The 55,623-nt window shown below is 70.6% G+C and carries 48 protein-coding genes; 24 read left to right on the top strand and 24 right to left on the bottom strand.

Annotated features, from left to right (window positions below; translation table 11 throughout):
* Nucleotides 1-87: 87 nt before the first annotated feature.
* The 3 genes from aztC to aztB are packed head-to-tail and all read right to left on the bottom strand — an operon-like array spanning nt 88 to nt 2,986.
* On the bottom strand, nt 88-993 hold the full coding sequence (aztC, locus tag E1295_RS18565) for a zinc ABC transporter substrate-binding protein AztC (RefSeq protein ID WP_132631577.1): 906 nt from the start codon (nt 991-993) through the stop codon (nt 88-90).
* Nucleotides 990-2,147, bottom strand: a complete 1,158-nt coding sequence (locus tag E1295_RS49675) for a PQQ-binding-like beta-propeller repeat protein (RefSeq protein WP_132631576.1) — start codon at nt 2,145-2,147, stop codon at nt 990-992. The genes aztC and E1295_RS49675 overlap by 4 nt, the downstream gene beginning before the upstream one ends.
* Nucleotides 2,144-2,986, bottom strand: a complete 843-nt coding sequence (aztB, locus tag E1295_RS49670; protein ID WP_132631575.1) for a zinc ABC transporter permease AztB — start codon at nt 2,984-2,986, stop codon at nt 2,144-2,146. The genes E1295_RS49675 and aztB overlap by 4 nt, the downstream gene beginning before the upstream one ends.
* A 51-nt stretch (nt 2,987-3,037) precedes the next feature.
* Between aztB and aztA the strand changes: the two genes are divergently transcribed.
* The gene (gene aztA, locus E1295_RS18550; RefSeq protein ID WP_132631574.1) at nt 3,038-3,757 is read left to right on the top strand and encodes a zinc ABC transporter ATP-binding protein AztA; all 720 of its coding nucleotides are present in this window, start codon (nt 3,038-3,040) and stop codon (nt 3,755-3,757) included.
* A gap of 113 nt (nt 3,758-3,870) precedes the next feature.
* Here the strand turns inward: aztA and E1295_RS18545 are convergent, their stop codons facing one another.
* Nucleotides 3,871-4,974 (bottom strand): WD40/YVTN/BNR-like repeat-containing protein, encoded by a 1,104-nt coding sequence (locus E1295_RS18545; protein ID WP_132631573.1) that lies wholly within the window; start codon nt 4,972-4,974, stop codon nt 3,871-3,873.
* Between the two features lie 134 nt (nt 4,975-5,108).
* On the opposite strand from E1295_RS18545, the gene E1295_RS51890 reads away from it, so the two are divergent.
* Nucleotides 5,109-6,119: a helix-turn-helix transcriptional regulator gene (locus E1295_RS51890; RefSeq protein WP_281284760.1), complete on the top strand. Its 1,011-nt coding sequence runs from the start codon at nt 5,109-5,111 to the stop codon at nt 6,117-6,119.
* A gap of 70 nt (nt 6,120-6,189) precedes the next feature.
* Here E1295_RS51890 and E1295_RS18535 read toward each other — a convergent pair whose 3' ends face one another.
* A complete protein-coding gene (locus E1295_RS18535; protein WP_166427292.1) occupies nt 6,190-9,324 on the bottom strand; it encodes an AfsR/SARP family transcriptional regulator in 3,135 nt (1,044 codons plus the stop codon).
* A 237-nt stretch (nt 9,325-9,561) separates the two neighbouring features.
* On the opposite strand from E1295_RS18535, the gene E1295_RS18530 reads away from it, so the two are divergent.
* Nucleotides 9,562-9,939, top strand: a complete 378-nt coding sequence (locus tag E1295_RS18530; protein ID WP_220448783.1) for a cupin domain-containing protein — start codon at nt 9,562-9,564, stop codon at nt 9,937-9,939.
* Nucleotides 9,940-9,945: 6 nt separating this feature from the next.
* Here the strand turns inward: E1295_RS18530 and E1295_RS18525 are convergent, their stop codons facing one another.
* From E1295_RS18525 to E1295_RS18510, 4 genes are all read right to left on the bottom strand, one after another.
* Nucleotides 9,946-11,145: a DUF1266 domain-containing protein gene (locus E1295_RS18525; RefSeq protein WP_166427291.1), complete on the bottom strand. Its 1,200-nt coding sequence runs from the start codon at nt 11,143-11,145 to the stop codon at nt 9,946-9,948.
* 43 nt (nt 11,146-11,188) lie between these two features.
* A complete protein-coding gene (locus E1295_RS18520) occupies nt 11,189-11,407 on the bottom strand; it encodes a hypothetical protein (protein ID WP_220448782.1) in 219 nt (72 codons plus the stop codon).
* Nucleotides 11,408-11,450: 43 nt separating this feature from the next.
* On the bottom strand, nt 11,451-11,639 hold the full coding sequence (locus E1295_RS18515) for a hypothetical protein (protein ID WP_246080119.1): 189 nt from the start codon (nt 11,637-11,639) through the stop codon (nt 11,451-11,453).
* 168 nt (nt 11,640-11,807) lie between these two features.
* Nucleotides 11,808-12,626, bottom strand: coding sequence for an SAM-dependent methyltransferase (locus tag E1295_RS18510; protein ID WP_246080118.1), 819 nt, complete (start codon nt 12,624-12,626; stop codon nt 11,808-11,810).
* A 200-nt stretch (nt 12,627-12,826) separates the two neighbouring features.
* Here E1295_RS18510 and E1295_RS18505 point away from each other — a divergent pair, with 200 nt between their 5' ends.
* Nucleotides 12,827-14,038: an FxsB family cyclophane-forming radical SAM/SPASM peptide maturase gene (locus tag E1295_RS18505; protein ID WP_166427290.1), complete on the top strand. Its 1,212-nt coding sequence runs from the start codon at nt 12,827-12,829 to the stop codon at nt 14,036-14,038.
* Complete coding sequence (locus E1295_RS18500) at nt 14,035-15,375, top strand: HEXXH motif domain-containing protein (protein ID WP_132631569.1); 1,341 nt, start codon at nt 14,035-14,037, stop codon at nt 15,373-15,375. Before E1295_RS18505 ends, E1295_RS18500 begins: the two co-directional genes overlap by 4 nt.
* Here the strand turns inward: E1295_RS18500 and fxsT (E1295_RS18495) are convergent.
* Nucleotides 15,335-17,827, bottom strand: a complete 2,493-nt coding sequence (gene fxsT, locus E1295_RS18495) for an FxSxx-COOH system tetratricopeptide repeat protein (RefSeq protein ID WP_132631568.1) — start codon at nt 17,825-17,827, stop codon at nt 15,335-15,337. The genes E1295_RS18500 and fxsT (E1295_RS18495) overlap by 41 nt on opposite strands.
* Nucleotides 17,828-18,017: 190 nt before the next feature.
* Here fxsT (E1295_RS18495) and E1295_RS18490 point away from each other — a divergent pair, with 190 nt between their 5' ends.
* Nucleotides 18,018-18,257, top strand: coding sequence for a hypothetical protein (locus tag E1295_RS18490; protein WP_132631567.1), 240 nt, complete (start codon nt 18,018-18,020; stop codon nt 18,255-18,257).
* On the opposite strand, the gene fxsT (E1295_RS18485) is transcribed toward E1295_RS18490, so the two are convergent.
* Complete coding sequence (gene fxsT, locus E1295_RS18485; protein WP_132631566.1) at nt 18,185-20,710, bottom strand: FxSxx-COOH system tetratricopeptide repeat protein; 2,526 nt, start codon at nt 20,708-20,710, stop codon at nt 18,185-18,187. The genes E1295_RS18490 and fxsT (E1295_RS18485) overlap by 73 nt on opposite strands.
* Nucleotides 20,711-20,869: 159 nt before the next feature.
* Here fxsT (E1295_RS18485) and fxsA point away from each other — a divergent pair, with 159 nt between their 5' ends.
* From fxsA to E1295_RS18470, 3 genes are read left to right on the top strand one after another with little or no spacing between them, the layout of a single operon-like run.
* Entirely contained in the window at nt 20,870-21,055 is a 186-nt protein-coding gene (fxsA, locus tag E1295_RS18480; RefSeq protein ID WP_132631565.1) for an FxSxx-COOH cyclophane-containing RiPP peptide, read from the top strand.
* 57 nt (nt 21,056-21,112) lie between these two features.
* Nucleotides 21,113-22,006, top strand: coding sequence for an SIR2 family NAD-dependent protein deacylase (locus tag E1295_RS18475; RefSeq protein WP_132631564.1), 894 nt, complete (start codon nt 21,113-21,115; stop codon nt 22,004-22,006).
* Complete coding sequence (locus E1295_RS18470) at nt 22,003-23,991, top strand: nSTAND1 domain-containing NTPase (RefSeq protein ID WP_132631563.1); 1,989 nt, start codon at nt 22,003-22,005, stop codon at nt 23,989-23,991. Before E1295_RS18475 ends, E1295_RS18470 begins: the two co-directional genes overlap by 4 nt.
* Nucleotides 23,992-24,006: 15 nt before the next feature.
* On the opposite strand, the gene E1295_RS18465 is transcribed toward E1295_RS18470, so the two are convergent.
* The 3 genes from E1295_RS18465 to E1295_RS18455 all read right to left on the bottom strand — a co-directional run bounded on the left by E1295_RS18465 (nt 24,007) and on the right by E1295_RS18455 (nt 26,374).
* Complete coding sequence (locus E1295_RS18465) at nt 24,007-24,738, bottom strand: S1 family peptidase (RefSeq protein ID WP_166427289.1); 732 nt, start codon at nt 24,736-24,738, stop codon at nt 24,007-24,009.
* 147 nt (nt 24,739-24,885) lie between these two features.
* Nucleotides 24,886-25,965 carry a trypsin-like serine peptidase gene (locus E1295_RS18460; protein WP_132631561.1) on the bottom strand — a complete coding sequence of 360 codons (1,080 nt, stop codon included), beginning with the start codon at nt 25,963-25,965 and terminating at the stop codon, nt 24,886-24,888.
* A gap of 148 nt (nt 25,966-26,113) precedes the next feature.
* Nucleotides 26,114-26,374, bottom strand: a complete 261-nt coding sequence (locus tag E1295_RS18455) for a hypothetical protein (protein ID WP_132631560.1) — start codon at nt 26,372-26,374, stop codon at nt 26,114-26,116.
* Nucleotides 26,375-26,647: 273 nt separating this feature from the next.
* On the opposite strand from E1295_RS18455, the gene E1295_RS18450 reads away from it, so the two are divergent.
* Together E1295_RS18450 and E1295_RS18445 are read left to right on the top strand one after the other, a co-directional pair.
* On the top strand, nt 26,648-27,085 hold the full coding sequence (locus tag E1295_RS18450) for a DUF3040 domain-containing protein (RefSeq protein ID WP_132631559.1): 438 nt from the start codon (nt 26,648-26,650) through the stop codon (nt 27,083-27,085).
* 3 nt (nt 27,086-27,088) lie between these two features.
* Nucleotides 27,089-27,436: a hypothetical protein gene (locus tag E1295_RS18445; protein ID WP_132631558.1), complete on the top strand. Its 348-nt coding sequence runs from the start codon at nt 27,089-27,091 to the stop codon at nt 27,434-27,436.
* A gap of 47 nt (nt 27,437-27,483) precedes the next feature.
* Here the strand turns inward: E1295_RS18445 and E1295_RS18440 are convergent, their stop codons facing one another.
* Nucleotides 27,484-29,016: a serine/threonine-protein kinase gene (locus E1295_RS18440; protein ID WP_132631557.1), complete on the bottom strand. Its 1,533-nt coding sequence runs from the start codon at nt 29,014-29,016 to the stop codon at nt 27,484-27,486.
* 128 nt (nt 29,017-29,144) lie between these two features.
* Between E1295_RS18440 and E1295_RS18435 the strand changes: the two genes are divergently transcribed.
* The 4 genes from E1295_RS18435 (at nt 29,145) to E1295_RS18420 (ending at nt 32,584) form a co-directional block, all read left to right on the top strand.
* Nucleotides 29,145-29,567, top strand: a complete 423-nt coding sequence (locus tag E1295_RS18435; RefSeq protein WP_132631556.1) for a hypothetical protein — start codon at nt 29,145-29,147, stop codon at nt 29,565-29,567.
* Between the two features lie 38 nt (nt 29,568-29,605).
* Nucleotides 29,606-30,334 (top strand): FHA domain-containing protein, encoded by a 729-nt coding sequence (locus E1295_RS18430; RefSeq protein ID WP_220448781.1) that lies wholly within the window; start codon nt 29,606-29,608, stop codon nt 30,332-30,334.
* 32 nt (nt 30,335-30,366) lie between these two features.
* Nucleotides 30,367-30,738, top strand: a complete 372-nt coding sequence (locus tag E1295_RS18425; protein ID WP_132631555.1) for an arsenate reductase family protein — start codon at nt 30,367-30,369, stop codon at nt 30,736-30,738.
* 163 nt (nt 30,739-30,901) lie between these two features.
* The gene (locus E1295_RS18420) at nt 30,902-32,584 is read left to right on the top strand and encodes a glycosyltransferase family 2 protein (protein WP_166427288.1); all 1,683 of its coding nucleotides are present in this window, start codon (nt 30,902-30,904) and stop codon (nt 32,582-32,584) included.
* 84 nt (nt 32,585-32,668) lie between these two features.
* Here the strand turns inward: E1295_RS18420 and E1295_RS18415 are convergent, their stop codons facing one another.
* The 7 genes from E1295_RS18415 to E1295_RS18385 all read right to left on the bottom strand — a co-directional run bounded on the left by E1295_RS18415 (nt 32,669) and on the right by E1295_RS18385 (nt 43,514).
* A complete protein-coding gene (locus tag E1295_RS18415) occupies nt 32,669-33,934 on the bottom strand; it encodes a sensor histidine kinase (RefSeq protein ID WP_132631554.1) in 1,266 nt (421 codons plus the stop codon).
* 160 nt (nt 33,935-34,094) lie between these two features.
* Nucleotides 34,095-34,934, bottom strand: a complete 840-nt coding sequence (locus tag E1295_RS18410; RefSeq protein ID WP_132631553.1) for an alpha/beta fold hydrolase — start codon at nt 34,932-34,934, stop codon at nt 34,095-34,097.
* Between the two features lie 427 nt (nt 34,935-35,361).
* On the bottom strand, nt 35,362-37,323 hold the full coding sequence (locus tag E1295_RS18405) for a S9 family peptidase (protein ID WP_132631552.1): 1,962 nt from the start codon (nt 37,321-37,323) through the stop codon (nt 35,362-35,364).
* Between the two features lie 22 nt (nt 37,324-37,345).
* Nucleotides 37,346-39,073 carry a CocE/NonD family hydrolase gene (locus E1295_RS18400; protein WP_166427287.1) on the bottom strand — a complete coding sequence of 576 codons (1,728 nt, stop codon included), beginning with the start codon at nt 39,071-39,073 and terminating at the stop codon, nt 37,346-37,348.
* Nucleotides 39,066-40,466, bottom strand: coding sequence for a serine hydrolase domain-containing protein (locus E1295_RS18395; RefSeq protein WP_246080120.1), 1,401 nt, complete (start codon nt 40,464-40,466; stop codon nt 39,066-39,068). The genes E1295_RS18400 and E1295_RS18395 overlap by 8 nt, the downstream gene beginning before the upstream one ends.
* The gene (locus E1295_RS18390; RefSeq protein ID WP_132631549.1) at nt 40,466-41,539 is read right to left on the bottom strand and encodes a dipeptidase; all 1,074 of its coding nucleotides are present in this window, start codon (nt 41,537-41,539) and stop codon (nt 40,466-40,468) included. The genes E1295_RS18395 and E1295_RS18390 overlap by 1 nt, the downstream gene beginning before the upstream one ends.
* A gap of 7 nt (nt 41,540-41,546) precedes the next feature.
* On the bottom strand, nt 41,547-43,514 hold the full coding sequence (locus tag E1295_RS18385; RefSeq protein WP_132631548.1) for a CocE/NonD family hydrolase: 1,968 nt from the start codon (nt 43,512-43,514) through the stop codon (nt 41,547-41,549).
* 289 nt (nt 43,515-43,803) lie between these two features.
* Between E1295_RS18385 and E1295_RS18380 the strand changes: the two genes are divergently transcribed.
* Genes E1295_RS18380 through E1295_RS18360 form a run of 5 tightly spaced genes read left to right on the top strand, consistent with a single transcriptional unit; the run spans nt 43,804 to nt 49,894 of the window.
* Nucleotides 43,804-45,267 carry an ABC transporter substrate-binding protein gene (locus E1295_RS18380; RefSeq protein WP_166427286.1) on the top strand — a complete coding sequence of 488 codons (1,464 nt, stop codon included), beginning with the start codon at nt 43,804-43,806 and terminating at the stop codon, nt 45,265-45,267.
* A 5-nt stretch (nt 45,268-45,272) separates the two neighbouring features.
* Entirely contained in the window at nt 45,273-46,241 is a 969-nt protein-coding gene (locus tag E1295_RS18375; protein ID WP_220448780.1) for an ABC transporter permease, read from the top strand.
* Complete coding sequence (locus E1295_RS18370) at nt 46,238-47,095, top strand: ABC transporter permease (protein ID WP_132631546.1); 858 nt, start codon at nt 46,238-46,240, stop codon at nt 47,093-47,095. The genes E1295_RS18375 and E1295_RS18370 overlap by 4 nt, the downstream gene beginning before the upstream one ends.
* Nucleotides 47,092-48,939 carry a dipeptide ABC transporter ATP-binding protein gene (locus E1295_RS18365; RefSeq protein ID WP_132631545.1) on the top strand — a complete coding sequence of 616 codons (1,848 nt, stop codon included), beginning with the start codon at nt 47,092-47,094 and terminating at the stop codon, nt 48,937-48,939. Before E1295_RS18370 ends, E1295_RS18365 begins: the two co-directional genes overlap by 4 nt.
* A 37-nt stretch (nt 48,940-48,976) precedes the next feature.
* Nucleotides 48,977-49,894 carry an MOSC domain-containing protein gene (locus E1295_RS18360; RefSeq protein ID WP_132631544.1) on the top strand — a complete coding sequence of 306 codons (918 nt, stop codon included), beginning with the start codon at nt 48,977-48,979 and terminating at the stop codon, nt 49,892-49,894.
* Here the strand turns inward: E1295_RS18360 and dapB are convergent.
* Nucleotides 49,842-50,648 carry a 4-hydroxy-tetrahydrodipicolinate reductase gene (gene dapB, locus E1295_RS18355; protein WP_132631543.1) on the bottom strand — a complete coding sequence of 269 codons (807 nt, stop codon included), beginning with the start codon at nt 50,646-50,648 and terminating at the stop codon, nt 49,842-49,844. The genes E1295_RS18360 and dapB overlap by 53 nt on opposite strands.
* Before the next feature lie 198 nt (nt 50,649-50,846).
* On the opposite strand from dapB, the gene E1295_RS18350 reads away from it, so the two are divergent.
* The 4 genes from E1295_RS18350 (at nt 50,847) to E1295_RS18335 (ending at nt 55,049) form a co-directional block, all read left to right on the top strand.
* Nucleotides 50,847-52,073: an MFS transporter gene (locus E1295_RS18350; protein WP_166427285.1), complete on the top strand. Its 1,227-nt coding sequence runs from the start codon at nt 50,847-50,849 to the stop codon at nt 52,071-52,073.
* 45 nt (nt 52,074-52,118) lie between these two features.
* A complete protein-coding gene (locus tag E1295_RS18345) occupies nt 52,119-52,787 on the top strand; it encodes a GntR family transcriptional regulator (protein WP_166427284.1) in 669 nt (222 codons plus the stop codon).
* Nucleotides 52,788-52,966: 179 nt separating this feature from the next.
* Nucleotides 52,967-53,641: a pyridoxamine 5'-phosphate oxidase family protein gene (locus E1295_RS18340; RefSeq protein ID WP_132631540.1), complete on the top strand. Its 675-nt coding sequence runs from the start codon at nt 52,967-52,969 to the stop codon at nt 53,639-53,641.
* Between the two features lie 97 nt (nt 53,642-53,738).
* Nucleotides 53,739-55,049 carry an NAD(P)/FAD-dependent oxidoreductase gene (locus E1295_RS18335; RefSeq protein WP_132631539.1) on the top strand — a complete coding sequence of 437 codons (1,311 nt, stop codon included), beginning with the start codon at nt 53,739-53,741 and terminating at the stop codon, nt 55,047-55,049.
* Here the strand turns inward: E1295_RS18335 and E1295_RS18330 are convergent.
* Nucleotides 55,046-55,623: alpha/beta hydrolase (locus E1295_RS18330; RefSeq protein WP_132631538.1), on the bottom strand; the 578-nt coding region annotated here is incomplete at its 5' end. The genes E1295_RS18335 and E1295_RS18330 overlap by 4 nt on opposite strands.

The raw sequence follows: 55,623 nt of genomic DNA, 5'->3' as shown, positions 1-55,623 counted from the left end.
AGCGCAGGCGGACAGCAGGGCCGCGGCGGCGATCAGTACGGGAACGGATGTCCTGGGGGTCACGATGTGCCTTTCTTCTTCGGGGGATCAGCGGCCGTTGAGGCCGTCGACGATGGCTTTCGTGTTGCTGCGGACCATGTCGAGGTAGGTGGTGGCGCCGGGCGTCACGCTCAGCGACTCCGAGAACAGGGGCACGACCTCGACCCGTACGCCGGCCTCCGAGGCGAGCGCCCGCGCGAGCCGGTCGGGCTGGGAGGCGTCGGCGAAGATCGCCTTCACCTGCGTGCGCTGGACGGTCTGCTTCAGCGCGTGCAGGTCGGAGGCGCTGGGGGAGGCCAGGGTGGTGCCGCTGGGGATCACCGCGCCGACGACCTCGAAGCCGTAGCGCTGCGCGAAATAGCCGAAGACGTGGTGGTTGGTGACGAGCTTGCGGGCGGCGGGCGGGACGGTCGCGACCTGCTCCGCCACCCAGGCGTCGAGCTGTTCGACCCGCGTGCGGTAGGCGCCGGCGGCGGCCCGTACGGCGGCCGGGTCGGCGCCGTCCACGTGGGCGACCACCTGCTCGGCGATCAGGTCGACGGCGCCGGCCATGCGCCGCGGGTCGGTCCAGAAGTGGGGGTCGAGCTGCCCGTCGCCGGTGAGGCGCAGCGGATCGAGGCCCTCGGCCACGGCCAGGGTGGGCACGCCGGCGTCCGCGGCGGCCCGTACGTTGCGCAGGACGCCCTCCTCCAGGCCGAGCCCGTTGTGCACCACCAGATCGGCCTGTTCGATCAGCGCGGCCTCCTGGGCGGAGACGCCGAACGAGTGCGGGTCGGAGCCGGGCTTCATCAACACGGTCACCTCGGCCTGCCCGCCGGCGACGGCGCGGGTGACGTCGCCCAGGATGTCGGTGGTGACGACGATCCGGGGCTCCCGCGCGTCCTGGCCGGCGCACCCGGTCAGCGTCACCAGGACGACGGTCACCAGGGCGCAGACGGCCCGGCACGCCCTCATCGCCCGGTCTCCGTCATGTGCGCGGGCGCGAAGCCGGGGTCGAACGTGCGGGCACGCCTGAGACCGTCGTTGTAGTCGATCTCGTGCACGGTCCGGCCCGCGGGGTCGTTGACGTACGCGCGGGCGGTGTCGACCTCGATGGCCGGCGTCCCGGTCAGCGGCGTGCGGAGCAGTTCGGTCCTGGCCCGCTCCTCGCCGGAGCCGGGTTCGTACGCGTGCAGCACCCCGTCCCTGGTCAGGACCAGCACCGGCATCCCGTCCCCCGCGGCGTTGACCGCCACGGCGGGCCCGGTCGTCAGCCGCCGCCACGTCCTGGCGGTGACGTCGAGCACCCAGACGCCCGCGTCGCCGGCCTTCGCCGCGAGGATCGTGCTGCCGGGCCGGTGCCGGAACTCCCTGGCCCGCCGGTCCGCGGACGGCACGCGGGGGTAGGGGATCCGTACGCTGCCGAACCTGCCGTCCTCCTCGGTGACGAGCAGGGCGCCGTGGGCGCAGCCGAGAACGGCGCCGCGCCGGGTCACGGCCGCGCCCGCCGCGTCCTCGCACGCGCCGACGACCCGGCCGGGCTCGCCGTCCCGCGTCATGATCCGCACCTCGCCGCCCACGGCCGCGACCACGTGCTCCGCGTACGGCACCGCCACCGCGGCCGTGAACCTGGCCGTCTCCGCAGCCTCGCCCTTGTCCATGCGGGCGCGGTCGAGCAGCCTGACCGTGCCGTCGGACGAGCGCACGGCGGTCACCGCGGCGTCGGCGTGGACCGTGTACGGGGGCCGCCCGCGCAGAGTGCCGAGGCCGCGGGCCGCCGCACGGTAGTAGTGCACGTGGTCGCCGTGGTCGACGGTCCACGCGCCGGTGTCGACCACGCGGAGCTCGCCCGAGGCGGTGGTGAGGTAGGCGAAGCGGCCGTCGCCGGTCACGCTCTCGACCTGCTCGACGCCGTCGACCGGCGACACCTTGCCGGTGAGCAGGTCGAGCACGTGTACGGCCCCCGCCCGGTCGCCGGCGAGCAGCAGCCGGGACTGCGGCTCCGGCATCTCCTCCGCGCCCGCGACGTAGCCGTGCGGCGTGGGAGCGGGCTCGTGCGGCAGCGGTTGCCGCGCGCATCCGGCCAGCAGGACCAGCCCGGCGAGGGCCGCGGCGAGGGGGGCCCTCACGACGCGGCCTGCGTACGGGCCGTGAGCCGGTGCCTGAGCAGGCCGGCCACGGCCGAGACGAAGAACAACCCCACGGCGACGGCGGCGATGGTGGCGCCCGCCGCCGTGGCCGCGTGCCACGACACGACGAGCCCGGTCACGGTCGAGACGATCCCGAGCAGCGCCGCCCCGAGCATGATCGTGACGATGGCCCGCGCCCACAGCGCCGCGGCGGCGGCCGGCGCGATGAGCAGCCCGAAGACCAGCAGCGTGCCCACGATGTGGAACGAGGCGACGATGGCGACCGTGACCAGCCCGGTCAGCAGCACCTGAGCCGCGCGCGGGCGCAGCCCCAGCGTGTGGGCCTTGCGCGGATCGAACGCGAGCGCGACGAACGCCCGGTGGCCGAGCACCGCCACGGCGACGGTGACCGCCAGCGCGGCGCCCAGGCCCGCCAGGTCGTCCCCGCCGACCGCCAGCACGTCGCCGAACAGGAACGCGGTCAGGTCGACGGCGAACGACCGGGAGTGGGAGACGACGATCACGCCGAGGGCCAGCATGCCGGCGAACAGCAGGCCGATGGCGGTGTCCTGGGACAACCGCGGCGACCTGCCGAGCACGCTCACGCCCAGCGCCATCCCGGCGGCGCTGAGCAGGGCGCCGACGAGCACGTTCACCCCCGCCAGCGAGGCGAGCGCCACGCCGAGGAGCATCCCGTGGGACATCGCGTCGCCGAGGAAGGCCATGCCGCGCAGCACGACCCACGTCCCCGCGACCGCGCAGATGAGGGAGACCAGGATGCCCGCCCAGAGCGCTTGCCGGACAAATGACACCTGGAAGGGATCAAGCAACCATTCCATGGGCAACCACACTACAATGAAAACCGTTGTCGTTTTCAAGAGGAGGTCGCCATGACGCACGGCGTCGCGATCCATGACGTCGTGGCCGGATACGGCCGCAGGGTCGTGCTGAAGGGAATCTCGGCCGGACTGCCCGCCTCGGCGGTCACGGCCGTCGTCGGCCCGAACGGCTCGGGCAAGTCCACGATGCTCGGCGTGCTGGCCGGCGTCGTCGAACCCGCGCGCGGCCGGGTCGAACGCGAGGGGCGCCGCCCTGGATACGTCCTTCAGCGCAGCGCGGCGCCCGACGCCCTGCCGCTCACGGTCCGCGACGCGGTGGCGATGGGCCGCTGGGCGCTACGCGGGCCGTGGCGGCGGCTGACGGCGGCCGACCGGGCGGTGGTCGACGCCTGCATGTCCCGCCTGGGCATCCTCGACCTGGGCGGGCGGCAACTCGGCGCGTTGTCTGCCGGGCAGCGCCGGCGTGCGCTCGTCGCCCAGGGCCTCGCCCAGGAGCCGGAGCTGCTCCTGCTCGACGAGCCCGCGACGGGGCTGGACATGGAGGCCGCCCGGCTCATCGGCGGCGTCATCGAGGAGGAGAGCGCGGCCGGTGTCACGGTGGTCCACGTCACCCACGACCTGGCCGCGGCCATGGCAGCCGGCCACTGCCTCCTGCTCGACGGCGGCCGGCTGGTCGCGCAGGGCCCGCCGGAGGAGGTGCTGACGCCGCGGGCGCTGCGCGGGGTGTTCGGCGGCCCGCGTCCACAGCCTGTGGGCACACGGGACCGCTGACGGACGGTGCCGGCCGGGGTCGAGCCCGTACGTGGCCGGGGCGCCGGCTCGCGCGCCGGCCCGGCGCCGAGGTGCTCGCGCGCCGGCCGGGCGCCGTGGTGCTTGCGGGACGGTCAGACCTCCTCGGCCAACCCGAGGTACATCACGCCGGCGTCGGCGGGGTTGAAGGCGATCGCGGTGACCCGGTCATAGGCGTTGTGCCGGGTGGTGACGCGCTCGCGCCAGGAGTCGTACCGGTAGATGTCGGTGCCGAGCGAGGACCATCCGGTGCCCCACACGAAATAGAGCACGCCCGGGTCCCTCGGGTGGGCGGCGAGCAGTGGCCCGTTGGGGATCGTGATGCCGTCGCCCTGGTCCACGACGGGGATGAAGCGGCGGCCGCCGTCCCACGAACGGTAGATGTGCCGGCCGCCGGACGGCGCTCCCGCCTCCAGCTCGCCGAGGTCGAGCCCCATCACGTACACGACGTTAGGCGAGGCGGGCGAGATCGCGGCGCTGAACACGTTGACCTTCGCACCGGTCGCGCTCAGCCCCTTCGGCGTCGTCCAGGTGCGCCCGCCGTTGAAGGTGACGCGGGCGGAGCCTGACGCGCCCAGCACCACGTGGTTGAGGTTGTGCGGGTCGAACACCGCCGTGTAGACGCTGCGCAGGTCGTCCTTGTCCCAGGCGGGCACGCCGATGGACCGCCACGTGCGCCCGCCGTCACGCGATTCGTGCAACTGCCCGTCGGCGTCGGCCACCCGCAGGCGGTCGCCGTGGCGGCGGTCGGCGCCGAGCCCGGCCAGCCTGCCGGCCGGCGAGGTGAGCGGCGTGACCCCGTCGGGCGTGGCCAGCGAGAGGTGGCCCGCGCGGTCCCACGCGTACGCCCGGTCGCCGCGGGCCGCGCTCAGCTCGGCGTTCGAGCCGGGCACCTCGCCCACCGGCTCCCACGTGCAGCCGGCGTCGGACGATCGCGACAGCCGGTTGCCGGACAGGGAGAGCAGGCTGTCAGGGCGCTCGAGCGCGACCAGGCCGCGGGTGTAGACGACAGGTTCCAGCTTCTTGCTGGTCGGGGTGAGGGTTGTGCCTTCGTCCCGCGTGTACGTCACCGTGCCGTCGCCGGTGACCGTCTCGCAGGAGGGCTGATGCCAGCGGCCGGAACCGTCGGCCGACGCGGGTGCCGCGGCCGACATGACCGCGAGCGCGGCCGTCAGCCCGATGGCGAGAGCCTTCTTCAAAGCTGCCTCCCTGGCAGGCATGGGTGCGGAACGGCAAAAGGTTCATGTCCCGTCCTACCGGGCGCGGATCGCCGAGGCCAGCTCAACGATTGGCAGCTTTGCGACATTTCATGAATATGACATGCTTGCGGATCGTGAACCCGCATGACAACGCACTCTCGGCCGTCGGCGTGGACGCCGAGGACGAGCAAATATATCGCGACCTGCTGCGCCGGCCCCGCGCGACCCTGCACGAGCTGGCCGCGCACACCGGGCGCACCACGGTGGCCCTGCGCCGCGCGTTCGCCCGGCTGGAGGCGCTGGGGCTGGTCAGCCGCATGGCGGGACGCCCGGTCCGCTTCCTCGCCACCCGTCCGGACGTGGCGGTGTCCGCCCTCATCTCGCGCAGGGAGGAAGGGCTGGCGCAGGCGCGGCTCGCGGCACTGGCCATGCTCGCCGAGACCCCGCGTGCGGAGAACGACTCCCCCGAGGAGCTCGTCGAGGTGGTCCAGGGCCGGGCGGCCGTGGTGCAGCGGTTCACGCAACTGCAGCAGGCGGCGACCGAGGAGGTCCTGGTGCTGGACCGGCCACCGTACGCGCAGGACCCCGGCGAGCAGAACGTCGCGGAGATGGAGCGCCTCGCGCACGGCGTGGTCGTCCGCGGCATCTACGACGCCTCCGCCCTGGAGATCCCCGGCAAGCTGCGCCTCGCCCAGGAGTCGGTGGCCGCGGGCGAGCAGGCCAGGGTCAGCCCCGAGGTGCCGATGAAGCTGGCCATCGCCGACCGCCGGACCGCGATCCTGCCGCTGAGCACCGACGAGTCCTCCCACGCCGACAGCGCGGTCATCGTGCACTCCTCGACGCTGCTCGACGCGCTGGTCGCCCTGTTCGAGGTGCTGTGGCGCTCGGCGCTGCCGCTGCCGGCCCGGCCGCTCGACGCACCCTCCGGCGAACCGGCGGACCTTCCCGACCCGGAACTGTTCACGCTGCTGGCCGCCGGGCTCAAGGACGAGGCCGTGGCCCGCCAGCTCGGCGTGAGCCTGCGTACGGTGCACCGGCGGGTCAGCGAGATGATGGAGCGGCTCGGCGCGCGCACCCGGTTCCAGGCGGGACTGCTAGCCGCCCGTCGCGGCTGGTGGGGCGAGGACCCCTCGGGGCGCGGCTAGGGGCTCTGTCCGATGAGCGAGGCCACGCCCCGTGTCGGTGATCGTCGGACGGAGAGGTTACCGGTCGGCCTCAGGCCGTCACGGCGAGCGGCGCCTTGGCCGCCGCCTTGGCGGCCTCCTCGTGCCAGCCCGTGGCGCCGATGTCGGCGAAGACGGCCGCGGCCTGCCGGAAGTATCGCCTGCTCTCCTCGCCCTCGCCCTCGCCCTCGACGTGCCCGAGTGCGAGGAGGACGCGGCCCTCGATCATCCTGTCACCCACCTGCCGGGCGAACCGCAACGCCCGCTGCAGGTCCTCGGCGGCGGCGGCCGGCTCCCCGCAGCCGAGCCGCGCCTCGCCCAGCGCGTGCAGCGTGTACGCCTGGCCCACCAGGTCCTTCAGGCCGATGGCGATGGCCAGCGCCTGCTCGCCGTCCCTGATGGCCTCGGCGTACAGGCCTTGGCGGCGGCGGACCTCCGCCCTGCGCTTGAGCAACTGAGCCTTGTTCACGTTGAGTATCTCGGTGAGGGCCAGCGCCCGATCCAGCAGGCGTGCGGCCTCCTCCAGCCGGTCCTCGAGCATGTGCACGTGCGAGACAAAGCCCAGGGCGTGCGCCAGGGCGGCGTTGTCGCCGAACCGCTCGAACAGCTCCATGGCACGTTCGATCTCCGCCCTGCCCTTGCCGAGGTCGCCCTGGATGAGATGGACGCTGCCGAGGTGGCGGAGCACGATGGCCTGGCCGGGCCCGTCGTCGAGTTGCTCGAAGAGGTCGAGCGCCTGGTACAGGAACCCGGCGGCCTGCGGAAGCCGCCGCAGGACGAGGTTGAGCGAGCCGACCGAGTACAACATGGCGGCCTGGCCCGGCAGGTGGGAGGCGGCCCGGCACGCTGCGAGGGCTCTGGTCGCGCAGGCCTCCCAGTCCGCGAAATAGGCACGGGACTCGAAAAGGTGCACGTAACTGGCCACGAGGTCGCGGCTCAGATCGGCGAGCCGCATATCGGCGCACTGTGACACCGCGGCGACGAGCGTCAGCCGCTCGCTCTCCAGCCACGCCAGCGGGTCGCTCAGCAACGCCGTCCAGGATGCCTTGTCGGGCAGCCAGCGTGGCGCGTCGCTGCTCGGGACCCTGGGGTACCGGGTGTCGTAGCGGATCTCGCGTGCCTGCTCCGCCAGGCCGAGCAGCCCGCTGAACACGCGGCACAGCGCGGCCGGCACGGCGTCGCGCGGGCCCTCGACCTCGGCCTGCTCGCGGGCGTACAGCCGGATCAGGTCATGGAAGCGGTAGCGCGGCTGGCCGGCTCCGTCGCTCCCGAGCGGCTGCAGCAGCTGCGCGTCCACCAGCTGTTCGAGCAACTGCTCCGCCTCCTGGACCGACGTGTCCAGCAGCGCCGCCGCCAGCCACGGCGCGAACCCGCACGGGGCGTCCACCATCGCGAGCCAGCGGAAGGCCAGGGCGGCGCGCGCCGACAACTCCCGGCAGGACAGCTCGATGCCGGCCCTGACCTCGAAGTCGCCGCGACTGAGATGGTCCAGCCGGTTGTGCTCGCAGGCCAGCCGCTCGACCATCTCGGTCAGCGACCACCGCGGCCGCGCCGTCAGCTTGGCCGCCGCGATGCGCAGCGGCAGCGGCGACCTGTCGCACAGCTCCACCAGCCGGGTCGCCGCCCCCTGCTCGGCCGACACCCGCTCGGTGCCCACCACCCGTTCGAGCAGTTCGACCGACTCCTTCTCGGTCAGGACGTCCAACGGCACCTGCAGCGCGCCGTGGCTCACGGTCAGCCCCTCCAGCCGGCGTCGCGAGGTGACGACCACGCAGCAGCCGGGTGTTCCGGGCAGCAGCGGGCGCACCTGCGCGGCCGACGCCGCGTTGTCCAGCACGACCAGCACCCGCTTGCCGCTCACGGCGCTGCGGAACAACGCGGCCCGCTCCTCCACCGTGGACGGGACATCCCGCCCCGGGACCCCGAGCGCGCGCAGGAACCGCTCCAGTACGGCCGACGGCTCCGCCGACCTGCGGTTGCGGTCGTAGCCGTGCAGGTTCGTGTACAGCTGACCGTCGGGGAACCGGTCGGCCGCCTCATGCGCCCACCGCAGGGCGAGCGAGGTCTTGCCCACCCCCGCGGCCCCGCTGATCACGGCCACCGGCAGGCCGTCCTCGCCCGGCCGCGTCAACCGGTCGAGCATCCGGAGCTGCGACGTACGGCCCACGAACGCGGAGACGGCGGGCGGCAACTGCGCCGGCCGGACCATGAGCGCCGTAGCGGGCCGGCCGCTCGTGCCCGTCGGTGTGGTGGAGCAGCCCGGCGCAGGAACGGGCGCGCCGGGCCTGGAAGCGGGCGCTCCGGCGTGTGCGGTGGTGGTCGGGCTGGGCAGCGTGGTGGTCGGGATGGATGGCGCGACGGCCGGGCCGGGCGGTGTGGTGGTCGGGTTGGGCGGTGCGGTGGGATTCGTGCGGGGCCGAACGGCCGTTGTGCGCCGGCGCGTCGTCCCGGCGGCGGGTGGGCCGGCCAGGATCGACTGCTGGAGGTCGCGAAGGGCCTGTCCAGGCTCCAGGCCGAGCTCGTCCAGCAGGCGCCTGCGCCCCTGCTGGTACGTCTCCAGCGCGTCGGCCTGCCGCCCCGAGCGCCACAGCGCCAGCATCAGCCGTTCGCGCAGCCCTTCGCGCAGCGGGTGCTCCTCCACCAGCACGGACAGCCGGCCCACGACCTCGCGGGCACGGCCGCAGGCCAGCTCCGCGTCGGCCCACTCCTCGGCGATGTCGAGCCGGGTGTTCTCCAGGCCGCGGGCGGCGGCGGCGATCTCGGTGGAGTCGATCTCGGACAGCACCGGGCCGCGCCACAGGTCGAGCGCCTTCGCCAGCGCGGCCGACGCCTCCTCGGGACGTTCCGCCCGCCGGGCGGCGCCGGCCTGCTGCCGGGCCTCGTACGCGTCCAGCCACACGCCGTCGGTGAGCAGGCGGTAGCCGACCTGCTCGGTGACGATCAGCTCCGCCTCGCGACCGGCGGCCCTGACGGCCTTGCGCAGCGCGTGGATGTGGATCGCGATCTGGTTGCGTGCCGACCCCGGCAGGTGTTCCCCCCAGACCGCGGACACCAGCCGGTCGAGCGGCACGATGCGCCCGGCGTCGAGCAGCAGGGCGGCGAGCAGTGAGCGCGGCCGCGGGCCGCCCAGCTTGACCGGACGCCCCAGGCAGCTCGCCTCCAGTGGCCCGAGGATCCGGAATTCCATCGGTGTTGTCATGTCATCCCCCGTGGTTCCGTTCGATTGCCTGCTCCCCCTGGCGATCGGGCCTTCTGAATCGCTTCGAAAGCGCATGTAAAGCCCGTGCGCTTAGCGTGGCACCTCGGTTCGGTCCGCTGTACCCGTTACGTAACAGGGAGTGCGGGAGGGCCATTGCTGCGATGAGGGTTTAGCGGGCCCCGCGATCAGGCAGGAGAAGGGCCCGTACGAACCCTGGAGCAGGAGATGACCGTGCACCATTTCACGATCGCGACCGTCGCCGAGGAGAGCGCCGACTTCCGCCGCGTGTTGTGGACGGGAGAGAAGAGCCAGCTGGTGATCATGACGATCCCGCCGGGCGGTGAGATCGGTGATGAGGTCCACGAGGGCATCGACCAGATCCTGACGTTCGTCTCAGGCGTGGGCGAGGCGCGGGTGGGCGGAGAGACGAGAGAGGTACGGCAGGGCGACCTGGTGGCCGTCCCTGCCGGGACGCGGCACAACTTCGTCAACACCGGTGTGAACCCTCTGGTCCTCTACACGGTGTACGGCCCGCCGGAACACGCTGACGGGGCCGTGCACAGGACCAAGGAGGAGGCCGACCGAGCCGAGCACTCCGCCTGACTCGCGCTAACGAGGAGCATCGAGGGCGAACGGGATGTTCCGCCACGGGCTGCCGGGGTCCTGGGTGAGGATGCGGTGCGGAGTGAGCGCGGACTCGTACATGTGGCCGAACGCCTCCTCGTCGAAGCGCAGCACCCGACCCAGGATGTATCCGGCGGAGAACGACTCCCACGTCCCGTACACCTGCCGGGTCAGCTCGCCGGCCTTGGCCACCACCTGCTCCACCTCGTACGGCTCCGCGAACCTGGCGCTGAGCCCCCAGCGGGCGAAGTTGACCGCCCGGCCGAAGTCGTAGCCGAGGGCCGAGCTCACGTACCCGTCGGGCGGCAGGATGCCGTCGGCGCGGAAGCGGTCCTCGTAGCGGACGATCCGGGCGATCAGCTGCATCATGGCGTCGATGCCGGGCGGGCCCATGCCCTTCTGGGTCAGCACGCCGGCCGCCGCCTGCTGCCACATCGACGGGTCGCGGTGCGAGCCGGGGTACTGGCGGGACAGGTCGTCTCTCACCTGGAGCAGGAACTCCGGCTCGACCGGGCTGTTGCGGCCCTCCAGCAGGGCGGTGACCTGCGTCTGCCAGCCGGACCTGTCGGTGACGCCCCAGGACTCGCGCAGGGTCTCGACGTCGCCCTCGTAGTGGCTGTAGACGTCGCCGACCTCGTTCCAGATCACCCCGTTGTGCACGGCGAGGTGCCCGCCGCAGGCCAGCCCGTGGGCGAGCGGCCCGTGCAGGGGGCCGGTGTACTTGGTGAGCAGCTGGTCGGCGTCGTGCCCGCGCTTCGGGACACTCTTCTTCAGCGACTTCCAGTGCCGGCGCTTGCGCTTGGCGTCGGGGAAGTACGTCCCCGACGGGCTCCCCGGGTTGACCAGCATCCCCTGCAGCTCGCCGCCCCACCATTCCTCGGGCGGGAAGGGCAGCGAGACCTCGCAGGCGACGGCGTCGTGCCGCCTTTGCGGCAGCTCGCCCCGCGTGTAGACGACCAGGCATTCCTTGCCCTCGGGGCCCTGCTCGGGCAGCCAGTTGACCACCAGCTTGCGGTTGTCGACCCGGTCCTTCGGCTTGTAGGAGAACGTGTCGACGCCGAGCAGGACGCTGACGTAGGCGTCCCAGTCGCCGCGCGACTTGGCCTCGAACAAGGCCCTTTCGACGTCGGTCGGCGGCACCCAGGTAGCCCCCTGGCCCGACGGGTTGTTGATCGGCATTCCCATGCGGGCAAACATTAGTGAACGAAAGCCACCTAAACGGTGGAAATTACAGGTCGTTGCCCGCGTACGACAGGTTGAAGCTCTTGTTGACCAGCGGAAAGTCCGGCACGATCGCCCCCTTGAGCGCGAGCGGCAGCGCCGGCCAGTTGAAGAACGACGGATCGACGACCTTGATCCGCTCCCGCCCGCCGCCGGCGCCCAGCTGCACCCGGTGCACGATCGTGCCGCGCGTGTGCCTGAGCGCGAGCTCGGAGATCTCCGCCACGTCGGCGGCGACGCTCGCGAGCTCCGCGGGGCCGGGCAGGTCGTCAGGGAGGCGGGCGCCTGGTCTCGGCGTCCCGGAGCTCGGCCAGCAGCTTGCCCTGTCCGGCGATCACGTCGGTGAGGATCCGGCGTGCCGAACGCATCAGCTCGGCCACGTCTCCGCTGCTCAGGACGTAGACGACGGTGGCGCCCTCGCGGGTCGCCGTCACGATCCCTTCGTCGCCGGGCTCCACGGTGACCCCGTGCTCCCTGGTCAGGTGACTCCATGCTCCGACCCTTGAGCAGCAATGCAACACATAATGTCGGCAATTGAAGATTTCTTCAATACGGAAGCTGCATAAGCCCGCATGGTTCACATGCGGGCTGCAGGTCGTGCGGGAGAGGTCCGGAGCGCCGGGGCGTCAGGCCTTGCGGCCGACACCGCCGTAGAGCCACTTCGTGGCCTGCGGAGCCGGGTCGGAGGGGTCCGGGTGCCAGGCGTCGATGGTCACCAGGCCCGGCTCGACCAGGTCGAAGCCGTCGAAGAAGCGAGCGATCTCCTCGCGCTCGCGGAAGAAGATCGGCGTCGGCGTCCTGGCGTACACGGCCTCGATCTGCGCGACCGCCTCCGGCGGGTGGTTCTCGGTGGTGACGTGGGTGGCCGTGAGGTGGCTGCCGGACGGCAGGGCGTCGAGCAGCTGGCGCATGATCGGGCCGCGTTCGTCCAGTGTGAGGAAGTGCACCATGGCGATCATGAGGACGCCGACCGGCTCGTTGAAGTCGATCAGCTTGACCGTTTCTGGATGCCCGAGCACGTCGGCGGGGCGCCGCATGTCGGCAGCGGCCACGCTGGTGTTGTCGTCGGTCGCCAGCAGCGCACGGCCGTGCTGCAGCACCACCGGGTCGTTGTCGACGTAGACCACGCGGGCGTCGGGGGTGATCTCCTGGGCGATCTGGTGGGTGTTGCCCACGGTCGGCAGGCCGGAGCCGATGTCGATGAACTGCCGGACACCCTGGCGGGCCATGTGGCGCACGGCGCGGCGCAGGAACGCGCGGTTCTCCTGGGCGAGCCGGCGGATCTCCGGCATGGCCTTCTCGACCTGGCGCACGGCCTCCCGGTCCACCTCGAAGTTGTCCTTCCCTCCGAGGTAGTAGTCGTACATGCGGGCGACACTCGGCCTGGTGACGTCGATGCCCGCCGCTCCGTTAGGCTTCTGCTCCACCATTTCCCCGACCTCCACGGTAGATCATTTCTTACTCAAGTTAGCGCAATCGGGTAGTGCGGGGAGTAAGGAAAGCCGCAATCGACACCGAACCCGCCAAAGACCCCGGACGGTGTGATCGTGTACCCGGAGGACACTCCGCACCGCACGCAAGCGCCGCGCTGGGCGCAGCCGCGACCTCATGCACAGCGCCGCCCGCGGGCGATAGTTTCGCTCGTGTGTCACGCCCGAAAGGATTCTGGCTGGGCAACCTGAAGCCCCGGATCGCGGCTCCACTCCCTGACGGGTGGCAGCCGTGGCCTTTGTGCCAGTTCATCCTGAAACTACACAGCAGATGCGATCTAAGCTGCGATTACTGTTATGTCTATGAAATGGCCGACCAGAGCTGGAAATCCCAGCCGCGACGGGCGTCCAAGAGCGTCATCGCGCACACGGCCTCCCGCATCGCCGAGCACGCTCACGCGCACCGGATGCCCTCCGTCCACCTGATCCTGCACGGCGGGGAGCCACTCCTCGCCGGCCCCGGCCACATCGCCCACACCGTCCAGGCCGTCAGGCAGGCGCTGGGCCCCGACGTCCGCCTCGACGTCAGCCTGCAGACCAACGCCATGCGCCTGGACGAGGAGTTCCTGCGGTTGTTCGACGAGCTCGGCGTCCGCGTGGGCGTCAGCCTCGACGGCGACGCCGCGGGCCACGACCGGCACCGGCGGCGGGCCGACGGCCGGGGCAGCCACGCCACGGTCACCGCCGCGCTCGGCCTGCTCGGCGGCCGTTACCGTCACCTGTTCGGCGGCCTGCTCTGCACCGTCGACGCGCGCAACGACCCCATCGCGACCTACGAGGCGCTGCTGGAGTCGCGGCCGCCCAGGATCGACTTCCTGCTGCCGCACGGCAACTGGGCGGAGCCGCCGCCCGGGCTGGGCGACGGCGGCACGCCGTACGCCGACTGGCTCATCCCGATCTTCGACCGCTGGTACGCCGCGCCGCGCCGCGAGACGGAGGTCCGGCTCTTCGACGACGTCCTGCGGCTGCTCATGGGCGGCGCGTCGTCGAGCGAGGCGGTCGGCCTGAGCCCCGCGAGGATGGTGGTCATCGAGGCCGACGGCGCCATCCAGCAGTCCGACACGCTGAAGTCGGCCTACCCGGGCGCACCCGACACCGGCTTCCACGTCGCCCGCGACACCTTCGACGCCGTCCTGCGGCATCCGGCCGTCATGGCCCGCCAGCTCGGCCGCGACTCCCTCGCGACCGCCTGCCAGGACTGCCCCATCGTGCCGGTCTGCGGCGGCGGCCTCTACGCGCACCGCTACGACCCCGGCAGCGGGTTCGTCAACCCGTCGGTCTACTGCCGGGACCTGTTCCGCCTCATCACTCACATCCGCGGCGTGGTCGAGCATGACGTCGCCGCACTCCTGGAAGGCCGCCGATGAGTCTCAAGCACCACGTCATCCCGGAGGAGCACTTCCTGGCGCTGGCAGCGGGCGCGGGCGGCGCCGAGGCGGCTCACCTACTGGCGCGCGCCCAGTACAGCAAACACGTGCTGCTCGTGCACGGAGTGGCCACCGCCGCGCGCACCGCAGGACATCCAGGGGCCGGTCCGGCCGCGCGGGCGTACGCGCTGCTCAAGCGGGCGCAGCAGCACCACAAGGAGGCGGCGGACGCCGTGCTGCGCCACCCTGCCGTGGGCGCCTGGGCCTGGCGCACCTACCACGCCCTGTCCAGGTCGGTGGACGGCCATTCCCCTGCGCGGCTCGCGGCGGTCGCGGCCGCGGCCGCCGTACGGGCGGGGATGGACTTCTCGATCGAGGTGCCCGTCGAGGACGGCGGCGCCATGCTGCCCTCGCTCGGCCGCGCCCTGTGCGCCGGCCCGACCGCGCTCGTCCGGCGGGAGGGCGGGCCCGCGGAGGTCATCTCGGCCGGCGAGACGGTCAGGATCCCCGACGACCCCCACGTCGACGGGCCCGGCTGGGAGGCGCTGCGCGTTCTGTCGACGATGTCGGGCGGGCGGCGTGTCGCCCTGTGCGTGGACGACCTCGACCCCTACCGGATGCCGGGAGCACGCCTGTTCGCGCGGCGGTTGTCCGGCGAGGAGCTCGACCTGTGGCGTGCCGCCCTGCGGGGGGCCTGGGAACTGCTGGTCGACCACCACTGGACCATCGCCGCCGAGGTCTGCGCCGTCACGCGCGTGCTGACGCCACTGACCGACGTCCCCGGCGACCAGATCAGCGGCAGCTCCCGCGAGGCGTTCGGCTGCGTCGCGCTGTCCACGCCGCCCGACGCGACGACGCTCGCGCTCACGTTCGCCCACGAGGTCCAGCACGGGAAGTTGTCGGCGCTGCTCGACGTCGTCCCGCTGCTGCGCCCGTCGGGCGACAACCGCTACTACGCGCCGTGGCGTGACGATCCGCGCCCGCTGGGCGGGCTGTTCCAGGGGGCCTACGCCTATGTCGGCGTCAGCGGCTTCTGGCGCAGGCAGCGGCTGCTCGAACACGGCGAGGCGGCGCTGGCCGCGACCGCCGAGTTCTACCGCTGGCGCGAGGCCGCGGAGGGCGCCACCCGGGAGATCGCCGCGAGCGGCTACCTCACCCCGCGCGGCGAGCGTTTCGTCGCCGGGATGGCCGCGACCCTGGCGGCGTGGCGCGACGAGGAGGTCTCCGACGCGGCCATCGAGAAGGCCCGCGAGGACGCGGCCGCCCACCGGGAGGAGTGGCGGCGCCGCAACGGCCTCACGCCGCCGACTCCAGACGGTGTGACAGTTCCTGGATGAACGCGCGGGCGTCGCCCCACCAGACGGCCGCGCGCATGTTGAGCCGGGCGATCCTGGCGAGGTGATATCCCCTGGCGGATTCGTCCATCCCGCCGGGATCGGGGTCGTGCAGGACGACGGTGTTCCTCCTGGAAGGCGAGACGCCCGCCAGGAGGGACATCAGCATCCCGTACGACGCCGACCGCGGGTTGTGGCCGAGCATCAGGAACGGGTACGTGACCAGCGCCCCGAGGATGTCGGCCGACCATTTCCCGTACTCCACGCGCAGGCACCTGACACGGTCGCGCTCCGACAACACCAGCGAGCCCGGTACGTCGTACGATCCCGCCAGGTGGCACACCAGCGGTCGTTCTGGCGTGGGGGCGACCACCGGCTCGGTGACGGAGAGCTCCGGCCGCCACGGCGGCACCTTCACCACGGGTTCCCTGCCCGCCCGGAGCAGCGCCTTCGTGAGCTGGTCGTGGTAGGCGGTGGTGAGGTAGGAGGTGGCCGGGATCTCCGCCAGGAACGCGTAGGGGTCCTCCTCGTCGTCGGGCCGCTCCCATTCGTCGCGCAGGGCGGCCAGCAGTTCCTCGGCCATGGCCGCCCGGTCCGGCAGCGTCACCGCGTAGTCGAGCACGGACTCGAAGTTCCAGGCGTCCGGGAACGGATAGCCGAGCCGGCCGGCCCACTCCCAGCTCAGCGCCCGCACCCTGGCGGCCTTGCGCCGTGAGATGCCGGGGCCGACGACCGGGGTGCAGTCGCCCGTGGTCACCCGGTAGATCAGCCGGGGCCAGTCGTCGCCCTCCATGGTCCTGGCCATGAGCGTGCCGCGCCGCACGGGCGGGACGGGCACGGGTTCGGGGGCGGTCCCGCCCGCCGCCGGCGGTGAGGCGGCCAGCTCGGCGCCGGCGTACCGTTCGGCGCTCTCGGCGTCGCCGATCACCTGGAAGTACCGGACGAGCTTGGCCACGAACGCCCGCACGTCACGGTCGGCGCAGCCGGCCAGGGACGACGCCTCCGCATGGCCGGCCAGCTCGGCGTAGCGGGCAAGCGCCGCACGGTTCTCCGGATCCCCGCAGTCGGACCCGGCCAGCAGCAGGTGCACGTCATGCCGGACCCGCTCGCTCTCCGCGTCGGACAACCGCTTCCTGATCGTCGTCTGGAGCAGGCGGTGCATCTGGACGGTGCCCTGGCTCGCCAGCCTCATGAACCCGTACCGGGTGAGCATCCTGATCGCGGTGTCGGCCAGCACCGGGTCCTGGAACACGCCGACCGTGCCGCCCGACAGGGGCAGGCTCCCCTGGAGCAGCAGGTGGCGCGAGATCGACTCCGGCCGCAGGAAGGCGCAGCGCTGGAGTAGGTGGAGCGCCTCCGGGTGGGTCTGCCCGAGCGTCTCGAAGCCGAGGGCCCACGCCGAGGCGAGGCCGCGCCCGTAGTCGACCGGCGGGAGCTCGTCGAGCACACGTCCCGGCTGCTGGCGCAGCCGCGCGACGTAGGCACCGGGCGTCAGGCCGGAGCTCTTCATGTAGCTGCCCGCCTGGACGATGCCGAGCGGCAGGTCGCCGAGTTCCTCGGCCACCCGGGCCGCCTCCTCGGCGGAGATCCCGGGGACGCGCCAGGTGAGCAGCTCGACGCTGTCCTCGCGGTCGAACACCCCGACCTCGATGGCCGCGGCCACTTCGTCCCAGGCGGGGTCACGCGAGGTGATGAGCACGTGCCCCGGCCCGCCGTGCGGCAGGAACGCACCGAGGGTGTCGGGATGCCCGGCGTTGTCGAAGACGAGCAGCCACGGCGCACAACCGGGATCCTCCCGCAGCAGCTTCAGCGTCTCGGCCACGATCTCCGCCTCACCGGCGCCGTGGACGAGCTGTTTGCCCAGCGTGGCCAGGTCGGTCCTGATCTGCGTCGGCGGCTCGGCCCTGATCCAGAAAACGATCGAGTACCTCGACGAGTGCCGGTGAATGTACTCGGACGCGAGCTGGGTCTTGCCGTGGCCGCCCGGCCCCAGCAGGCACACCGGCCAGTCGGTCTGCGCGGCCATCTTGGCCTCCAGCTCCGCCATCAGCGCATGGCGGCCGGAGAAGTGGCCCCTGGCCGGTGGCCTGCCGCCCATGATCCGCGGCCGGGAGTCCTCCGCGTCGTCCTGAGGCGGCTCGGGCGTCTGGCTGACGGCCGCCGACAGCGCCTTGTGCCGCCCGAGCCAGGTGTCGAGGAACTCCGCCTCGTCGGAGGCGAGCTCCACCCCGTGGCGGCGCCCGTACGCGAGGCAGGCGCGGACGTAGGCGTCGACCAGCGGCCAGGCCGGCGGGCGGCGGCGCTCGCCCTCCAGGAGGCCGTGCACGGTGCTGGACGGCAGCTTCGCGGGGTTCAGCCGTTGCAGCTCGCGATAGGGCGGGGTGCCGACGTCGGCGCGCAGCTCGCTCAGGGCGGCGATGAACGCCTGGAGTGGGTCGTCGCCGTCGGCGTTCATCGGCGGCTGCCTTTCCGCTGCGGGAGATCCCGGATCGTCCGGGGAGCGTCCGTGGTCATCCGCCTTCCCACGCTACTGGGCCGATCCGGTGTGCCGGGTCGTCCAGATCTTTCCGGCATCGACCCGGTCCGTTGCGGGACATCGTGCCGCTCGTCTGTCCTGGTCACAGGACGCCACACAAGGAGGCACGATGCGGTACGAGATCGTCCTGGTCATCTTCGCCGCCCCTTTTCTGCTGGGCGCACTGCGTTTCTGCATCCTGTTCATGGGGCTGCGGCTCACGCTCCGCCAAGCGCGCCGGGTCGATGGGCCGCGGCTCTATCACGACTTCGTCTCAGCGATGAAAGGGGAGCCGGGTCAGATGGGCGGCGGATCGAAATCCCCGTCCATTCTCGAACGCTCGGCCAGCGCGAGGCGGGCGTCGGGATGATCGAGGCCCATCGTGGCGGCATAACCCTGTCCGGCCTCCTCCAGCAGCGCCTCGGCCTCCTCCTCGTAGCCGGACGCCAGGATGTCGAGAGCGTGGTTGGTCATGCAGGCGAGCAGCAGCGGATAACCGTCGGCGAAGAGCCTGCGCAGCCGTTCGAGCGTGTCGTGGCCGAGTCGCCTGGCGCCCTCGATGTCGCCCGCCGCCGCGTGGTCGCTGGCGAGGTTGAGGGCGCAGGTGAGGGTGTAGTGGTGGTCGCGGCCGAGCCTGCGGTCGAGCCCGGCCAGCGCCGCCTCGTCGGTGGCCCTGGCCGCCCCGGCGTCGCCGCGCAGCCGCTGGAGGATGGCCAGGTTGGTGGCGCAGCCGTAGACGTAGGGGTGGTCGTGGCCGTAGAGGGACTCGTACCTCGCCACCGCCTGCAGCGCGATCTCGTAGGCGGCGTCGACGTCGCCCACCGTGCGCAGGGCGTTGGACAGGTTGCTGGCGGCGGCGACGGTGTCGGGATGGTGGTCGCCCATGATGCGCTGCAGGCGGGCGTGCACGTCCTTGGCCAGTTCGAGCGAGGCGTCCAGGTCTCCCGCGCGGCGCTTGGCGATCGACAGGTCACGGGCGGTGCGCAGGGTCCACAGGTGCTCGGCGTCGAGCTCGTTCACGCCGTAGGCGTAGGCCTCCTCGCCGAGGGCCACCGCCTCCAGGGCGTTGCCGTCGAGCCGGACCGCTCGTGCCAGGCCGTTCCAGGCGTTGAGCACGTCGGCCTCGCCGATCTTCTCCTTGCTGCGGCTCTGCTGTCTGTGCACGTGGTCGTACAGCGCCCTGGCCCCGGCGTAGTCGCTGTTGAGGCCGTAGTCGATGGCGAGGTTGTTCATGATCTGCAGGGTGGCCGGGGCATCCTCGCCGAACACGTGCGCGTGCTGGGCGCGCAGGCGTTCGTCGAGCTCCCGCGCCGAGGACCAGTCGCCGACCGCCCGTAGGTCGGCCGCGAAACCGCTGCTGAGCACGAGGGTCTCGGGGTTCTCCTGGCCGAGCGTCGCGGTCATCTTCGACAGCGTGGCGCTGTCGAGGTCGTAGGCCGCGCGGTATTCGCCGAGCTCGCGGATGATGGCGCCGAGATGGCGCTGGGCGATCAGCACGTCGAGGTGGCCGGGCCCCGACACGGTGGTCCACCTCTCGACGAACTGCTCGGCGAAGGTGCGGGCCGACTGGTAGTTGCCGGACCGGTAGAGGTAGTAGACCACGTCGCGCACCAGGGCCCGCACGTTCGCGTCGAGGCAGTCGGCGACCTGCGAGGGCAGGATGTGCGCGATGAGGTCGTTGTAGCGCGGCCAGTTGGCCCGCTCGTCGGGGTTGGCGGGCGCGGCGCCGGCCAGCAGGAGGTGCACCTCGTGCTGGTAGCGGCCGCGGTCGTCCTCGTCGAGTTCTTCGCGCAGCAGGGCCTGGACCAGCCGGTGCACCTGGATGGTGCGGGCCTGGGAGTCGATGGTCGCCAGGGCGAACCTGCCCAGCTCCCTGATCGCCCGGGTGAGCAGGATCGTGTCGCTGAAGATGCCGCTCAGCCTGGCGTCGGACGTCTGGTGGCCGGCCAGGCGGAAGACGTCGCGCGGGATCGGCTCGGGACCGAAGAACGCGCAGCAGCGCAGCACGTCGACGGCCTCAGGAAGCTTGCTGCGCAGCTGCGCGACCGACAGCGCCCAGGCGGCGGTCATCGGCATCGGATATTCCGACGGTTTGCTCTCCGACAGCAGCGCGCTCGTCTGCTCCTTCAGCAGCCGCAGGTAGTCCTCGACCGAGATGCCGGTCTCGACGTGCAGGGCGCCCGCCTGCTCCAGCGCGAGCGGCAGGTCGCCGAGCTCCTCGGCGAGCAGGTCGGCGTCGGAGAGGGACAACGACGCGCGCCTGGACAGGAACTCCACGCTCTCGTCCCGCGTGAAGACGTCGACGGCGACGGTGTCGACGATGCCCTGCCAGCGATGGTTGCGGGAGGTGATGATGACCTGCCCGGGGCCCTGCGGGATGAGGTCGCTGATCTCCTCGGGCTGGTCGGCGTTGTCGAAGACGAGCAGCCAGCGATCGAAAGGCTCGCCGCGCCGCAGCGCGTCGAGCACCGCCTCGGCCGCGTCTTCCGCGCCGCTCCTGGTGGCGGCCTGCAGCCCGAGGTACGGGGCCAGGCCGGCGAGCGAGGACTTGACGAGGACCGGCTGGTCGGCAGGAATCCACCAGACGACGTCATAGTCCGTTTTGTACCTATGTGCGTACTCAACGGCCAATTGGGTCTTTCCCACGCCGCCGAGGCCGTGCAGGGCATGCGGCACCACGGCGGTCACCTCGGTGGACAGGCCCGCGTGCAGTCGTTCGAGCAGAACCGACCGGCCGGTGAAGTTGACGTTGCGGGAAGGGACTTTGCCCCAGACTTCTGGTGCTCGCCCCGGTCTGGCCGGCTCCGACTGCGAACCTGTCACGTCATCGCCTCCGTTGCCCGATATCCGGCGACATTAGCTTAAAGCTTTTCCCGTCGCCGAAACATAACGTCAAGGGCATCTCATTGCACCGACCGGTCGGTACTTGCCGTAAAGTCAGGCGTGCTGCTCTGTGTACCGGAAAGCGTCGTAGGGGTTCGAATGAGTGACGAATCGGCCGAAACTGGGCTGGTCGACGTGGGCGGCCTGACACTCGCCGACCTCGAGGGCCTGGACGAGTCGGCCCTGAGCCACGCGCTGCGCGCGTTGCTGAAGCCGGGCGACGAGGCGATGGGCCCGATCGCCGGGTTCAGCCAGAGCATCGACGGGGTCGCAAGCAGTAGTTGACAATAGGGTCGCACCTCACTCCACGCCGCCACCGACGTGCCAGGAGAAGGCGATCCGATGAAGGACTCCGACTGGGCCCGGCTGATCGACCAGCTCCGCACCGGTGACTGCACGCCGTTCATCGGCTCGGGGGCCGGCGAGGGCACCCTCCTGACGAACGCCGAGCTGAGCCGCACGTGGGCGGCCCGCTACGACTATCCGTTCGCCGACGACGCGGACCTGGCCCGGGTGATGCAGTACGCCCGCGACCTGCTCGGCGACTCCACCACGCTGAAGCAGCGGCTCGGCCACGAGCTCGCCGCGATGGGCCCGCCCGACTTCACGGCGCCGGGCGAAATTCACGCCGGCATCGCCCGGTTTCCCATTCCGGTGTTCCTGACCACCAATTACGACGACTTTCTTTCCCGGGCGCTGCGCGGCTCGGGAAAGGAACCCAGCGCGGCGATATGTCCATGGCACGAGGGCGTGCCGTACGACCGGGATTTGTTCGAACGCGGCGCGGGAATGCGCCCCGACGCCAACCGGCCCGTCGTCTACCATCTCCACGGCAGCACGCGCGTCCCGTCGTCCATCGTGCTGACCGAGGACGACCACATCGAGTTCCTGGTGCACATGACGACCGCCAGGGCACAGAACAACCGGCACGTCATCCCCCCGATCATCCTCGACGCGCTGGCGAACCGGCCCCTGCTCTTCCTCGGCTACTCCCTTCACGAATGGACCTTCCGGGTGCTGTTCCACGGCCTCATCCGGCGCTACCCGGCCATCGGCCGCCGGCGCCACGTCAGCGTCCAGCTCGAACCGCTGGGCGAGGACGTGAAGCCGGGAGCGGAGTTACGCGCCAAGTCCTATCTCGCCCGCTATTTCGACGGCTGGGAGGTCTCCGTCTTCTGGGGCACCCCCCGCCAGTTCTGCGAGGAACTGGAGCAGCGGATGGGGCCCCGGTCGTGATCGGCGGCCACGAGAGCGAACCCTACGTCGGGTTGCGCTCCTACACGAGCGAGGACCACGAACGGTTCTTCGGCCGCGACCAGACGGCCTACGCGATCTCCGTGTTGTGGCAGGCGCACCGGCTGACGATGTTGCACGGCCCCTCGGGCGTCGGCAAGACGTCCGTGCTGGAGGCGGGGGTGCTGCACGAGCTGGCGGACCACCGCGTGGACGTGCTGCCGATCGGCCGGCTGTCGCACGGATCCGCCTTCCCGATGGCCGCGCTCTCCGAACGTAACCCGTTCACCGTGGCGCTGCTGTCGTCGTGGTCGCCCGGCGAGTCACTGACGCGGCTGTCCGGGCTCACCATCCGCCAGTTCCTGCGGCGCCGCGGCCCCCGCACCGACAAGTACGGCGACCCCGTCCCCATCCTCGCGGCCATCGACCAGGCGGAGGAGCTGTTCTTCGACTTCCCGCACCGCCAGGCCTTCCGCGACCCGTTCATCGCCCAGCTGGCCGACGCCCTCGACGACAACCAGGACCTGCGCCTGCTCCTGTCGATCAAGGAGGACTACCTCGCCAGGCTCATGGCCCACAGGGAGCGGCTGAGCGGAGGGGGCAACGCCGCGGAGTTCGCCCTGGCGCCGCTGACCGAGCAGGAGGCGCTCGTCGCGGTCCGCGAGCCGCTCGTGGGAACGGGGCGCTCCTACGCGCCGCGCGCCGCCGAGGCGCTGGTCAGGGAGCTGCGCACGGTCAGACTGCAGGGCGTGAACGGCACGACGTCCTACGAGGTCGACACCGTGGAGCCGGTCACGCTGCAGATCGTCTGCTCCTCATTGTGGCGCTCGTGCCCCGAGGACCTGCGGGTGATCACCCCCGAGTACGTGGAGCGGCACGCCGACGTCGACCGTTCGCTCGGCGACTTCCTCGACCGGGCTCTCGCCGAGACCGCGCACGACCACGACATCTCCGTCGACGAGCTGACCACGTGGCTGCGGGAGACGTTCATCACGGAGCTCGGCACCCGCGGCACCGCGTACGAGGGCGAGACCCAGACCGCGGGCATGCCGAACACGGTGGTGAAGGCGCTCGTCGACCGGCACGTGCTCAAGGTGGAGGTGCGCTCGGGCTCGCGCTGGTGCGAGCTGCAGCACGACGGGCTGGTCCAGCCGGTCCAGCGGGCGCGCGGCGGCTCGGCGGCCAGACCGGGCGAGGGCCAGGCGTCCGTCAGCGCCGCCGAGTACCTGCGCGTGGCGGAGCAGGTGCTGGCCGACGGCGACCTCACCCTGGCGGAGACGCACGCCACGAAGGCCAAGGCGACGTGCGGGCAGGACGAGCCGCGTACGCGGGCGGAGATCGAGTCCTTCCTCGGCAATCTGGCCTACGAGCAGGGCGACTGGGCCACCGCCGAGTCCTGCTACAAGCAGGCCAGCCAGGTGTACGAGCGGCTGGGAGACACGGCGGCGGTGGGCCGGCTGCTCGCGGCGGCGGGCCGGGTCATCCTCTACCAGGGCCGCGCGTACGAGGCTGTCGACGAGCTGCAGTCGGCGGTCGGACGGGTGCCGAACGACCTGACGGTGCGGGTGGAGCTGGCGATGACCGTGTGGCACGCGGGCGATCCGAGGGCCGCGCTGCCCATCCTCCACGGCGTGCTCGCCGCGGACGGTGACACGCCCCTGGCGTTGCAGGCGCGGGGCGAGATCCTGGCCGACCTCGGCAGGCCCGTACCGGCGCTGCGCGACCTCGACCGGGTGCGGCAGCCGGAGGAGCCGGCCACCATCGCCGCCAGGGCGCTGGCGCTGGCCGAGCTCGACCGGACCGAGGAGGCCGCCACCGAACTGGAGGTGGCCCTGGTCGCGGGGCGCGACCAGGGCCTGGTGGCCTATCTGTGCGCGCGGGCGCTGAGGCGGATGGGGGACGGGGAACGTGCCGCGCGGGTGGCCAGGGACGCGAGCAGGCCGCCGCTCACGGCGTACCAGCGGCAGGTGCTGGCGGACCTGTGGTAGGCGACCTGGCGGGGGTCAGGGGAGGGTGACGTAGTCGCCGAGGAAGGCGCGGGCCGATGGGGTGTCCAGGCGGTAGTCGTAGTTGGTGCCCGTGCATGCGTCGTCGGCGCCGCTGATCGAGGTGGCGACGAGCAGGTGCGACTCGGAGCCACCCAGGAAGTTGGGGCCGCCGGAGTCGCCGAAGCACGTGCTGCCGTCGCCTTCCGACTGCAGCGACAGGTCCAGCCACCGGCGTGAGAGGTTCTTGAAGGAGATGGTGGCCTGGTAGCGGGTGTCCGGGTAGTTGAAGCGGGTTTCGCGCTTCTTCCTGGTGGGGTCGAGCGAGCCGTAGCCGACCGGGGTGAAGGATGACTTCTGCAGTTCGCCGTCGGCTTCGAGCCGGTCGAGCAGTCCTTTGCTGGGGAGCCGGGCGGGCTTGATGCCCGGGATGGGGTCGTCGAACAGCACCACGGCCATGTCGTGCAGCGCCGACTCGTCCTTGAACCGGGGGTCCGGCACGTAACGCCCGGTGTAGTACGTGCTTCCCGGACGGTAGCGGTCCTCGAAGGTGACCCGGACGGTCTTCTGGCCGGGCTCCCCGCAGTGGGCGGCGGTGAGGAAGACGGTGGGCGAGATGAGCGTGCCGGTGCAGTAGGCCGACGAACCGTCGGGGTGCGCCTTCTTCGCGACGAGCGCGCCCACCTCGGGGTGTGCGTTTCCGTCGGCGACGCCGTTGGTGATGGCCGCTGCCGGCGCGGAGGGACTCATGATCAATGCAGCAAAAATCATGACAAATAGGACGAAACGCATTAAAAAAGTATAAACGCCTCTGCCTGATGCATGAAGATGCGGGGAAAAGATCTACTCGCGCCCTTTCCGGCCTGGATCCGGAGCGGATCCAGGCCGGGAACACCGTCAGAGCGCGTTGGTGTTCTGGGCGGCGCGGTAGACGGCCATCGCCTCGTCGCCGAAGAACGGGCCGAACATGAAGTCCGGCGCGAAGTTGTACTTGAAGCTGTTGACGGAGTTCAGCCAGCCCAGCCCCGTGGACTCGTCGAACCCTTGGAACCACGGGCCGCCGCTGGCCCCGCCGGTCATGTTGCAGCGCAGCCCGAGATCCCGCGTCTGCACGGTGTCGTTGAACGAGCGCCCGCTGCAGTAGATCAGCTCCGAGCCGTCGAACGGCTCCGCGGCCGGGTATCCGAAGGAGAACATCTGCCGGATCCTCGGCTGGTTGAACGCCACCCCCTGCCCGCCCACGACGTCGGTCAGCGTCCGGTTCTGCAGCGGGGCGACCACGGCGGCGCCGACGTCGAAGTTGATGTCCTCGCGGGCGTTCCACTGCTGGGTCGTCAGCAACCTGCTGGCCACCCAGGTGCCGAACGGCCGCCGCCCGTCGTCGAACGCCGGGACGAACGCCCAGTTGCGGTGGAACCGGCCGTTCAGCTTCACGCAGTGCCCCGCGGTCATCACCACGCTCTCGTTCGTGCTGGTCACGGCCGTGCCCGAGCAGGAGGAGTTCTGGCCGTCGGCGGTGGTGAAGAACACCCGGCCGGTGGTGCGCACCACGGCGCCTTCGTCGGTCCACTGCAGGCCGGGACTGTTGGGCACCGCGGCCTGCCGTTCGACGGCCGAGGTGCCGGCGGCCGACCACGGGGCGCCGCGGGACGGGGTGATGGAGGAACCGCGCGTGGTCCGCGAGCCGCGGGTACGGGTGGTGGTGCCGCGCGCCGACCACGGATCGCCCAGGGAAGGCTGTTCCGACCGGGCGGTGCGCCGGGGCGCGGGCGACGACAGCGGCTGCGCCGCCAGCATGCGCTGCCGGGTCCAGTACTGCGAGACGGTCCTGCGTTCCGACCACGAGTCCGTGGCCGACCACCTGACGGGCCCGTCGCGGTCCGGGCCGTTCCTGGCGCCGGCCTGCGCGGCCCCCGCGGGCGCCAGGGCGCCGGCCACGAGCGCGGCGGCGGAGAGCAGGGCGACTCTGCGGTGCATTACGTACCTCCCGAAAACCGGAATCTGCCGATTGGAGGTACGCATGGCGACATCGATGTCGCTCAAGGCATACGCAGATTGATATGACAGCACTACGCCGTGGAACGACCGGAAGACCCAGCGTCACCGCCGGGGTGCGCTCGCCGGGCTAGCGGTGGTGCTCGGCCAGCAGCCGTCCGTTGTGCCGGATCTGGACCGCCTCGTACGGGCAGAGCTGCCGCGTCAGGTACGTCCTCGCGATCGCGTCGGCGTCGGCCCGGTTCACGCCCCACCCGACGGTGCTCCAGCGTGCGCGGCCGTCGTCTCCTGTGGTGTCCAGGACGACGATCTCGAAGAGTTGTCCGGTGATCGGAGGCGTGCAGGCGGTGTGCCCGCGGTATTCCTCGCGTGGACGGTGCGGGACGGTCACGCCACTCCTTTCCGCCGGTACGGGGCCGGCAAGCGATCTCAGGGCCGGGCGAGAACGGGCATGCCCGGGGCCTTAGGGCGTAAACATGGCAAGGGATTTGGCTTGCCTCGGTAACGGGTGATTCGTGGCGAATGTCCCGGGTAGGAGCTCGAGCGGTTGACCAGCATCGCACCGCTCAGGACGGTGCGATGGAACGTTCCCCCCGGCAGGACGAGGGAGAACGATGTGAGCAGGTTCACGCCCGGCGACCAGCGGCCGGCCCGGTAGCCGGCCATGAGCCTGTCGGACTGGGAACGCAGGGCCCTGGCCGAGATGGAGCAGGAGCTCCGGCGGGAGGACCCTCCGTTCGCACACCGTATCGACGAACTCAACGCCGCCCCCTGCCGCCCCGGCCCCCAGCGGTTCGCCTGTCAGGTGTCCCCGTACGAGGTCGTGTGCGTGTTCCTCACCGTGGTCCTGCTGACCGGGTTGTGCGTGCTGGTCATCCTCACCGCCGGCCAGCGGCAGGTGCCGCCGCCGTCCCAGGTCGTGCGGGCGCCGAGCACGGCCACCGGCCCGCCGTCGGCGCCGCCGAGCGGGCTCCCGGGCGGTCCTCAGGGCGGGCCCCAGGGCAGGGCTCAGAGCGGGCCCCAGAGCGGGCCCCAGGGCAGGCCCCAGGACGGGTCCCAGGGCGGGCAGAGCGGGGCGCCGCTGCCCGCCGCCACCCCCTGAACCGTGGGTGCGGGTCAGGACGGCTCCGGGGACGGAGTGGCCGACGTGGCCGATGTGGTGGGCGTGGCCGACGTGGTGGGAGATCCGGCGGAGGAGGACGCCGATGGTCCCGCCGCCGGAGGGCTCGTGGCCGGCCGGTCCATGGTGGCGTACGCCAGCACCCCGGTCGTGACGGACGCCACCGCCACGACGCCCGCCGTCGCGTACGCGATCCTGCGTCTCAGCCGCCTGGCGCGCTCCCGTCGCCTGGCCTCCTCGCGCCGCATGGCGGCGCGCCTGCGCTTCGCCTTCCGTTGTGACATGTGCACTCCCGAGAACTCTTCGGGCGTCACCCTAGAAAGCCGCGCGTAACATCGGCCTAAGATCGTCTGCCTCGGCCCGCGCGGGGGCCGGGATCCTCAGGCGGGCTGGTAGTCGCGCATGTAGCGGGCGACCTTGGCGGTGTAGTCGCGCCACCGCGGCGGCACGCCCTTCGCCTCCTTCAGCGGGTCGACGCCGCTGCGGTAGAGGGCGGCGAGCTTGAGCGCGGGATCGCCGGGAAGCTCCGTGACCCGGGGGCCCAGCCGGCACATGAACCGCCCTATGGACAGGATCGACAGCTCGGGGGTGAACGGCGGTGAGGGCTTGGGACGCTGGAGGCCGCCCGGCTGCCAGTGCCACAACACCCCGGGGGTCCACCTGGCGATGCCGTACTCGTCGTTGGCCTTGTCGGACAGGTCGGGGTCGTAGCCGGACTCCGCCTTGAGCATCGCGGCGATCAGGGCCGGGCTCAGGCCCGGCAGCTCGCAGTACGTGCCCGCCTGCACGATCAGCTCGCGGTATTCGTCGGGGATGTCGGAGTCGGCGCGCAAGTAGGCGGCGGTCCAGGCGTTCGTGAGCGGCGTGGCGGTCGGCGTGTCGGTGCCTGGCGGCGGATCGACGGGCGGTGACGAGGCCAGCGCCATGGCCGTCGCGGCGGCGGCCACGACCACGACTCCGGCGCCGGCGACGACCACCGTACGCCGCCCAGGGCGCCGTCGTGCGGACGGCGAGGTTCCGTCCTCCTCCGGCTCCTCCTCGGGCGGCGGGACGTGCGCGGCGTCACGCGGCGCAGGCAGGGGAGCATGCGCGGCGTCACGCGGCGCAGGAGGGGGAGCGGCCTCCGGGACGGTGGACGACGCCAGGGCCGCGGCGAACGCGGCGGCGTCGGGCCAGCGCGTCTCCCTGCCGGGCTCGATGGCCCGCATGACGGCGACGTCGACCACCTCCGGCACCTCGGGGTTCAGCGCGCTCGGCGGCACCCGGTGCTCGGGCTTGCCGGGCACCTGCCCGGTGAGCAGGTGGTAGGCCAGCGCGCCCAGCCCGTGCACGTCGGCGCGGGCGTCCGGCGCCCCGTCGAAGTAGAGCTGCTCGGGCGCCTGGTAACCGGGCGAGCCCGCGGGCAGCGTCAGCCCGCTCAGATGGTCGGTCGAGCGCGCGATGCCGAGGTCGGCCACCATCACCCGCTCACCGCCCTCGGGACGGGAGCAGAACAACACGTTCGACGGCTTCAGATCGCGGTGGACGACCCCGATGCTGTGGAGCACGGCCACGCCCCGGCAGATGTCGCGCATCAGGCCGAGTGCTTCGTCCACGGGGAGCGGGCGGCTGGCCAGGCGCTCGGCCAGGGTGCCGCGGTCGGCGTACGTCATCACGAAGTAGGGTCGGCCGTCGTCGAGTTCGCCGATGTCGAAGACCTGCACCAGCAGGTGGGAGTCGGCCCTGCGCAGCAGGCGGGCCTCCTGGAGGAAACGCTCGCGCACGTCGGTCTTGCGGGCCCAGTTGTCCGCCAGGATCTTGACGGCCACCGGCGAGCGCAGCTCGTCGTCGTGAGCCAGATGCACGGAGGCGAAGCCTCCGACGCCGATGATCTGCTCGATCCGGTAGCGGCCTGCGTGGGATGGAGCCGTCATTCGGTTCATCATGGCCGATGGGTACGGGCCTCGTCCACGTTTTCGCGGTCCCCTCGCAGCTGACAGGTTACTCGATCGCCAAAGGGCGCCCAGGATCGGGGTGCAACACCTAGAACGGGGAGGAAACCATGATGATTCGACGCATAGCGGTCGCAGGGGCCTTCACCCTGGGGCTCCTGGCCGCCGTCGCACCCGCCGCGCAGGCCGCGGACGGACAGCCTTGCGGCAAGGCGTACAAGCACGGCACCTACAAGGTGCAGACCTGCCCTGACTGGTCGCCGAGCGGGAGCATCCCGGTCTACAAGTCGCCGAGGAAGGGCACGATCGTCGGGTACATCAACCCCTCGGGGAACGACTGGTACCTGTGCGAGAAGGTCGGCGCCCGCTACACCCTGGGCCGCTACCAGAACTTCTGGTGGGCGTCCACCATGGCCGACAACAACAAGTGGGGCTACGTGAACGAGGTCTACTTCCGCGGGGGCGGGAACAACGAACCCGACGCCGGTCTGCGCACCTGCAGCAGGCCGGGCGGCAAGCCGCTCCCTCAGTGACCTCGACACCCTCCTCATAACGCGAGTAAGGTCCCCCGATGCACAGCACGATCCTGATCCAGATGGCGGCCACGCCGACCGACGACCGGCCCTACTCCCTGGAGCTCGCACCAGGGGAGCAGGCGTTCTTCGGACGCGGCACCCCAGGCTCGCCGGTGGACATCGTGCTGGACGACCCCGCGGTCTCCCGCCGCGCCGGCAAGATCGTCGCGGTGGGTGACTACTGGCTGCTGTCCAACCTCAGCACGTCGAAGACGTACGTCGTGGAGAACCCCGAGGGCGGCGGGGAGTTCGTGAAGGTGCAGCCGGGGCGCGTCGGGGCGCCGATCTCGTTCGAGTTCTCCCGGGTGAGCCTGCCCGCGGTCGACGGCACGGTGTCGTTCCTCGTGTTCGCGCCGCAGCACGTGCACGTGCCGCCGGGAGGCGCCGACGGCGGCGCGGCCACCCAGGTCGCCTACCCTCTCGACCAGAACGCCAAATACTTCCGCATCCTCGTGGCGCTGTGCGAGCCGCGCCTGCGCGACCCGTCCACCTCGCGCATCCCGACCATCCCCGAGATCGCCGAACGGCTTCCCGACCTGGGCCTGAGCCGCACCGCCATCGGCTTTCACATCGGCTATCTCGCGGAGAAGAAGCTGCACGTCAAAAGCCCGCAGGGCAGCGACGGAAAGGCCGACTGGCAGCGCCACGCGCTGGTGTCGCTGGCGCTGAGGTTCGACCTCGTGACCAGCGAGCACCTCGCGCTGCTCCCGGTGCCCCGCCGCTGACGACCGGACGGCCCGTGGGGGATCATCGGGCCATGGAGATCTGGATCAATCCCGGCTGTTCCAAGTGCCGTTCGGCGCTGTCGATCCTGGACGCCGAGGCCGCCGACTACACCGTGCGCCGCTATCTCGACGATCCCCCGACGGAGGACGACCTCCGCGACGTCCTGGCCAGGCTCGGCCTCGAACCGTGGGACATCACCCGTACGGGCGAGCCCGTCGCCGCCCGGCTTGGCATGGACACCTGGCCGCGCGAGCCTGGCGACCGTGACCGCTGGATCGGCGCGCTGGCCGCGAACCCCGTGCTGATCCAGCGGCCGATCATCACGGCCGACGACGGGAGCGCCGTGATCGGGCGTACCGAGGAGGCCGTGAGGTCCGCGACGCGGCGGAGCGGCGGGACCTGACGGTCGCCGTGCCGGCACGCACATTTCTGTGAGCTTGCTGGCAGGGATGAACTGGGCCAATGTGGCGCAATGGCATTCTGACCCATGGGTTTCGCCAGGAAGGTGGCGTAATGTAAAGCGCCGTTCGCCACCCCGAGTCGACCGTCAGAGGAGCACCAGGCGCATGTCCGACAATCGTCCCGGCCTTCCGCACCTCCCGGATGATCTGGCGCCGGACGGTGGTGTACGGCGCGTGCGCGGCAACGACTACCGCGTTCTGCAGCCGCCCGAGCAGTTCACCCCCGAGCTGCGGGTCAGCGTGGTCATCCCGGCCTACGGCGCCCAGGACAAACTCGACCTGGTGTTACAGGGGCTGGCGCGGCAGACGTACCCGGCCGCGCTGACCGAGATCATCGTCGTCGACAACGGCACCTCGCCCCCGCTGCGCCTGCCAGGGGGCACGGCCGCCCGGCTGGTCGTCTGCGACAAGCCCGGCCGGGCCTGCGCCCGCAACACCGGGCTCGCCGAGGCCACCGGCGATGTGATCTTCTGGCTCGACTCCGACGTGGTGCTCACGCCCGGCGCGATCGAGGCCCACATGCGCTGGCACCACACCGCCCCCTACCTCTCGGTGACCAGCTACATCAGGTTCACCGAGGCGCCTCTGCCCGGGGAACTGCCCGGCGACCTGGAGGCGGCCTTCGAGCCGGCCGCGCCGCACGCCTGGCTCGTCGACCTGGTGGAGCGCACCGACGGCCTCACCAGCAACTCGCCGCGCCCGTTCAGCCTGCACGTCGGCGGCGCCACCTCCGTCAACGCCGGCCTCGTCCAGGTGGCGGGGCCCATGGACGACGACCTCATCGTCGGCCAGGACACCGAGATGGGCTTCCGTCTCTACCAGGCCGGAGCGGTGTTCATCCCCGAGCCGCGGGCCCGCGCCTACCACCTCGGCCCGACCATGCGGATGCGGCAGCAGAAGAGCATCGACCGGGTCAGCCACGCGTTCGTCGCCGACCGCATCCCGGCCTACCAGTGGCTGCGCACGCACCCGACGCGCGGCTGGCAGGTGCCGTACGTGACCGCCGTCATCGACGGCACGGCCGGGTACGAAGCCGTGCGCGCCGGCGTGGACGCCCTGCTCGCCTCGACGGTGGCGGACCTGACCGTCGTCGTGGTCGGCCCGTGGGACACGCTCGACCCCGACCGCCGCGCCCCGCTCAAGGACCCCGACCTCGATCTGGTCCTGGTCCACGGCCACTACGAGCACGAGAGCCGGGTGCGCCTGGCGACCGAGGAAGAGGTCGACCCGCGGGTCCCGTTCGTGTTCCGCCTGCCCGCGGGCTGGACGCCCGGCGAGGACAGCCTGGCGGTGCTGCTCGACCTGGCCAGGACCGAGGGGCTCGGCCTGATCGAGGTGGCGCTCGACGAGCCGGCCGGCCCAGCGGACGCGGAGGTGGCCAGGCTGGAGCGCGTGTCCTCGTTCGCCCGTGCCCGGCTCGTCGCCCGGCCCGGCGAGCCGCTCGACGACGCCGTGGCGGCCGTCGCGGGCGTCCAGCGGGTCGACGGCGACCAGCACGCCTTCACCCGCGAGCCGGCCCAGCCGGTCGGGCGGCGCAGCGCGTACAAGGCCAGGATCGCGGCCAAGGCCGAGGCGGCCCGCCTGGCGAAGGAGTCCGAACGGCTGCGCGCGCAGGTCACCAAGTGGCGGGACGAGGCGGCGCGCTGGCGCAAGAGCACCGTGGAACTGCGCCGCGAGGTCGGTACGTTGCGCCGCGAGCTCTACACGGCCCAGAAGACGCAGCGCGCCACGCGTACCACCCTGGCGGGCTCCGTCAGACGCGCCATCGGCAAACGACTGCGCGGCTGACCGGCCCACACTGCTCAGGGGGCACGGCTCAGGGGACACAGCTCAGGGGACACAGCTCAGGGCCCGCGGCTCAGGGCCCGCGGCTCAGGGCCCGCAGGGCAGGGCGACCCTGAGGGTGGTGGGCCCGCCCGATGGACTGTCGAGCGCGAACGTGCCGCCGTGCGCTTCGGTACGGCGGCGGATGCCGCCGATCCCCGACCCGCTGTTCTCGTCGGCCCCGCCCTTGCCGTCGTCGGTCACCTCGACGTGCAGCCGGTCGTCGTGGTGGCGCACCCGGACGTACGCCTGCCGCGCCCCGCTGTGCTTGGCGATGTTGGTGAGCGCCTCGGCCACCACGAAGTAGGCCGTGGCCTCGACGGACAGGGCGGACTTGTCGGGGATGTCGGCCTCGATCGTGCACGGCAGCGGGAAGGTCGCTGCCAGGTCGTCGAGGGCTTCGGCCAGCGACCGCTCCGCCAGCACCGGCGGCAGGATGCTGCGCACCACGCCGCGCAACTCGGTGAGCGCCTGCTCGGCCGCGCCCTGGGCCTGGTCGAGGATGTCCTCGGCGGCGGCGGGATTGCGCGCCACGGCCCGGCGGGCCGCGCCGACCAGCACGTTGACGGCGACGAGCCGGTTCTGCGTGCCGTCGTGCAGCGAGCGTTCGATGCGCCGCAGCTCGGTGGCGTGCGCGTCCAGCGCGGCCGAACGGGTGGCGGTCAGTTGCGCCACGCGCACGCTGAGGTCGGCGTCGAGGGCCAGGAGGCGGCGTCCCGGCCAGGCCTGCAACCACGCCATCAGCGGAGAGAAGATCATGGTGAGTGCGATCCACACCGGGGCCACCAGGGCGATGGCGAGGGCGCTCGTCCCGTCGTCCACGGTCCAGAGCCCCAGGCCGGCGTCGGACGCCTCTCCCGGCGGCACCAGCCGCCACCACGCCCAGAACGTGACGTCCTGCACCGCCTTGACGGGCAGGGTCGTGCTGAGTATGCCGAGGAACAGCCCGAAGGAGGCGTGCGTGGCCACCCATGCGAGCTCCCTGCGCACGGTACGGTCGGCGAGCGCGGCGCGCAGCTTCGCGGGCACCGGCTCGGGAGTGACGAACTCCTGACCCAGGTCGGCCAGGCGGGAGCGCTCCCGGTTCGCGACCGCGCGCAGGGCGCGCAGCGCGGCGGGCGCCATGAGCAGCCCCACGCCGACCAGGGACATGAGCGCGGTGGCGGCCAGCAACATGAGCGAGACCAGCGCCAGGACCCCGGTTCCGAGCCCGCCGATGAGGCGTTCGAGAGCGTCCAGGGTGGTCCGGCCACGGGCGAAGACGTCCCATCGGACGGCGGACCTGCGTCGGTTCCCGGCGACACGAGTCGGCATCCGCAACTCCTCGACCAGACGGCAGGCCCTTGATCAGCAGGCTACACCCGTGCTTGTCGCATTGTTGGTGGCTCAGTCAGGGCATACCCCCCGCCATCCTGCTCCATCGGAGGAAAGGGCGCCGCCAGGTGAGGATCGGCCGGTGCCGGTCGTGGGGGTGTCAGGTGAGGAAGGTGGCGACGGTGGTCACGAAACGCGAGGCGTCGTCGAGCCACGGGAAGTGGCCGGCGCCGGGCTGGACCGTGAGCGTGGCGTCGCGGAACAGGGCGGCGTACTCCGTCATGGCGGGCAGCGGCGCGGCCACGTCCACCTCGCCCGCGAGCAGCAGGACGGGACCGCCGAAGGCGGCCAGCGCCGTACGGGTGGCGGCGGGGTCGAACGCCCCCTCGGCGCCGAACGCGGCCGCCGCCTCCTCGTTGCGCTGCTCCTCGTCGGAGGCGTGGTGGGCCTGGGCGGCGGCGTCCCACCGGCCGTAGGTCAGCGGCGTGACGGCCTCCCAGTCGTCCGGCGTGGCCGTGCCCGCCGTGGCCGCCCGCAGCCCCGCGTACGCCCGGGAGAACCAGGGTTCGCCGGCCCGGAGCCGCGCCGTCTCCAGCCGCCACTCGCCGGCGATCTCGATGCCGACCGCCCGCGTGCTGGGCGTGACCAGCACGAGCCGGCCGGTGCGCTCGGGGTGCCGGGCCGCGTACTGGACGGCGAGGTTGGCTCCGGCGGAGTGGCCGAGCAGGTCGATCCGGTCGAGCCCGAGGTGCAGGCGGAGGGCCTCCACGTCGTCGACGAGGCGGTCGCACCGGTAGGCGGAGGTGTCCGCGGGCGTCGCCGAGCCGCCGGTGCCCCGCGGGTCCAGCATGATGAGGCGCGTGCGGGAGGACAGGCCGCCGAGCTCACCGAGGCAGGACGAGGGCAACATGGGCCCCCCGGGCAGGCAGATCAGCGGCGAGCCGGCACCGTGGACGTGATAGGCGAGTGTGGCGCCGTCAAGCGCGGACAGGGAGGGCATGGCCCGGATCCTGTCAGCGCCGCTCGGCGGGCGGCAACGGCTTTTCCCGCCGCCGCCCCGTCGTCGCCCTGCGGTTCGTCCGGCTTCGACCAGTCGATCGGGACGGCCAGCTTGCCGCACTCGACAGTGGGCTCCCCTCACACGGACCCCACGCGATGCCACGTTTGCCGACGGCATCCGTGACGCCTTCTCCGGCTACGGCCGCGTTGCCCACCCCGGTTATCGGCGGGGTCGACAACGTCGCCATCGCCACGAGGGTGGTGGCGAGCAGGCTCGTTCTTTTCGGTACATTGCTCCTGTCGTTGATCAGATGGAGTCGCTCGCGCCGACCTGTCTCTCAGATCAGGCTCCCTGGCGCACCAACCAATCAGGCGCTCTGCCACGAACCCTCTATTACTTTGCTCAAGTAAGTTCGGGCAACGGTGGGCTAGACGTAGCGGATCATCCAATCCAGCAGGGCCTCGTTCTGAGCCAGACGGTGGGATGGGGGCCCGACGAGGGAGCCGTGATGGGAGGTGCCGGGGAAGCGCAACATCTCGGCCGGCACCCCGTTCGCCTTGAGGACGGCGTAGTACTGCTCGGTCTGTTCCGGTGGGCACCGGTGGTCGGCCTCGTGTTGCAGGAACAGGGTGGGCGTCGTGCAGCGGTGGGCGTAGGTGATCGGTGAACACCGTTCGTAGTCGTCGCGACGTTCGTGCGGTGCGCCGCCCATCATGGTCGGCCCTTGCCAGAGGCCGGTATCGCTCGTGCCGTACATGCTGAACCAGTTGAAGAAGGGGTTCTCGGGACAGGCGGCCTTGAACCTGTCGGTGTGCCCGATGATCCATCCGGTGAGGAAACCGCCGCACGAGATGCCGAACACTCCGAGCCGGTCGGGATCGGCGAGTCCCAGCTCGACGGCGTGGTCGACACCCTTCATCAGGTCCGTGTAGTCGAGGTTGCCGTAGTCGTTGTTGACCGTCGTCGCGAAGTCGTCGCCGTACCCGGTCGAGCCGCGCTGGTTGACGAACAGCACTCCGAAGCCGGCACCGGCGAGCATCAGGAAGTCGAAGTTGAAGATGTGACCCCAGCCGATGTGCGGACCCCCGTGGATACCGAGCACCGTGGGGTACGGCGCGTCGCCGCCGTCGGCAGGCGGCAGGAACCATCCCTCCACGGTGGCGCCGTCGCCGCTCACGAATTCCAGCCGCCGGGCGGACGGCAGATCGCGTTCCGTCAGCAATGCGGTGTTGAGCTCGGTCAGCCGTTCCTCACGTCCAGCCGCGACGTCGAACGTGTACAGGTCGCCGGGTTCCGTCATGCCGAAACCGGCGAACAACAACGTGTCGCCGCGCAGGCACGCGGGCGCGCAGACGCGTTCGCCCGCCACCACCGGCTCGTACGACTCCGGACCGGACAACGCGACCTTGACGATCTCCCCCTCCCCGCCACGCTGCACCATCGTGTAGGCGTGGGCGCCGTCGTCGGACACGACCAGTCGTCCCAGCGCCATCTGCACGGCCGGCATGTCCGGCTGGAAGATGCCGCCGACACCGGCGTCGAGCCCGGTCGTGCGCGGGTCATGCGCGCCGGTGCGCGGATCGGCCACCCGCAGCTCCGCCTTGGTGCCCGGGAGCTGGCCCGGCTCGTAGCCGATGAGGTAGGCGATCCGTCCGTCGGGACACGCGGCATGGCTGGAGAGCAGGCCGGCGTGTGCGAGTTCGCTGACGCCGCCGTCCAGGCCGACCATGCGCAGGTGCATCGTCATCGGGGCGGCGCCGGGGTCGTGGGAGGCGAGGTAGGCGATGCTCGTGCCGTCGGACGTCCACACCGGTTCGAAGTTCAGCGCCGCGTCGTCGGTGAGCCGCAGTGGCTCACCGCCGGCGACCTCGACCACGCAGATGTCGGTTCCGGCGTCGTCGAGAACGCCGATGCCGTCCACCCGCCACACGGCACGTGTGACCCGGTACGGCTTGGCCGGGTCACGCGGCTCGCCCTGCGGTCCCGCGGCGAACGCGATGTGCCTGCCGTCAGGGGACCAGGCAGGCCCGCCGCTGACGCCACGCGGGAGCGAGGTGAGCTGTCGCGCCTCGCCGCCGTCCGCCGGCATCACGAAGATCTGCGGGGCCCCGCCACGGACGGAGAGGAAGGCGATCCACCGTCCGTCCGGGGAGAACACCGGCGCGACGTGCACGGTGTCCGCGTACGTGAGGCGTCGGCACGCCCTGCTCCGGCGGTCAAGGAGGTAGAGGTCGGTGTGGTCGGTGTTCGACTCGGCGTCGGCCCTGGAGAGCGCGTACACCACGGTCCGGCCGTCGGGCGCGAGGTCGGCGCCCATCAGGAAGCGCAGCTTCAGCAGGTCGTCGGCGACAACGGGGCGCTTGGCCGTGGTCTCGTTGGCAGGGGTCATGCTCGCCTTCGCTCCTTGGGAATCAGACGTTCGCCTGGCCGGCGTGGCGCCGCACGACGGGCAGCAGAATGCGGCTGGCCAGATCCGGGCTGTGGTACACGCGCTGCTCCGCGACGACGACGGTGTCGTCGGTGAAGAAGTTGCTCGCGCCCGAGTTGGTGTTGCGGTCGTACCGGCTGAAGCCCGAGCTGCTGATTTCCACCCGGATGCGGTGACCGGGGAGGAAGCGGACGCCGCAGGCGTCCATGCCGATCTCGAAGAGCGTGGGGATGCCGGGCTCGAGGGGCTCGGGATGCTCGAATGAGTGACGGAACCGGGCGCGCAGCGCACCGCGGCACAGGAAACGCGCGGTACCGTCCGGGTGCACATCGGTGAGCCGCAGGTGCCAGTCGGTGTCGAGGGCTGATGAGGAGGCGTAGAGCCGGCAGGTGATCCAGCCGACGACGTCCAGCGGCTCGGTCAGCGGCTCGCTCGTGTAACACAGGCAGTCGCTGCGCTTCGAGCCGGGACGGTCGTCGATCGGACCGTCGTGCAGGCTCCACGGGCGGGCACCGCAGTCGGCCGGGTCATACCGATAACTGTCGGGAGGTTCCTCCATGCTCGGGGGTTCCAGGGTCAGGATGCCGTCGCCGTCGAGGGTGTTCGCCTGCCCGCCGGAGTGGAGGTAGAGCGGCATGTCCTCCGCGTCAGGCAGCGGCCAGTCGTCTTCCGCCCACCACTCGTTCGCGCCGACGACGAAGAGGTGAACCGGCTTCTCTTCGTCGATCCCGTTGGGCACGCCTTTCAGCCATCGGTCGAAGAAGCGCTGGATGTAGTCGTTGAGCTCGATGATCGCGCTGTCGCCGAAGTCGACCTCGTTGAGCTCCCGGTGGGTGTTGATCCAGTGCGGCCACGGGCCGATGACCAGCTTCTGCCTGGACTTCGCCCGGCTGTTTCGCATGGCCTGGTAGTTGGACGGGGCACCCGGGAAGTTCAGGTCCCACCATCCCGTGACGTTCAAGGACGCGACGTCCATCTCGGCATGGTTGTCGTACGAACGCCGGCGCCAATAGTCATCGAAGGTGGGATGTTCGGTCATCTCGCGCCACCAGGGCGGGCTCTCCCCGGTGCTGCCGGGCACAGCGGCCAGCGGCAGGGTGTCGAAGTACGGCTGCGGCCCCGTGAGCGTGCTTCCCGGATCGGCTGTCTGCCAGGAGCGTGCGCCCATGGCGACGGCCCACTCGGCCATGCCCAACATGAAGCAGCCGCCGAGGATCGGCTCGTTCCGCCACGGCGAGCCTGGTGGCGAGCACATCGGCACGATCGCCTTCAGGTGCGGCGGGCGGCGGGAGGCCGCGAACCACTGCGTCTGACCAGCGTACGAACCGCCGATCATCCCGATGTTGCCGTCGCACCACTCCTGCGCGGCGATCCATTCCACCGTGTCGTAGCCGTCGTCGGCCTCGTCGGCGTACGGCTGGAACACCCCGTCGGAGTTGAACCGGCCGCGGCAGTCGGAGAACGCGATGATGTAGCCCGCCTGTGCGAACCGTTCGTACAGCTCTGTCCGGTGACCGCCGACCTTGTCGTAGGGCGTACGCATCAGGATGACGGGCAAAGGACCTGGCAGGTCGGGCCGCCGGAGGTCCATCGCCAGTTCGACGCCGTCGCGCATGGGCACCCGCAGCCCGAGGTGCAGGCGGGTGACGGAGGTCAGCTGCGGCGGAGTCTCGGCTCGAGGCGGCTCACCCTGGTGCACGTGTTCAGTCATTCTCATCCATTCCAGAAATTGCTGGCTCTACCCGGCGCGCGAGGCGGCCATCCAGGTAGACGAGCTGGTAGCGACCGGTGCGATCCACCTGGGAGAAGTGCAGGCGGGTCCGGCCGTCGAAGAGGCCGGCCATGTCGGCGACGGCCGAGCGCGGGCCGTCCGGGACGGCGTCGAACTCCGTGGCGGCTCCCTTCTCGTAGATCTCGGCTCCTTGGAGGTCCTCGAGGACCGGTTCGACCCTCACGCGCAGCCTCTCGCCGTGCGGCGTGACGGTGAGCCGTCTGCTCTTACGCAGGTAGGTTCCGGCGCACCGGCTGAGCTCAAGGGCTTCCGCGTCGTGGTTCCGGTGTGAGACGCGCAGCGGGGACCGTTCGGGAGGGAGGAACAGGTCGAGCGCATCCGCGTGGAGAGCGGCTGACGCGTTCGAGTTGGCGAAGGCGATGTACGCCAGGTGGTCGCGCGGGGAGAGCACGGCGAACGCTGTGCCTCCGTTGGAGCCGCCGCCGTGGGAGTACACCAGTCCGCCCTCGTGTGCGGTGTAGCGCCAGCCCAGGCAGTAGCCGGTCTCGGGCCCGGGCGGTTCCGCGACCGTCGGAGTGCGCATGGCCGCGACGGACGCCGGCGCGAGGAACTGGTCCATGAGGTCCGGAGGGTCGAGGAACGCGCGCAGGAAACGGAGCGTGTCGCCGACCGTCGTGATCAGAGTCGATCCCGCCGCGGCCAGCGTCTCCGGCAACAGGAACTGCGTGGTCGGCACGTGCCCCTGCGCCGCGGGGAAGTGGCCGATGGCGGTGTGTCGCATGCCGGCGTGCCTGGCGTCCGCGCTGGTCCGTTCGAGCTGGAGTCGGTCGATCACCCGTTCCTGGAGCAGCTGGAGAAAGTTCTTGCCGGTCAGTCGCTTGAGAATCACCTCGACGACGAACCAGCCGGCGTTGTTGTAGGAGGCGGTGGCGCCTGGTTCGTGCAGTTTTCCGACGTGGCGCAGCAGATCGACGTAACGGTCCACCCCGTCCGGGTACGGGCCGGTGTCGACGAGATAGTCGCCCGCGTCGGTACCGCTGGAATGGTTGAGCAGTTGCCGGACGGTCATCGCCCCGGCCGCCGTCTTGTCCGCGCCGAACTGGACGTCCGGCGCGTAGTCCACGATCCGCTGATCGAGATCGATCCTGCCCTCTTCGACAAATGTCATGACCAGGGCGGTCGTCCACACTTTGGTGACGGACCCGGTGAGGAACGCGGTGTCGGGCGTCATCTCCGCCCGCGTGCCGAGGTTCGCGACGCCGCAGGCGGCGACCGACGTGCGACCGGCATGGTAAGCACCGACGACGAAGCCGGGCACGCCGTGCCCGCGTCGCAGCGTCTCGAGCCGGCGCCGCAGGTCGGTCCCGGCCATCACGACGACGACCGTTCCCGCTGCGACGGGACGCCCATGACCTCGTGGAAGACCCGCATCACGTTGTCGCCGAGGACTTTCTTGACGTCCTGCTCGCCGAAACCTCTCCGTACCATCGCGTCGGTGACCTTCACGAGGTCCGACGGCCGTTTGATCTCCGCGGGTTCGTACGGGCCGATGACCCCGGCGTTGCCGCTGGGATCTCCGGCGTGCGCCGGCCAGCCGCCCCACACCTCCTGGAAGTAGTCGTCGATGATGTCGGGTCCGAGCCCGACGTGGTCGATGCCGGCGATGTCCACGACGTGCTCGATGTGGTCGACGACGCGGTCGGCCGTAGGGCTGTGCGGGTCGACGAACCAGGGGATCGCGGCCGCGATGCCGACGACCCCGCCCAGTGCGGCGATCCGTCTGATCTGGTCGTCGCCGAGGCTGCGATGGTTGTCGGTGATGACGAGGCAGGTCGAGTGGGTGGCGAGAAGCGGCCGGCTGGCAAGGTTCAGCACGTCCTCCACACCGGTGACGCCGAGATGGCTGAGGTCGAAGACCATGCCGAGGCGCTCCATCTCGGTGAACACCTCGATGCCCTGCGGGGTGAGGCCGCCCCGGGCCGTGTCGTCCAGGCCGCTGCCGTCGGCGAGGAAGGTGCGGCCGTAGTGCGCTATCGACGCGACGCGCACGCCGGCCCTGAACAGGGTCCTGATCAGCTTCGGGTCCTGGCCGATGCCATGTGCCCCCTCGATCGCCATGACGAGCGCGATCCTTCCGCTCTGGTTCGCCGCGTCGATGTCCGCCGCCGTCGAACAGATCGCCACGTCATCCGGGTACTGGACGGCCAGCTCGTGGATCCGCTCGGCGAGGAGCAACGTACGGCGCAGGGCTCCTTCGGACTGGTGGTCCTCGTCGATCCAGATGGGCAGCACCTGGACGTCGACTCCGCCGGCCCGCAACTCGGGTAGCCAGAACTCAGCGAAATGGTCGGTCTTTCCCCGCTTGTCCATGTGGTCCACGAGGAGGATCAGGTCGTTGTGCGCGTCGACGACCTGGGCGTCGGCGTGCAGGCGCGCGGTGTCCATCTGCGGCTCATTCCTCCGTCGCCGAAGTGCCGACGACAGGGACGACAAGGTGGGACGGATGGTCTCGGTCACGGTAGATCGTCTGGGTGGCGACGACCGGGGCGCCGGGTTCGCCGCCCAGGTTGGTGTTCCTGTCGAAGCGGGGGAAGTCGGCGGAGGAGATGTCGACGCGTAGCCTGTGCCCGGTCCTGAACCTCATCGCCGTCGCCCACATGTCCACCTCGAGTCGATAGATCTTCCCGGGCTCTAGCAGCTCGGGTGCGCCGTCGCCGGTGCGGTGGCGGGCGCGGAGCATCCCGCTCTGGACGTGGAACGCGCGGCCGTCCGGCCAGACGTCGCTGAGGCGGACGTTGACGTCGGTGTCCACCGCGCTGGATCCGGCGTAGAGGACCATGACGAGCGGGCCGACGACGTCGAGAACCTCATCGAGCGGCGGTGTCGTGTACACCAGCACGTCACCGCGTCGCTGGACCTCGCTCACGTCTCCGCTGCCCGGGGTGTAGTGGAAGGAGACGAAGCTCCCGGCGACGGTAGGCGTCGGATCCTCGGGATCGTAGGCGTAGACGTCCGGCTCAGCGTCCGCAGCCGGCGGGCTCGTCGAGAGCACCCCTTCACTGCCGAGATAGAGGGCACGTTCCGTCGCCTCGGGCACCGGCCAGTCGGATGCCGTCCGCCACTCGTTGGCGCCCATCAGGTAGTAGGTCACCCTCGGCCAGGACTCCGTCGTGCCGTTGCGTACGGAGGTGAACCAGTGGTCGAGGAAGCCGACCTGGTCCAGCATGTTCGACGGACGCACCAGCTCGGGATGCTCGTCGGTGCCCAGCCGGTATCCAGGCCGGTTGTGCGCTCTCGGGGTGATGATGATGCGCGCGCCGTCAGCGACCTCGGGACGTCCTTCGCGGCGCAGCATCCGGAACGTGGCGAGGGCGTCGTTGACGCCCCAGTCGTACCACCCGGTGAGCATCAGCGGCGGAGCGGTGACGAGCCGGCACATCTCCGCGGGGTCGGCGTGCGGCATGATGTGCCTGGCGTGAGAGATGCGGTGGCCGAAGATGTCGGACATGGCCTCCATGTCCGTCATCGTCACGTGGTCGACGCCCTTCGCTCGACGAACGAACTCAGCGCGTCGCGCGCTACGAAGATCGCAGTACTGCTCCCACAACCACTGTCGTGCCTCGGCCGGATGCATCCCTGTGACCATGGGGTACTCCTGCACCAGCCACTCCGGCAGCGGCAGTTGCAACGGCTCGTTGAAGTAGCCGCCTGCCAGTGTCTCCTGCTCGAACACCCGCTCCATGTCGAAGAGGGAGACGGGCGCCTTGTCGGCGCCGTTGCCGACAACCCGCGCATAAGAGTTGACGAACATGTACAGATGCACGGTGTTGACGGCGATCCCGAGCCCGCTGACCGCCGGCGCGATCGCCGACATCGCCGGGTTCGCCGACATGCACCACTGCGTGAGACCGGTGTAGGACCCGCCGCACGACGCGATGAACCCGCCGTACCACTCCTGCTCGCAGATCCAGTCAATGAGGTCCGGGCCGTCTTCCCGCTCGTGCACCAGGTAGTCCCAGTCGGCGGGCTCGCTCTCGCCGGTTCCTCGGCAGTCCTGTGACACCACGGCGTAGCCGCGCCGCGCGAATGCCGTCAACGCCGCTGTCACGCCGAACGCCTCGACATCTCGGGGGATCGGGCCGCGGCTGACCAGGACCGGCGCTCGGTGGACCGGCGGAAGGTAGATGTCGGTCGCGAGTCGCACCCCGTCCCGCATCGGGACCTGGACCGTCTCGCACGTGATGGCGGACGCGGGGAACCGCGGCGGGGGAAGCGTTCCGTGCAGAAGGAACTCGTGGAGCTCCGGTGCGACGTCGACGAGCCGGGCCTGTGCCTTCTTGACCAAGGTGCACACCTCTTCCTTGCCGGTCGGCGAACGCCTCGCCGGCGAGCTGGTTGACTCCACGCTAATCTCGGTCATACCATATGTAACACCTTCAATGTAAGATATTACTACCCCGCGACGCACCCCCGAGGCTCAGCCTCTCGGGTCAACGGTGCGCAGCGTGGCCCTGCATCTACCCGACCGCGGCCGCCGCCCGTCGGCACCCCCCACGTCCTCCAGTCATGTCTCTGTCGCGCCGAGCGCAAGGAGAGAGGTCGAGAGCAGCATGAGCCTCAGGATGATCACGGCATGCCTGGCGCTGACGTCAGCATGCTTAGTGAGCTGCACGAACAGCGCATCCCAAGCAGACACCAACGTGTTGACCGTGGGACTCACCGGAACGGTGAGCACCCTCGACGACACCGCGGGCACGAGCTCGGTGGGCTTCACCGTGACGTCGCTCGGCGTGGAGCGCCTCATGCGGGTCGCCCCCGACGGCAAACTCGAACCACACCTCGCGAAAGCGGTGGAGCATCCCGATGCGACGACCTACCTCTACACACTGCGGCCAGGGATCACGTTCTGGGACGGCTCCCCACTCACCGCGGACGACGTCGCGTTCTCGATGAACCACGCGCGCCGGGCGAAGTCGCAGCTGGCGTCGTTCTTCGCGAGCGTGCAGGACATCACCGCCGACGATGGCGACACCGTGCGCGTGACGCTGAAACACCCCGACGCCAGCTGGAAATACACGCCGACGTTGGCTCCCGTGTTCCAGAAGGCGTTCGCCGAGAAACACGGGGACTCCCACGGGAAGCCCGGTGTGCTGGTCATGGGCACAGGCCCCTGGAAGTTCGCGGACCTCGCCACTACCCGTGGCGTCGAGCTGGTCCGCAACGACAACTACTGGAACGGCCGACCGGCATTCGACCAGATCAAGATCGAGTTCCTCGCCGACGACACGAGCGCCGCCTTCGCGTACCGCGCCGGCGAGATCGACGTCGCGTTCCCCGCCGACGCGCGCTCGTACGAGTCGGTGTCGGGGGCGAAGCTGGTCAGCAGCGGGCCGACCTGTTCGTCCATGGTCATGAGCATGAACACGAAGCTGGAGCCGTGGAGCGACATCCACGTCCGGCGGGCGGTCGCGCACGCAGTCGACAGGGAAGGCATCGTGAAAGCCCTCGGCGACGACGTCACTCCCACCTCACAGCTCATTCCCCGGCCCATGTGGGACGGCGCCGTGCCCGCCGCGGAAGCGGACAAGCTCTACGAGTCGCTCCCCACCTACGAGTACGACCTGGACAAGGCGCGCGCGGAGCTCGCCCGCTCGGCGTACCCCGGCGGTTTCAGCGCGACCATCAACGCGTCGTCCAACGTGGCCGAGACCAGCATCGCGAACCAGGCGCTCGCAGCGAGCCTCGCCAAGATCGGAATCAGGATCGCCGTCAAGAGGGTGCCGAACAGTCAGTGGCTCAAGCAGCTCTACGGACCTCGTGCGGACATCCCCGTCTTCACGATGCCGATCGGATGCGGCACGGTGCCCGACCCGAGCTTCTATCCCGGCATCCTGCTGGACTCGGCCGCCGCCACCGAGGGCGGCACCAACGTCGCCGACTACACGAAGCCGGAGGTCGACCGCTTGGTCCGGGCGGGCCTGCGTACCGACACCCCGGCGAAGCGCCTGTCCATCTACCGCGACCTGCTGCACCGGGTGTCGGAGGACGTGCCCTACGTGCCGCTCTACTCGCTCGAAGGGTACGTCGCCCTTTCCGAGCAGTTCGTCTGGCCAGGGTTCGACGAGATGTACTCGGTCCAGCCATGGGCGCTGTCGATCAAGGCGAAGGCGTAGCGACGATGAGCCTGCGGAGCACGGCCTTCCTTCTGCTCAAGCGTCTCGTGGCGGCATGCCTGCTGCTGGCCGTCATCTCTCTTGCGGTGTTCTCGCTGGTGTACCTCTCGCCGGGAAGCGCCGAGCAGATCCTCGCCGGCGGCAAGGGATCGATCTCGCCCGAGCAACTGCAGCGCCTCAGGGCCGAGCACCACCTCGACGAGCCGCTCCTGACGCAGTACTGGATCTGGGTGAAGGACGCCGTCACGCTCGACTTCGGCCAGTCCATCCAGACGGCGCTGCCCGTGACCGATGAACTGGGCGCACGGCTGCGCGTCTCTCTCTTCCTCGGCGCTTACGCCTTCGTCCTGACGACCGTGGCCGGCGTTCTGCTCGGCCTGTTCGCCGCGTTGCGAAGGAACAGCATCCTCGACCGCGCCGTCGTGGCGTCGACGCTCGTCGGGCTCAGTGCTCCGGCGTTCGCGACCGCGCTCCTGCTGCTGTACGCCTTCGCCATTCTCGTGCCGGTGTTCCCCGCCTTCGGCCAGGGCACCGATGTCCTCGACACGTTGTGGCACCTCACGCTGCCGGCGCTCGCACTCGCCACCTCCAGCACCGCCTTCCTGGTCAAGCACACCCGCGCCGCGATGCTCGGGGTGCTCGACCAGGATCACGTCGTGTTCGCGCGCGCACGTGGGCTGTCGATCATGACCGTGCTCTGCCGCTACGTGGGGCGCAACGCGCTGATCCCCATCACGACGATCAGCGCGCTCACCTTCATTCAGTTCGTCGTCGGCGCCGTCCTCGTCGAGGTCGCGTTCTCGCTGCAGGGGATCGGGAGCCTGCTCGTGCAGGCCGTCGCCGCCAAGGACGTGCCGATGGTCCAGGGAGTGGTGATGCTGGTCGCCGTCATCGTCATCGGCGCGAACCTGGTCGCCGATCTCTTCTCCATAGCCGTGGACCCGCGGGTGCGGCTTGGAAGGCGGGCGGCATGACCGAAGTCAGCGAGAGGGCGGCACCCCGCCGGCCTGGCACCGCCAACCGGTCGGATGTGACGGCCGGCCTCTGCTTCGCGTTCCTCGCGGCCATATGTGCGCTCGCCCTCGTGCCGTCCATGGCGCCGTACGATGCGATGGGCGCGAATCTCACCATCGGTCTCAGCCCGCCCAGCGAGAGCCACTGGCTCGGGACGGACGCGCTTGGGCGCGACATCCTGTCGCGGGTCATCGTCGGCGCGCGGGCCGCCCTCCTCGGACCACTGATCGTCACGCTGGTGTCGATGACCTTCGGCAACGCCCTCGGCCTGATCGCCGGATGCCGTGGGGGGTGGGTCGACAGCGTCGTCATGCGCTGGGTCGACCTGATGCTCGCGCTTCCCGGCCTGCTCGTCGCGGTGGTCGTGATCGGAGCGCTCGGCGGGGGCTACTGGGTGGCCGTCGCCGTGCTCGGAGTTCTGCTCATCCCGTTCGACGCGCGCGTCATCCGCGGCGCCGCGCTCGAGCAGATGCCCCGCCCGTACGTCGAGGCGGCCAGGACGCTCGGTGTCCCGTGGTGGCGTCTCACCCTCTTCCATGTCTGGCCGAATGTGTCCGCGGTGACCGTGGCCAACACCTTTCTCGTGTTCGCGATGGCGCTCGTCTCACTGTCGGGCCTGTCCTTCCTCGGCTTCGGCGCGGATGCCGGCCAACCTGACTGGGGCCTCATGATCGCGGAGAACCGTACGAACCTGTTCGAGAACCCGGCTTCGGTCGTGGCGCCAGGATGCCTGCTCATCCTCACCGCGACGTGCGTGAACCTGCTGGGTGACTGGGTGTACCAACGCCTGTCCGAGCGAGGCCTCAGCCGATGAACGAGGTGGAATCCGTGGACGAGCCCGCGCTGGAAATACGGCGGCTGCGCATCGAGGCAGCCGGACGCGGTACGGCGACGACCATCGTGTCCTCGCTGGATCTCACCCTGGCGGCCGGCGAGACGGTGGGCATCGTCGGCGAATCGGGCAGCGGGAAGTCGATGACCGCCCGAGCCGCCATCGGGCTGCTCCCGCCTTCCGTGTTCGTGTCAGGTGGCGAGATCCGTTACGGCGGACGCAACCTGCTCGAACTGACCGAACGACAATGGCGCCGGATCCGCGGCTCTGAGCTGGGTTTCGTCATGCAGGACCCGTTCACGATGCTCAATCCCGTCAGGAAGTGCGGTCGCGTCATCGAGGAGTCGCTGCCCGACGCCGGCCGGGGCACATCCAGGCGGCAGCGTCGCGCCGAGTCGATCGAGCGGCTGGCCGAGGTGGGCATCACGGACGAAGCCGTGGCGGATCGCTATCCCTTCCAGCTCTCCGGCGGCATGCGCCAGCGCGTCGCCATCGCCGCCGCGATCGCGTCCGAGCCGCAGGTGCTCATCGCGGACGAGCCGTCGACGGCTCTGGACGTCACGACGCAGCGAGACATCCTCCTGCTGCTGAAAAAGCTCCAGGCCGCTCGAGGCATGGGGCTGATCCTGATCACCCACGACCTGCGCGTCGCCTTCGCCATGTGTGACCGGGTCCACGTCCTTTACGCAGGTCACCTGGTCGAGGTCGCGGCGGCCGCCGAGCTCGAGAGCACCCCGATGCATCCCTACACCCACGGCCTGCTGACCTCCGAACCACCGGTGGACCGCCGCGTGGCGGAGCTGACCGGCATACCGGGCGCGGTGCCGGTGCCCGACGACGTCGCCGGCCGGTGCGCGTTCGAGCCACGCTGCGCCTGGTCGGCGCCGGCCTGCCGGAACGGCACGCCGCCACTGACCGAGGTGGCGCCGAGCCACCTGTCCGCGTGCACCCGCGTACGCGAGATCCACGGTGAGATGGCGCACCTGCGCTCCCGTATGAAGCTCGCCGAGCCGCTCCCGCCGGCCCAGCCGCCATCGGGCGAACCTCTTGTTCGCGGGCGTGACGTGCGCAAAGTGTTCGACGGCCGCCGTGACCAGGCGCCGGCCCTTGCCGGCGTCTCGTTCGAGATCGGATACGGCGAGAGCGTCGGGCTGGTCGGCGAGTCGGGATCCGGCAAGACGACCCTCGCCCGATCGCTGGTCGGCTTGGAGCGCATCACCTCCGGCGAGCTCGTCGTCGACGGAGTCGCCGTGAACGCCGGGTCTCGCCTGGACGCCCGGGACCGACGCAGACTGAGCCACACCGTGCAGATGGTGTTTCAGGATCCCTACTCGTCGCTCAATCCCATGCGCACCATCGGGTCGGCCCTGAAGGAGGTGGTCAGGCTGCACGACCCGTCGGCGACCGACCCCTCGGCCCGGGTCGCCGAGCTGCTGGAGTCCGTCGGCCTGCCCGCGGAGCTGGCACAACGCAAACCGGTCATCCTGTCCGGCGGCCAGCGGCAGCGAGTCGCCATCGCACGTGCGCTGGCGGTCCGCCCGAAGCTCCTCGTCTTCGACGAACCTCTTTCCGCGCTTGACCTGTCAGCACAGGCGCAGGTCCTCAATCTGCTCACCAGGCTGCACCGCGACCGCGGCATCGGTTACCTCTTCATCACACACGACCTGGCGATGGTCCGTCAGATCGTCGATCGCGTCTACGTGTTGTACCGCGGCGACATCGTCGAGTCAGGTCCCGTCGACGAGGTGCTGGCACGCCCGGCCGCCCAGTACACGAAGAAGCTCATCGAGTCCATACCCCGGCCCACGGGGACCTGGCTCACATGAGCTCGGCGAACTCGTCCGGGACGATTGTGGAGGTGGTATGGGCCGGCGAATAGCGGTCGACTGGATCTCGGTGGCGCCGGTCAAGGGCCTCCGTCTGCTCCCGCGCAGCGAGGTGCGGCTGACGGCCGACGGCGTGCCCGGCGACAGGGCGTTCTTCGTCGTCGACGACCGGAACGTGATGATCAGCATGAAGCGTGTCGGACCCCTTGCGGCGGTCGTGCCCGATCATGACCCAGTGGCCGGCCGGCTCGCCCTGCGATTCCCCGACGGCCGTTCGGTGGCGGATACGGTGCGGCTGGGTGCTGCGACGCGAGTGCGCTTCTTCGACACCGAACTGCGCGCACGTCCGGTCGAAGGCGAGTTCTCGGCGGCGCTGTCCGAGCACTGCGGCGTCTCCTTGCGCCTGATGGCCACGCCACCTGGGTGGGTGTCGTTCGACCGCAGGCAGGGCGTCGTCTCCGTGTTGTCACTGGCCTCGCTGGAGCGGCTGCGTGAGGTGGCCGGGCTGGCCGAGCCGATCGATCACCGACGTTTCCGGATGACGTTCGGGTTCTCCGGCCTCGACGCGCACGAGGAGGACCGATGGGTCGGACGTGATCTTCAAGTGGGGGAGGCGGTCCTGCGGATCGCCGGGCATGTGGGCCGTTGCGCCGCGACGACCCGCGACGCGGACACGGGGGTGATGGACCTCAAGACGCTCCGTCACCTGGCAGCCTACCGAGGCGACCTGGCGGCGACGGAGCCCTTGCCGTTCGGCGTGCACGCCCAGGTCGTCCGCCCCGGTCCGGTCAGCGTCGGCGACCCGGTCATGCTGCTCGCGGGGACGGTCGACCCTCTGTCACGGGAGGCCGGCGACGCGGGGACGGTCGACCCCCGGTCACGGGAGGCCGGCCGGCCAGGCGTCACGTCTGCTGGGCCAGGGCATCCGGGTCCAGACCGCGAACGACGCCGATGACACCCGGCACGCTCCTGATCGCATGCAGCGTGCCCGCGACGAACTTCTCCGCGCTGTGCCCGCTCTCGTGCCGGATCACCAGACGCTCATCGGCCCCGCCGAAGATCACCTCGGTGGCCAGCTCGTAGCTCGGCAACCGCAGGGAGTGAACCTGGGTGCCGGCCACGGTCGCGCCACGTGCCTCGGCCTGGCCTCCGGTGTCGGCGACAGGGCGGTCGACCGTGGGCGGGCCGTGCTCGGCGAGCCGCTCGGCGAGCTCCCTGGCCGTTCCGCTCGGCGCATCCGGCTTGTGCTGGGACGCGTAGTCGACGATCTCCCAGGTCCGTAGATACTGTGCGGCCAGCAGCGCGGCCTGGGTCAGAACCGTGGCGCCGAGCGAGAAGTTGCCTCCGGCGAACACCCCGACGCGGGCCCTGCGCGCGACCTCGTCGATCTCCGCGAGGTCGTGCGCGCTCAGTCCTGACGACCCGACGACCACGTGCACGCCGTGCTCTATGGCAAGGATGGTGTGGGCGCGGATCGTCTCGTGCGAGGTGTAGTCGACGACCACGTCGACGTCGTCGAGCGCCTCGGCCAGCCGGCCGTGCACGGGGACGCCGATGGGGTCCTGCCCCCATGCCACGCCGAGGTCGCTGCCGGCTGCGGAGCGGCTCACGGCGGAGGTCAGCTCCAGGTCAGGAGCTTCGATGACCGCTGCGGCGACGGGGCGGCCGGTCCAGCCGGTGGCGCCGGCGACGCACACACGAACGCTCATCTCAACCTCCATGACTGTGGCGCATCTTCTATTTAAAATAGCACATGTAGTAGGTAATGTATTATATATGGATGAGTGGGGTCGACCTTGAGCGATCAGTGCGGCCCTCGTGCGGCGCCCAGGGACGAGGCCGGCGCGGCAGCCGGGCACCGATCGCCGCCTCCGCCGCCCGTTCGCCCTGCACGCGCGCGCTATACCGTGTGGATCGCGGCGGTCTCCGTCTATGTGGTCGCCGCCTTCTACCGGTCGGTGCTCTCCGCGGCCGGCCCCGCCGCCGTGGATCGTTTCGACATCACCGCGACACAGCTCGCCGGCCTCGTCGTAGGCCAGTTGCTGGTCTATGCGGCGATGCAGATTCCCGTCGGCATGCTGGTCGACCGGTTCGGCCCCCGGCGCCTGCTCGTCGCCGGGGCCACCGTGATGACCTGCGCTCACCTGGGGTTCGCCGTCACGGGTGAGTACGTCGGCGCCCTCGTCGCACGAATGCTCGTCGGAACCGGTGACGCCATGATTCTCATCAGTGTGCTCCGCCTCGTCACCGCCTGGTTCCCACCGAGACGCTCGATGGTGATGGTCACGACCACGGCAGCTGTCGGCGGACTCGGCGCGCTCGCCGCCGCGGCACCACTCTCCCGGTCGCTGCTCGCGTTCGGCTGGACGGCGACGCTCCTGGTCAGCGCATCGTTCGGGGCTGTCGTGGGGGTCCTCGCCCTCGTGGTCGTCAGGGACACGCCCGGCCGGTCAGGGACACGCGCTCCCGACAGCTTGCCCACGATCATTCGCGACGTACGTGTGACGTGGCGCAACCCGGGCACGAAGCTGGGATTCTGGTCGCATTTCTCGCTCCTGTTTCCCTTCAACGTGTTCTGTCTGCTCTGGGGCTACCCGTACCTCATCGAGTCAGAGCACGTCGCGCGGGAGACCGCGGCCGTCATGGTCGGTCTCCCGACCGCCGTGGTCGTCGCGGGCGGGCCACTGATCGGTGCCTATGTCGCCCGGCGCGGCCGGCTGAGGCCGGCGATCGTCATGGCCGTACTGGCCGGGGTCGCCCTGACGTGGACCGCCGCGCTGCTCTGGCCCGGAGACGCGCCGCTTGCGCTGCTCGGTGTGCTTGCTGTGGCCGTCGGGATCTGCGCCCCGGCGTCGATGATCGGTTTCGACGTGGTCCGTACGTGCGTCTCCGGGTCACAGCTCGGCCGGGCGACGGGGACCGTCAACTTCGGCGGCTTCGGCGCGTCCGTACTGGTCGTCCTCGCCATCGGCATCGTCCTCGACGCCGGCTCGGCCTCGCTGTCCGCCGAGACTTACCGATGGGCGATGTGCCTGCACTATCCGGTATGGCTGCTCGGCGGCATCCAGGTGTGGCGTTACCGTCACTGCTCTCGCAAGCCGCCTGGTGCCCAACCGGGCAGTACCACTATGTGAAGTATGCTGTACAACATATAAGGCACACATAGAGCGGGATTGACGTTGGCCAACGAACTCGGCAATATCTCGTCGACGAGCTTCCGCGAACAGGCGGCGCGCGCGATTCGAAGGGCGATCTTCACCGGCAAGATCGCACCGGGGGTGCTGTATTCGGTCTCCGCTCTCTCCGGTCAGCTGGGTGTGTCCGCGACACCGGTGCGGGAAGCCATGTTGGATCTCGTGAGCGAGGGCCTGGTCGTCGCAGTCCGCAGCCGCGGCTATCGCGTCGTCGACCTCACCCCTCAGGATCTCGACCATATTCTCAGGCTTCGAGTGCTCCTCGAGGTGCCGACGAGCGGCGAGATCGCCGAGTCGCGCAACGACGACGACCTTCCTCGACTGCTTGATCTGGCCGCCCGGTTGCCGGACTTGGCCACCAGTGGCGACTACGAGACCTACTTGGAGAACGACCAGGAGTTCCATCTCGGCCTGCTCGCTCTGTCCGGCAACCCTCGACTTGTGAGCATCGTGGAGAAGCTCAGGAACCAGACCCGGATCTTCGACGTGAGCAAGCTAGCCGCCAGCGGTGGCCTGGCCGGCTCGGCCCACGAGCATCTCGAGATCATGAAAGCGATCAGAGACCGCGACCGCCCGCGCACTGAGGAACTCGTCGAGCATCACATCCTGCGCTCCCGACGTGCCTGGCCCGCCGAGAAGGCCGCCGGTTCCTGACGAGCCCCCCTCCACGCATCGATCGGTGAGGCCGCATCGTCCTGCCGCCGGGATGACGTGATGGTGGCGGGGCCTCGGCCTCGCGGTCCGCTGCGTACTTCTTGAAGAGGAGAACACCCTCTTTCCCGGTGCTCAGTCATGTGCAATGCTACATACAAAACCTAGTGTGTGAGGTTGTTATGGATGAGGCAGCGCGCCCATTGTCCGCAACTAGCCGTACACGGTTGCGCCGGTTTCCCGAGCGCGGTCGGACAGACCGCGCCGACCTCAAGGCGATCCTGGACGACGGTCTGATGTGCTTCGTCGGCGCAGTCGTGGAGGGAGGGCCGCGGGTGATACCGATGGTCTACGGTCGGATCGACGACACCCTCTACCTGCACGGATCCGTCGCCAACCAGGTGCTCACCGCCGCGAGGGACGGCGCTGAGCTCTGCGTGTCGGTGACGGACGTCGACGAGCTCGTCCTGGCGAACTCGTTGTTCCACCACTCCGTCAACTTCCGCTCCGTGATGATCTACGGCCGGGGACGGCTCGTCACCGACCAGCGCGAGCAGGTGGCGGGGCTGCGCGCCGCGGCCGACCAGCTCGTGCCGGGACGCGGCGCGACGCTGGACGCCCCCACCCGCAAGCAGCTGGCCGCAACGCTGGTCATCGCCCTTCCCCTGGACGAGGCCTCGGTGAAGGTACGGCAAGGTCCGCCGAACGGCGAGGTCGGCGATTACGACCGTCCTATCTGGGCCGGGGTGCTGCCCCTCACACAGACCTGGGGCGAGCCGTTGTCCGACCCCAAGCTCCGCACCGCGACGGCCATTCCCGACCACGTCGCCAAACTGGCCGGGCAGCCACTGCGGTGACGGCTGGGTACGGCGCGCCGATCCGGTGCCCCGGCCATGGGCTCCCTTCTTCGACAGGTGACGGTGACGGCCGGGCGCCGCATCGGGCAAGGATGGCATGGTGACTATCACCGCGGACGTCGTCGTCGTCGGCGCCGGCGTGATCGGCTCGTCGACGGCTCTCGAACTTACGCGCGCCGGCTTCCGGGTCGTCGTCGTCGATCGTCTCGGAGGGCCGGGGCAGGGCTCGACGAGCGCATCGAGCGCGGTCATCCGGTTCAATTACTCGACCTTTCCTGGCGTCGCCGCGGCGTGGGAGGCCCGGCACTGCTGGGAGAGCTGGCCGGACCACCTCGGGTTCGTGGACCAGGCGGGAATGGCCCGGTTCTGGCGGACAGGCATGGTGTTCCTCGATGTCGACGTGGCGCCGAAGGAGAGGGTGGTGCCGCTGTTCGACCGGGCCGGCATCCCTTACGAGACATGGGATGCGTCCCTGCTGGCAGAGCGGATCCCGGGACTCGACGCGAGCCGGTTCTGGCCACCCAAGAGGCTCGACGACGACGCGTTCTGGGCAGATCCCACGGAACAACTCGGCGCCCTGTGGACCCCGGACGCTGGCTGGGTGGACGATCCGACGCTGGCTGCGGTCAACCTCGCTGACGCCGCCGGCCATGCGGGTGCGCGGTTCGTGTACGGCAGTCAGGTCACTGCCGTACGACGAACCGGCGGCCGGGTCGCCGGCGTCGGCCTGGCCAACGGCGAACAGGTGGACGCGCCCATCGTGGTCAATGCGGCGGGACCGTGGTCGTCGGCCTTCAACCAGATGGCAGGCGTCGGTGACGACTTCACCATCACGACCCGTCCGATGCGTCAAGAGGTGCACTTCGTGACCGCACCCCCCAAGTTCAACCACGGCGACCGGCCCGGACCAGTGATCGCGGACCTGGACCTGGGCACATATCTGCGCGGCGCACCCGGCAACGGGCTCTATGTCGGTGGCACCGAGCCGGAATGCGACCCGATGCAGTGGCTGGACGATCCGGACGAGGCGAACCTCCGCCCGACCCCGGCGCTTTTCGACGCACAGGTGACACGCGCCGCACGGCGCTTTCCCCACCTCAGTGTGCCGGCGCGGCCCAGCGGCGTCGCCGGTGTGTACGACGTCTCGACGGACTGGACTCCCCTTTACGACCGCACCTCGCTCGACGGCTTCTACGTCGCGATCGGCACCAGCGGCAACCAGTTCAAGAACGCACCCGTGGCCGGGCGTTTCATGGCGGCGATCGTCGATGCCGTGGAGAACGGGCACGACCACGACAGTCACCCGGTGCAGTACCGCGGTGAGCACACCGGTCTCACCATCGATCTCGGGGCGTTCTCCCGCCGGCGAACGGTCAACGCGAACTCCAGCGGGACCGTGATCGGCTAGGGCTCTTCCCCCGGGCAGCGGGTGCCCTTGGCGGGCACGGTCAGGGAGATCAGGTACTTGTCCATCACCGCCGTGGTGCAGTCGCTCATGCCGTAGATGCCGTGGCCCCAGCCCTCGTAGCTCAGCAGCCTGGCCTTGGGACCGAGCTGGCGGGCCACGTTCGCCGACCACGCGTACGGCGTGGACGGATCATGCCTGGAGGCGCCGACCAGCAGCGGAGCGCTCCCCTTGTACCGCAGCCGGTGCTGCGGGTTGTTGACCGGATGACCCTGGCACCGCGGCATGTCACCCATCGGCATCGGGTTGTACCGCATGTCCGGAGCCACCGCGTTGGCGGCGCGCATCACCCCGGCATACGCCTTGTAGCTGCTCAGCTTGAGGTTGTAATCCTCACACAGGATCGCAGTGGGGAACTCGGCGTGCTCACCGCTGGCGGGTCCGTTGCCAGGAGGGCCCGGCATGTCCGCGGGCACCGGGCCGCCGTCGAGAGCGCGCAGCACCTTGGCCTCCAGCGCCCAGTCCGGCCCCTCATTCATGATCACGCCCAGCCACAGCAGGTTGTGAGCGCTCACCG

The sequence above is a fragment of the Nonomuraea mesophila genome, from assembly GCF_004352805.1.
GTDB lineage: Bacteria > Actinomycetota > Actinomycetes > Streptosporangiales > Streptosporangiaceae > Nonomuraea > Nonomuraea longispora.
Note: the sequence above shows the minus strand (reverse complement) of the source record. Positions and strands in the feature narration are given on the sequence as shown.

What these genes read in the sequence shown, in the direction of transcription:
- aztC (WP_132631577.1), bottom strand. Translation starts at nt 993, where the DNA reads ATGAGGGCGTGCCGGGCCGTCTGCGCCCTGGTGACCGTCGTCCTGGTG.
- aztB (WP_132631575.1), bottom strand. Translation starts at nt 2,986, where the DNA reads ATGGAATGGTTGCTTGATCCCTTCCAGGTGTCATTTGTCCGGCAAGCG.
- aztA (WP_132631574.1), top strand. Translation starts at nt 3,038, where the DNA reads ATGACGCACGGCGTCGCGATCCATGACGTCGTGGCCGGATACGGCCGC.
- E1295_RS18535 (WP_166427292.1), bottom strand. Translation starts at nt 9,324, where the DNA reads ATGGAATTCCGGATCCTCGGGCCACTGGAGGCGAGCTGCCTGGGGCGT.
- E1295_RS18530 (WP_220448783.1), top strand. Translation starts at nt 9,562, where the DNA reads ATGACCGTGCACCATTTCACGATCGCGACCGTCGCCGAGGAGAGCGCC.
- E1295_RS18525 (WP_166427291.1), bottom strand. Translation starts at nt 11,145, where the DNA reads ATGGGAATGCCGATCAACAACCCGTCGGGCCAGGGGGCTACCTGGGTG.
- E1295_RS18500 (WP_132631569.1), top strand. Translation starts at nt 14,035, where the DNA reads ATGAGTCTCAAGCACCACGTCATCCCGGAGGAGCACTTCCTGGCGCTG.
- fxsT (WP_132631568.1), bottom strand. Translation starts at nt 17,827, where the DNA reads ATGAACGCCGACGGCGACGACCCACTCCAGGCGTTCATCGCCGCCCTG.
- E1295_RS18490 (WP_132631567.1), top strand. Translation starts at nt 18,018, where the DNA reads ATGCGGTACGAGATCGTCCTGGTCATCTTCGCCGCCCCTTTTCTGCTG.
- fxsA (WP_132631565.1), top strand. Translation starts at nt 20,870, where the DNA reads ATGAGTGACGAATCGGCCGAAACTGGGCTGGTCGACGTGGGCGGCCTG.
- E1295_RS18475 (WP_132631564.1), top strand. Translation starts at nt 21,113, where the DNA reads ATGAAGGACTCCGACTGGGCCCGGCTGATCGACCAGCTCCGCACCGGT.
- E1295_RS18465 (WP_166427289.1), bottom strand. Translation starts at nt 24,738, where the DNA reads ATGAGTCCCTCCGCGCCGGCAGCGGCCATCACCAACGGCGTCGCCGAC.
- E1295_RS18460 (WP_132631561.1), bottom strand. Translation starts at nt 25,965, where the DNA reads ATGCACCGCAGAGTCGCCCTGCTCTCCGCCGCCGCGCTCGTGGCCGGC.
- E1295_RS18450 (WP_132631559.1), top strand. Translation starts at nt 26,648, where the DNA reads ATGAGCCTGTCGGACTGGGAACGCAGGGCCCTGGCCGAGATGGAGCAG.
- E1295_RS18440 (WP_132631557.1), bottom strand. Translation starts at nt 29,016, where the DNA reads ATGACGGCTCCATCCCACGCAGGCCGCTACCGGATCGAGCAGATCATC.
- E1295_RS18435 (WP_132631556.1), top strand. Translation starts at nt 29,145, where the DNA reads ATGATGATTCGACGCATAGCGGTCGCAGGGGCCTTCACCCTGGGGCTC.
- E1295_RS18430 (WP_220448781.1), top strand. Translation starts at nt 29,606, where the DNA reads ATGCACAGCACGATCCTGATCCAGATGGCGGCCACGCCGACCGACGAC.
- E1295_RS18425 (WP_132631555.1), top strand. Translation starts at nt 30,367, where the DNA reads ATGGAGATCTGGATCAATCCCGGCTGTTCCAAGTGCCGTTCGGCGCTG.
- E1295_RS18420 (WP_166427288.1), top strand. Translation starts at nt 30,902, where the DNA reads ATGTCCGACAATCGTCCCGGCCTTCCGCACCTCCCGGATGATCTGGCG.
- E1295_RS18415 (WP_132631554.1), bottom strand. Translation starts at nt 33,934, where the DNA reads ATGCCGACTCGTGTCGCCGGGAACCGACGCAGGTCCGCCGTCCGATGG.
- E1295_RS18410 (WP_132631553.1), bottom strand. Translation starts at nt 34,934, where the DNA reads ATGCCCTCCCTGTCCGCGCTTGACGGCGCCACACTCGCCTATCACGTC.
- E1295_RS18405 (WP_132631552.1), bottom strand. Translation starts at nt 37,323, where the DNA reads ATGACCCCTGCCAACGAGACCACGGCCAAGCGCCCCGTTGTCGCCGAC.
- E1295_RS18400 (WP_166427287.1), bottom strand. Translation starts at nt 39,073, where the DNA reads ATGACTGAACACGTGCACCAGGGTGAGCCGCCTCGAGCCGAGACTCCG.
- E1295_RS18395 (WP_246080120.1), bottom strand. Translation starts at nt 40,466, where the DNA reads ATGGCCGGGACCGACCTGCGGCGCCGGCTCGAGACGCTGCGACGCGGG.
- E1295_RS18390 (WP_132631549.1), bottom strand. Translation starts at nt 41,539, where the DNA reads ATGGACACCGCGCGCCTGCACGCCGACGCCCAGGTCGTCGACGCGCAC.
- E1295_RS18385 (WP_132631548.1), bottom strand. Translation starts at nt 43,514, where the DNA reads ATGACCGAGATTAGCGTGGAGTCAACCAGCTCGCCGGCGAGGCGTTCG.
- E1295_RS18375 (WP_220448780.1), top strand. Translation starts at nt 45,273, where the DNA reads ATGAGCCTGCGGAGCACGGCCTTCCTTCTGCTCAAGCGTCTCGTGGCG.
- E1295_RS18370 (WP_132631546.1), top strand. Translation starts at nt 46,238, where the DNA reads ATGACCGAAGTCAGCGAGAGGGCGGCACCCCGCCGGCCTGGCACCGCC.
- E1295_RS18365 (WP_132631545.1), top strand. Translation starts at nt 47,092, where the DNA reads ATGAACGAGGTGGAATCCGTGGACGAGCCCGCGCTGGAAATACGGCGG.
- E1295_RS18360 (WP_132631544.1), top strand. Translation starts at nt 48,977, where the DNA reads ATGGGCCGGCGAATAGCGGTCGACTGGATCTCGGTGGCGCCGGTCAAG.
- dapB (WP_132631543.1), bottom strand. Translation starts at nt 50,648, where the DNA reads ATGAGCGTTCGTGTGTGCGTCGCCGGCGCCACCGGCTGGACCGGCCGC.
- E1295_RS18340 (WP_132631540.1), top strand. Translation starts at nt 52,967, where the DNA reads ATGGATGAGGCAGCGCGCCCATTGTCCGCAACTAGCCGTACACGGTTG.
- E1295_RS18335 (WP_132631539.1), top strand. Translation starts at nt 53,739, where the DNA reads ATGGTGACTATCACCGCGGACGTCGTCGTCGTCGGCGCCGGCGTGATC.